Source organism: Nocardioides sp. P4_G4 (assembly GCF_056401085.1).
The window spans coordinates 1-41,024 of the sequence record NZ_JBFUKA010000032.1 but is presented as its reverse complement, the minus strand read 5'-3'; the positions used below and the strand labels follow the sequence as shown (position 1 = coordinate 41,024).

The window sequence follows — 41,024 nt, the reverse complement described above, 5'->3', positions numbered from 1 at the left end:
GCGCAGCTCGGCCCCTCTCGACCCGGTGCGCGGCCGCTTCGACGTCTGGGCGCCCCGCGCGCAGACGCTGACCCTGCAGGTCGGCGACGAGCGGGTGCCGATGGCCCGCCGCTCCGACGACTGGTGGACGCCCACCGGACCGGTGCCCGACGGCGAGGTCGACTACGGCTACCTCGTCGACGACGCCGACCGTCCGCTGCCCGACCCGCGGTCGCGACGCCAGCCGGGCGGGGTGCACGAGCTCTCGCGCACCTTCGACCCGGGTGCGCACACGTGGTCCGACGACGCATGGACGGGGCGACAGCTCGCGGGCTCGGTCGTCTACGAGCTGCACGTCGGGACCTTCACCCCCGAGGGCACCTTCGACGCCGCCCTCGGCCGGCTCGACCACCTGCGCTCGATCGGCGTCGACCTCGTCGAGCTGCTGCCGGTCAACGCCTTCAACGGCACCCACAACTGGGGCTACGACGGTGTCCTGTGGTCGGCCGTGCACGAGCAGTACGGCGGCCCCGCGGCGTACCAGCGCTTCGTCGACGGCTGCCACGCGGCCGGCCTCGGCGTCATCCAGGACGTGGTCCACAACCACCTCGGGCCGTCGGGCAACTACCTGCCGGTCTTCGGGCCCTACCTCAAGGCGGGCGCCAACACCTGGGGCGACCTGGTCAACCTCGACGGCGAGGGCAGCCACGAGGTGCGCCGCTACATCCTCGACAGCGTGCGGTCGTGGTTCACCGACATGCACGTCGACGGGCTGCGGCTCGACGCGGTGCACGCCCTCGCCGACGAGTCGCCGACCCACCTGCTGGAGGAGATGGCGGTCGAGGTGGCCGGCCTGTCGGCGCACCTGCGCCGTCCGCTCACCCTCATCGCCGAGTCGGACCTCAACGACCCGCGGCTCRTCACCCCCCGCGAGGGCGGTGGCTTCGGGCTCGACGCGCAGTGGAGCGACGACTTCCACCACGCGCTGCACGTCGCGCTCACCGGGGAGACCGACGGCTACTACGCCGACTTCGAGCCGCTCTCGGCGCTCGGCAAGGTGCTCACCCGCGGGTTCTTCCACGACGGCACGTTCAGCTCGTTCCGCAACCGTCCGCACGGCGTGCCCGTCGACGTCGAGAGGATGCCGGCCTGGCGGCTGGTCGTGGCCAACCAGAACCACGACCAGATCGGCAACCGTGCGCGCGGCGACCGGATCGCCGAGTCGCTGGACGACGACCAGCTCGCCTGCGCGGCCCTGCTCACGCTCACCTCGCCGTTCACCCCGATGCTCTTCCAGGGCGAGGAGTGGGCGGCCTCGACACCCTTCGCGTTCTTCACGTCGCACCCCGAGCCGGAGCTGGGCCGCGCGACGGCCGAGGGCCGGCTGGCGGAGTTCGAGCGCATGGGCTGGGATCCCGCAGTCGTGCCCCACCCGCAGGACCCGGCGACGTTCGAGCGCTCCAGGCTCGACTGGGACGAGCTCGGGGCCGGGCGGCATGCGGTGCTGCTCGACGCCTACCGCAGGCTGGGCGCGTTGCGGCGCGAGCTGCCCGAGCTCACCGACCCGGACCTGCGGCGCGTGGACGTGGACGTCGACGAGGACGCCCGCACCCTGGTGATGCGCCGCGGTGCGGTCACCGTGGTCGTCAACGTCGGCACCGCGGCGGCGCGCGTCGAGCTGCCGGGGGAGCACGAGGTGCTCTTCACGACGCCGTCCGGTGCCACCCTCGTCACCGACGGGCTCGAGCTGCCCGCCCACGCCGGGGCACTGCTGCGGCGTACACGCTGAGTCCTACCCCTGTGGGTGTGCGTGGTTGGCCGTCGGCCGAGCGCGGTGGGTAGACAGGCCCGCATGACGACAGGAAGAGGGACGTCCGGGATCGTCGCGTTCACCGGAGGCTGGGACACGCAGGTCGTGGCCACCTCCGTGCACGCGGGACACGACCTGCGACCTCGCGTCGCGGAGGCCATGGTGCTCGGCGAGGACGTCCGGCTGCGCGAGGAGGACCCGCACACCGACGTCATCGCCACGGCCGTGGAGTCCCGTGCGCTGACCTTCAGGTCCCGCTTCGAGGTCGACCTGAACCGCCCCCGTGAGGAGGCGGTCTACCGCAAGCCCGAGGACTGCTGGGGCCTGGACGTCTGGGCCGACGGCACCCTGTCGGAGGAGCTGACGGCCGGCAGCCTCGAGGTGTACGACGAGTTCTACCGACTCCTCGGCGAGCAGCTCGACGCCGTGGCGGCCCGCGGACCCTTCGTCCTGCTCGACGTGCACTCCTACAACCACCGTCGCGACGGCGTGGACGCCGAGCCGGAGCCCGCCGAGGACAACCCGGACGTCAACGTCGGAACCGGCACCCTGGACCGCGATCGCTTCGGCGACCTCCTCGGCGACTTCATGACCACCCTGTCGGCGCAGCAGGTCGCCGGCGAGTCCCTCGACGTGCGGGAGAACGTGCGGTTCCAGGGTCGTGCCGTGTCGTGGTTCGTCCACGACCGCTACCCGGGCGTCGGCTGCTGCCTGGCGCTGGAGTTCAAGAAGACGTTCATGGACGAGTGGACCCGGGAGGTCGACCACGCCGGCCTCGCGGAGACCGTCCGCGCCCTCGGCGCCACCGTCCCCGTGCTCGAGCGGGCCCTGGCCCGGCTCCGGTGAGCCCGGCTCCGGTGAGCCCGGACAGCGAGCCGTCGGGCCCCTCGTCGGCGGCGCCGGGGATCGCTCCCACCGACCGCGCGACCGACCACGCCCTGGCCCAGCTCTCCGGGAGCTTCCGCTTCCTCCTCGACATCACGCCGGTCGACGCCGACGACGTCAAGGACGACTTCCTCGCGGGCAAGGACCCCGAGCCCGACTTCACCTACCGCGAGCTCGAGACCGACCCGGAGGTCGTCCGGGTGATGCTCGACGACATCGACGTGTCGTCCGTCGAGGACGCCACCCTCGGCCACCTGCTGCGTGCCAAGCACCGCGAGATGGAGCTGCAGCTCGACATGCTCCGGGCGCGGGAGTCCGACGACTTCCTGCAGCTGAGCATCGAGCTCTACGGCGGGGTGTCGCCGGCCCTGCGCCGGCAGGCCGAGGCGCTGCTGGAGACCGTCACCGAGACGGAGCCACCGGGCGAGGCCCTCGACGCCGAGGAGTTCCTCGCCCTGGCCGAGGCGGAGATCGCCCACTACCGGGAGGTCGACCCGGACCTGGAGATGCACGCCGCGATCAGGCCCGACGTCAACGGTGTCATGGTCTCCGGCGACACGCTTCTCATCAGTCCCGAGTCGCGGGTGCAGCGGGCCCGCGCCGTCGCCCTGCTGCACCACGAGGTCGGCACCCACCTCGTCACCCAGGCCAACGGCGCCCACCAGCCGATCAAGGTGCTGGGCGTCGGGCTGGCCGGCTACGACGAGACCCAGGAGGGCCTGGCCGTGCTCGCGGAGATCGCGTGCGGCGGGCTCACCGCCTTCCGCCTGCGCCAGCTCGCCGGGCGCGTCGTGACCGTGCACCGCCTCATCGGCGGCGCCACGTTCGGCGAGGCCCACGAGGCCCTGGTGGCGGACGGCTTTCCGCGCGGGAGCGCGTTCACGACCGTGATGCGCGTCTACCGGTCCGGAGGGATGACCAAGGACGCCATCTACCTGCGCGGCCTCGTCGAGCTGCTCGAGCACCTCGGCGGGGGCGGCGCGCTCGACCTGCTCTGGCTCGGCAAGTTCTCGCTGGGCGACCTGCCCCTGATCGGAGACCTGCGCGACCGGGGCGTGCTGCACGAGCCACGGGTGCTGCCCCGCTACCTGCACGACCCGGCTGCCGCGGCCAATCTCGACAGGGCCGCCGGGACCGAAGATCTCAGCACACTCCTGGAGGGACACCCATGAAGATCGGCTTCGTCGTGAACGACATCGAGACCGAGCAGGCGCAGTACACCACCAACCGACTGGCCCTGGCGGCCAAGGAGATGGGGCACGAGGCCTGGTACATGGGCATCGGCGACTTCGCCTACGAGCCCGACGGCTCGCTGAGCACCAAGGCCCGGGCGGGTGACGCCAAGAGCTACCGCTCGCTCGAGCGGCACCTGGCCGACGTGCAGAAGCCCGAGGTCGAGCAGCTCATCGGGCTCGACGAGTTCGACGTGGTCATGCTGCGCAACGACCCGGCCGACGACGCCGAGAGCGACCCCTGGCGCAACAACGCCGGGGTGGCCTTCGGCCAGCTGATCGCCTCCAGCGGCGTGCTGGTGGTCAACGACCCCACCAGCCTGGCCAACGCCCTCTCCAAGGCCTACTTCCAGCACTTCCCCGAGGTGGTCCGGCCGCGCACCCTCATCTCCCGCGACGAGGCCATGATCGAGGAGTTCATCACCGACCTCGGCGGCAAGGCCGTCCTCAAGCCGCTACAGGGCTCCGGCGGCGCGGGCGTCTTCCTCATCGACCGCAAGGAGGCGCCCAACCTCACCCAGATCATCGAGGCGATCTCCCGCGACGGCTACGTCGTCGCGCAGGAGTACCTCCCCGAGGCCGTCAACGGCGACGTCCGGCTCTTCGTGATGAACGGCCAGCCGCTCCAGCACCGGGGCGAGTACGCCGCGTTCCGGCGTACCAACAAGACCAAGGACATCCGCTCCAACATGTCCGCGGGCGGCACCGCCGAGAAGGTCACGGTCACCGACGAGATGCTCGCCATGGTCGAGGTGGTGCGCCCCAAGCTGGTCGCCGACGGGATGTTCCTCGTCGGCCTCGACATCGTCGGCGACAAGCTGATGGAGATCAACGTCTTCAGCCCCGGCGGCCTCGGGAGCGCGCAGAGCCTGTACGAGGTCAACTTCGCGCCGGCGATCATCGGTGAGCTCGAGCGCAAGGTCAACATCCGCCGGCACTACCCCGAGATCGACAACACCAGCCTCGCGACGAGCTGACGGGTCGGCCGGGCGTCTGCTGAAACAGCCCCCATGACGAGGGTCCGCATGTCATCGTGTACGGCGGAGGTGAGGGGCATGACCAGCAGTGAGCGCGTCGTCGCGCCCGAGCGCCCCCACCAGGGCGGGTGGGGCGAGCCGGCCTCCCGCACCCAGCTGTGGCGCATCGCGGACGACCTGCGGCGTCGCTCGGGCTTCGGGATCTGCGCCATCGAGGTGCGTCGCAGCGACGACATGATGGAGTTCGTCGCGATCGCCACCGACGACCCGGCCGCGCGCGAGCTCGAGGGTCAGAGCTCCCCGCTGGAGGCGATGTACCCCGCCGTCGAGCTCGGCCAGGTGGTCGGCACGTTCACCTTCGTGGCGTGGGAGGCGATGACGGAGGAGGCGTGGGAGCGCATCGAGCCGTACGTCGTCGTCCCCGACGGTGAGGTCTCGGCCGACCCGGACGCGTGGCACCCGCAGGACATGCTCGTGGCCCGGCTCCTCGACGCCTCCGGCCGCCTGCGCGCGTTCGTCTACTTCGACGTCCCCCACTCACGCCGCCGACCCACGCGCGACGACCTGCTCGCCATGGGCACCGACCTCGACGTCGGCCTCCAGGCCGTCATCACGACCGTCGAGCGCGAGGAGTACGCCGCCCGCATCCGGCTGGCGACCGGCGCCCGGGCCGTGGTCCGCTCGGCGGTGAGCCGGCACGGGCTCGACGAGCTGCTGCGGATGGCCGGCCAGGAGCTGCTGCAGTCGTTCCGGGCCCAGGTGCTCGTCGTCGACGTCTTCGGCGAGACCCTGGTGGTGCACCCGGACGGGGCCCTCGAGGCGCCGGACACGTCGCTGCACGCCGCCGTGCAGGCCTCGGCCCGGGCGTGCTGGGCCGGTCAGCGGGTGCTGCTCATGGACGGTGCGCGCCTGTGGGGCGACGACGACCTCGACACCGACCGGCGCGACGAGCTGGTCGATTTCCTGGCCTCCGCGGGGCTCGGACAGGTGGTGGTGGTCCCCGTCGGCGCCGGCGACGAGGCCCTCGGGATGCTCGTCATCGCCCGCGCCCCCGGGAGGGCGGCGTGGACCGACGACGAGAGCTCGGCCGCCCTCGACGTCGGGCACGACCTGGGCCGCGCCATCCTCAACGCCCGGGCCTCGCAACGCGAGCGTGAGGCGGCCGAGGAGCTGCGCAGGGTGGACGCCTACCGCGCGGGTCTCGTCGCCACGCTGGCCCACGAGCTCAAGAACCCGATCGGGGTCGTGGCCGGGCACGCCGAGATGCTGGGCTCGCTGGCTGACGTCGAGGGCCTGCCCGCCTCCGCCCAGGTGTCGCTGGACGCGATCAGCCGGGGCGCCGACCGCCTCGCCACCCTCGTCGAGGACCTGATGACCCTGAGCAAGGTGGGCGATCCGGCGCGCGAGCTCGACGCCGTCCCCGTGGACCTGGGTCGACTCATGGGCACGGTCGTCGAGCAGGCGACGCTCGCGGCCGCGCAGCGCGACGTCACGCTCGTCGTCTCGGCCCCGCCGGCACCCGTGGCGGTGCTCGGGGACGAGACCTCGCTGACGAGCATGGTCACCAACCTGGTCACCAACGCGATCGGCTACTCCGACGCGGGCGGCAGCGTGCGGGTCTCGCTGGGGCGCCACGGGGACGACGTGGTCCTCGAGTGCTCCGACGAGGGGCTCGGCATCTCCGTGGAGGACCGGGCCCACCTGTTCACCGAGTTCTTCCGCAGCACCAACCGGCAGGCCCTGGACCGGCCGGGCACGGGGCTCGGTCTCACGATCACCAAGCGCGTCGCGGAGCGCCACGGCGGTCGGATCGAGCTCGACTCCGAGCTCGGGGTGGGGTCGACGTTCCGGGTCTTCCTCCCGGTCGCCGAGCCGCCGGAGGCCCTCGTCGTCACCTGGTGACGGGCGGGCGGCTCACTGCTGGCCGAGCACCTCGTCGACCCAGGCGGGGACCAGCTCGGACGCCGGACCGCGGCGCGACTGGTGGACGTCGCCGCTCGCCTCGCTCGGGTCCAGGTTGAGCTCCAGGGTCTGCTTGCCGTTGCCGAGGGCGTAGTGCACGAAGGCCGCGGCCGGGTGCACCAGGCCCGACGTCCCGACGGTGACGAAGAGGTCGCACGCCCACAGCGCGTGCTCCACGGCGTCCATGTCGTAGGGGACCTCGCCGAACCACACGACGTCGGGCCGCAGCGTCGCAGCCCCGCAGCCGGGGCACGGGGGCCGGTCCCTCAGCGTCCCCTCCCAAGCGGTGCGCTCGTCGCACGTGGTGCACCACGCGGCCCGCAGTCGTCCGTGCATGTGGTGCACGCGCCGCGAGCCGCCGCGCTCGTGCAGGTCGTCGATGTTCTGGGTGACCAGGTGGAGCCGGTCGCCGAGCGCCTCCTCGAGCCGGGCCAGGGCGCGGTGCGCGGCGTTGGGCCGGACCCGGGCGAGCGCCGCCCGCCGCTCGTCGTAGAACCGGTGCACGAGGTCGGGGTCGTCGTCGTACGCCTCGGGGGTGGCGACGGTCATCGGGTCGTGGCCCTCCCACAGCCCGTCGGCGTCGCGGAAGGTCGGGAGTCCGCTCTCCGCGGAGATCCCGGCTCCGGTCAGGACGACGATGCGCATCGCACCAGCCAACCACGCCCCCGTCAGCGCACCAGCTTGGCCTCGTACATGGCGGCGTCCGCCGCGGCGACGAGCGACGGACCGCTGTGCTCCTGCGACACGACGACACCGACTGAGCCCCGTACGTCGATCGACGCGGCCTGCCAGGGCAGGGAGAAGGTCACGGCGTGGCGCACGCGCTCGGCGAGCGATCCTGCCGCGCCCCGCGGGACGCGGGTGGCCACGATGAACTCGTCGCCACCGAGACGGGCGACCAGGTCGTGCGGACGAGCCGCGGCGCGCAGCCGGTGCCCCACCTCGACCAGCACCGCGTCGCCGGCGGCGTGCCCGAGGGTGTCGTTGACCGCCTTGAACCTGTCGAGGTCGGCGAAGGCGACGACGACCACCTGGTCCGGATCCAGGGTCGCGAGCTGCGCGTCGAGCCACGGCTGGACGACCCYGCGGGACGCGCAGCCGGTGAGGGGGTCGGTGTCGGCCTCCTCGCGGGCGCGCCTGACGGCCTCCTCGCGCTCCACCTCGGCGCCGATCAGCCTCGCGAAGAGTCGCATCGTCGGCAGGTGCCCCTCCACGTCGTCGGCCGCCAACGAGTCCGCGGCGCACAGGGTGCCCCACACCTGCCCGTTCGACGTCGTGACGGGGACGGAGGCGTAGACCTGGATCCCGAGCGACCGGGCGGCCTCGCTGTCCCCCCAGACCGCCGGCACGTCGGTCGTGCAGGGGCTGTCCTCGTCGATAGCGCGCTTGCAGAGGGTGTCCGTCCAGGGCACGAGAAGTCCCTCGGGGATCTCGAAGTCGTCGCGCGTGTTGCGCGCGAAGCGGATCTCCTGCACGTCCTCCGCCTCGTGCACCACCGTCAGGTACGTCGAGGCCAGGCCGGTCAGGTCGCGCAGTGCGTCGAGCAGCGGGCGGCTGAGCCGCTCGAGGTCGAGGGCGCTGTCGAGGGCCGCGGCGACAGCCGCCAGACCAGTGACGGCAGGCGTCGCCGGGGGTGCATCGAGCGCCCGCACCAGCGGCGCCACGACCTCGGCGAGCCCCACGAGCACGTCCCGGTCGCGCGCGTTCAGCGAGCCGTGCACCTCGTGGCCCACGGCGCACAGCGTGCCGAAGACCGTGCCGTCAGCGTCGCTCAGGGGCACCCCGGCGTACGACACGATCGGGACGGACGCCGGCGAGGGCATCGCCAGCGGGCCGGGCTCCGTACGGGCGTCCTCGACGAGCATCGGTCCCTCGGCCGCGACCCGAGCACACCAGGTGGGGTCGAGGGAGTCCGCCAGCCGCGTGGGGCCGGGCGTGCCGTCGGCGTACGCCGACTGGAGCACCGGGCGGCTCCCGGCGTCGTCCAGCACGCTGACGAAGGCGATGTCCATGCCGAGCAGCTCGCAGGCCACGGTGAGCAGGTGCTGCAGGGCCGCCTGCGGCTCGCCGGAGGCCAGACGCGCGAGCGACTGCAGCGCAGGAACAGGAGTCACGCGCGCCACCGGGGTCAGAAGTACCAGGGGTACGGCGACCAGTCGGGGTCGCGCTTCTCGAGGAACTGGTCGCGGCCCTCTTGTGCCTCGTCGGTCATGTAGGCCAGCCGGGTGGCCTCGCCGGCGAAGAGCTGCTGGCCGACGAGCCCGTCGTCGAGGAGGTTGAAGGAGTACTTGAGCATCCGCTGGGCGGTCGGGGACTTGCCGTTGATCCTGCGGCCCCACTCCAGGGCGGTGGCCTCGAGGTCGGCGTGGTCGACCACCCGGTTGACCGCACCCATCCGGTGCATCGTCTCCGCGTCGTACTCGTCGGCGAGGAAGAAGATCTCGCGGGCGAACTTCTGGCCCACCTGCCGGGCGAGGTACGCCGAGCCGTAGCCGCCGTCGAAGGAGCCGACGTCGGCGTCGGTCTGCTTGAAGCGGGCGTGCTCGCGGCTGGCCAGGGTCAGGTCGCTCACCACGTGCAGGCTGTGGCCACCGCCGGCCGCCCATCCGGGGACGACGCTGATGACGACCTTGGGCATGAAGCGGATCAGTCGCTGGCACTCCAGGATGTGGAGGCGGGCCAGCTTGGCCTTGTCGATCGGGTTCGGGGGGGCGCCGGCGTCGTCGTGGCCGCCGGTCTCGTACTGGTAACCCGCCTTGCCGCGGATGCGCTGGTCCCCGCCGCTGCAGAACGACCACTTGCCGTGCTTGGCCCCGGGTCCGTTGCCGGTCAGGAGCACGCAGCCGACGTCCGCGCTGGTGCGGGCGTGCTCGAGGACGCGCAACAGCTCGTCCACGGTGTGCGGGCGGAAGGCGTTGAGCACGTCGGGGCGGTCGAACGCGATCCGCACCGTGCCGTGGGCCCTGGCGCGGTGGTAGGTGAGGTCGGTCAGGTCCTCGAATCCGGGCACGTCGTCCCACTGGGACGCGTCGAAGATCTCGGACACTCCGTCGATCGCACTCATGACGGGCAACCTAATGCCCGCGACCCGGCGTACGACGACCCGGCCCTCTGGAATCCGCGGCCCGGGCGTGGTGTTGTGGCGAGCATGACACTGACAGGCGAGTACGTCCCGAGCGCGACGCGGTGGGTGCGCGACAACGTTGCCGAGTACGAGGCGACCGACGGGGAGAAGGGCGGCACCCTGCCGGGCACGCCGTACCCGGTCGTCGTCATCACCTCGGTCGGGGCGACCTCCGGCAAGCTGCGCAAGAACCCGGTGATGCGCGTCGAGCGCGACGGCGCCTACCTCGCGGTGGCGTCCAAGGGTGGCGCGGACGACGACCCCGCGTGGGCCGACAACTTCCGCCGGCACCCCGAGGTCGACCTCCAGGACAAGGCGGAGAAGCACACCTACCGGGTCCGCGAGCTGTCCGGCGACGAGCGGGCCGACTGGTGGCAGCACGCGGTCGCCACGTGGTCGACCTATGCGTCGTACCAGGAGAAGACGGACCGGGAGATCCCGATCTTCCTGCTCGAGCGCAGCTGACGGATCGAGGCGTTCGCGGGGTGCGGGCGGCTCGGGGCGTCGATACTGACGCGGATCCTCGTCCGTCGAACCCCGGAGCGCCCAGTGTCCCGTCGCCCTGTCCTCGCCGTCCTGGTCGCCGCGCTGCTCGGCGCGGCCGTCGTGGTGCCGTCCCATGCCGCCTCCGCCGCGGCGGTCCCCGCCGACCACGTGAAGGAGTGCGCCGCCCAGGGGCTGCACGGCACGTCGGAGATGACCCTGGTCTCCAGCCAGGTGGGGCAGGACCGATCGGGGACCCACGCGTCGCGTGCCCGGGTGTGGCTGTACGCCGTGCCCGGCGGCGATGAGCGCTGTGTCGTCGCCGAGGCGACCGGGGCGCGGGTGGCGCGGCGGGCCGGGGCGGAGACGACCTACTCGGTGGGTCACCAGCTGCTGCAGAGCGGGGTCGCGGTCGTGGACTCCGGCGAGACGCTCCCCTTCTCCGACGAGGTCGTGCGGACGGGCGGCGCCACCGGGCGGACCGCGCTGCTCGCCGACGAGGGCCGGTTCGTCGAGGTCGAGACGGTCCCGGCGGACGCCGCGGACTCCTTGCCTCCGGGACTGGCCGGACTCGCCGGTCACGAGGTCACGCTCACCACGGCCGAGCTGACCGTGCGCTTCTACCCGAGCGCGTGGACCTCGGTCCGCCTCGCCCGGCCGATGTCCGCGGCGAGGGCGCGCACCAGGCAGGCCGCCGAGGTCGCTGCCGCGCGGAAGGTCCTAGAGGCACGGCTGGCCGCGGCCGCCGCGGAGCGCGACGCCACGCTGGCGCAGGCCCTGACCGCGACCGGGCTGACAGCGGCGTGGCTGACCTTCTTCGCCGCCGAGCACTTCGAGACCAGCACCGGCACGGCGCGGGCCGTGTTCGCAGCGAGCCGGAGGATGGCCCGCGAGCACGCGCGACAGGCTCGACGTGGCGTCGACATCCACCAGGACTACGCCCACGAGATCACGCTGGTCGTCCCGATGCGCTGACCTTCCTCGCCGTCGCCGGCTGACCACCGGACCGGCCAGAGTGACGGATCGCAGCGGACCCGCCCAGAGGGGCGGCAGATCGCGGCCGGCAGCGCGTCGGGGACATAGTGGTGCCGCTGACCGTGTCGGGCTGGGGCACGACTGGCGGGAGACGACGACCGGCCGGGTGGAGGGGGTGTCGTACGCCGCCAGTTGCGGTGGCGACCCGGCTGCCCGTGTCGGGCCGCGGCACAACTGGCGGGAGACGACGACCGGCCGGGTGGAGGGGGTGTCGTACGCCGCCAGTTGCGGTGGCGACCCGGCTGACCGTGTCGGGCCGGGGCACGACTGGCGGGAGACGACGACCGGCCGGGCGGAGGGGGTGTCGTATGCCGCCAGTTGCGGTGGCGACCCGGCGACCCGACGACCCGACGACGTGGGCGGCTACACCCGGCTGATGGTCTGCGCGAGCCCGAGCAGGTGACCGAGCCGGGCGAGCTCGGAGTCGAGGAAGTCCGGTCCGCCGCGGCGACCGAGCACGATGACGTCGCCGTCGATGGGGGCGGCGCACAGCAGGGTGACGTCGTCGACGCCCTCGAGCCGGCTGGGACGCTCCAGACCGATCCAGCCGAGGGTGCCGGGCGCGGAGTCCGTGGCCCGGACGACGGACCCGTCCGGAGCGATGCGGGTGGCCCAGTCCACGCGGAAGGTGACCGGCAGCAGGTCGAGCACCCGGTCGATCGCGTGCGCGGGCTGGGTGGTCAGCTCCTCGACCACCTCGAGGTCGAGGAACAGGTTGCCGCCGGCGGCGTACCGGTTGATCCAGAGCACCTCCACGCCGTCGATGGCGTTGCACGCCGAGACGACGGAGTCGGGCATGGTCCCGGGGCTGATCTCGAGGAGCACGTCGTCGACCGCGCGCCCCTCGGAGCCCTTGTCCACGATCTCGATGGCCTCGATGTCGCCCCCGGCCTCACCGATCGCGCTGGCGACGCGACCCAGCGATCCCGGGACGTCGGGCAGCGAGACACGCAGGAGGAACGGCATGACTCGAGGCTAGCGGCGACGTGTTGCGGACGTGTTGCCCGTTCCGCAGCGTGGGCTCGGTGCCCGCAGGAGCTCAGGGCGTGCTGTCACTGCCCGGCGAGGCGCACCCGCAGGCCGCTCGCCCGCTGGGCCTGCCTCGCGACGGCGGCACGGACCGCCGGCTCGGGACCGATGACGCGCACGCGTTGCTGGGCGCGGGTGACGGCGGTGTAGAAGAGCTCGCGGGTGAGCAGCCGAGAGTCCACGTCGGGCAGCAGCACGCTGACCACGTCGGCCTGGCTGCCCTGGCTCTTGTGAATGGTCATGGCGTGCATCGTCTCCACGTCGCCCAGCCGCGACGGGGCGAAGTGGAGGGGCTCGGGTCCGGACCCCGCGATGGCCACCCGCCGTCCGCCGTCGGGCATCGCCACCACGACCCCCGTGTCGCCGTTGTAGATGCGCAGCGCGTGGTCGTTGGCCGTGACCAGCAGGGGGCGGCCGAGGTAGTCGCGCTCGTAGAGCGGGTCGCCGGTCTCGGTGGCCAGCCACTGCTCGATGCGCCGGTTCCAGTGGCGTACGCCGTAGGGGCCGTCGCGGTGGGCACAGAGCAGCCGGTGGCGGTCCAGGGCGGCGAGGGCCCGGGCCATGTCGCCGGCCACGGCGGCGTCGCGGACGGCCAGCGCGGCCGGCAGGGCGGTGCTGCGGATCTGGGAGGCCGGATCGGCGTCGGTCACCCACTCGACGGCCTCGTGCCCCGCGGCCAGCACCTCCAGGGCCGCGTCGGCGTCGCCGACGCGCAGCGCCTCGGCCAGGGCCCGGATCTCGGCGCCGAAGCGGTGGGTCGTGCGCAGGGCGGCGACGGGGGAGTCGGGGCGGCCCTCGTAGCCACGGACCAGGTCGGTCAGGACGGCTCCGGCGTCGACCGACGAGAGCTGGTCGGGGTCGCCCACCAGGACCAGCCGGGCATCGGGACGTACCGCCTCCAGCAGGCGGGCCATCATCGTCAGCGACACCATCGACGACTCGTCCACGACCACCACGTCGTGGGGCAGCCGGTTGCCGCGGTGGTGGCGGAAGCGCGTGCTGTTGCCCGGGAGYGGGCGCAGCAGGCGGTGCAGGGTCATCGCCGACAGCCCCTCCAGCCGGGCCCGGTCGACGTCGCCGAACCGTGTCGCCGAGTCGTGCACCGCTTCCTCGAGGCGGGCGGCGGCCTTGCCGGTCGGCGCGGCCAGGGCGACGCGCAGCGTCTGGCCGCGGGCGTGCGCCTGCTCGTGCAGGGCGACGAGCAGTCCCGCGACGGCCGTGGTCTTTCCGGTGCCGGGACCGCCCGTGATGACGGTCGTCCACTGCGCGGCGGCCCCGCGGCAGGCGACCTGCTGCTCGTCGTGACCCTCGCCGAACACGCGGTCGAGGGCCGCGTCGACCACGGCGGGGTCGTGGGGCGGGGTCGAGGCGGCGCGGCTGGTCAGGTCGTCGAGGACCTGGGTCTCCTGCTCGTGGTAGCGGTCGAGGTAGAGCAGCCCGTGCTCCCAGTGCAGCACGCCGAGATCCACCAGCGGGCTCGCGCCCACGGCGGCGGCCCACTCGGACGCCTCGGGCCACGGGAGGGGCTCGTCGACCGGCAGGTCGGGGACGGTCGCCAGGTCGAGGCAGATGGAGCCGGCGCGGACGGCCCGCGCGGTCAGGGCGATGGCGAGCAGCACGGTCGCGTCGGCCTCGCCGCCGAGCCGCCCCAAGTTGGTGGCGACGTGCACGTCCGCGGAGGTGATGACGCCGGCCGCGTTGAAGGTGGCGAGGAGCCCGTCCGCCGCCAGCGCGAGCCGGGCGTCGGTCGGGTCCACGACCTCGAAGACGTCACTCATCCACTGACTCCGTCCAGCAGGTCCGACAGCTCCTCGACGAGCGCGACCGGGGGCCGCCAGGCGAAGACCCCGCACGGCGCACCCGCGACCCGGGGCGTGTCCGGGCCGCACATGCCGCGCAGGTAGAGGTAGAGCACCCCGCCCAGGTGGGCGGCCGGGTCGTAGTCGGGCAGCCGCCAGCGCAGGTAGCGGTGCAGCACGACGACGTAGAGCAACGCCTGGAGCGGGTAGTCGGAGTGGCCCATCGCCTCGTCCAGCACCGCCGGTCGGTAGTCGTGCGCGGTCAGCGGCGCCGCCAGGTCGCCCAGCCAGTTGGTCTTGTAGTCGGCCGTCAGGTAGCGCGTGCGGCCCTCGACCTCGACGCGCAGCACCAGGTCGATCGAGCCGGTGAGGTAGCCGGTCAGGGGCTGTCCGGACAGTCCGTCGTCGGCGGCGAGCGCCTCGGCGTAGCCCCGGACCGGGTCTCCCTCGGGCAGGTGCCGACGCAGCAACGGGGCAAGGTCGCCGAGGCGCACCGTGTCCACGGGGTACGCCGCGTCGTCACCGCCTGCCAGCGGCAGCTCGAAGTCGAGCTCGGTGAGCCGGTCGGAGGCCGCCACCTCGAGCAGCGTGGCGTCCGCCGCGAGCGGCCCCAGGGGGCTCGTGCACACGGCGACGAGCGCGTCGGCGAGCTCGTCGGCGTCGAGGTCCACCGGCCACCAGACCCGCTGCTCGGCGACGTGGGTGAGCACCTCGGCCCGGAAGTCGGCGGCACCGGGGTCGGCGTGCTCGAGCACCGCGTGGACCAGCGACCCGAAGGTGGCGCCCACCGGCAGCGTGGCCATCGGCGAGGGCGTGGCCGTGAGCGAGAGGTCCGGGTCGGCCGTGGCGGCCTCGACGTCGAGCAGGCCGAGGTCGTCGTCCTCGAGCTCGGGCACCTCCTCGGGCTCGGAGAGGGTGCGCTCGGCGCCGTGCGGGGTAGAGGCCGCCGCGGAGAGCGAGGAGTAGGAGGTGCGGCGCCAGGCCGTGTCGACCGCGCGGGTGAAGCGGCGTGCCGCGAGCTCGTGGGGTGAGTGCTCGAGGGGCGTCGGGTCGGGCGGCGGACTGTCGGCGAGCTCGGGCTCGGGCCCGCCCGCCGCCCGCCAGTGCCCGAGGATCTCCACCACGCGGTCGTCGTCGACGACGGCCTGCTCGTCGGGCACGGCGGCCGTCCCGGGGCGGCGCCCGAAGAGCATCCGGTGCAGGGGGGAGGCCGGGGTGTTGAGCGCCGCCGGGGCATACCAGGCCACGACCTGCGACTGGGCCCGGGTGAGCGCGACGTACAACAGGCGCAGCGACTCGCCGCTGTCCTCACGGCGGTGCCGCGCGACGTGGTCCCCGCGCCACGGGCTGGCTCCGCCGACGTCGCGGGCGCGACGCCCCTCGGTGTCGTGGAAGAGGGGCACGTCGGGGTCGTTGCCGGTGTAGCGGTTCCACAGGGTGGGGACGTAGACGATGGGGTACTGCAGGCCCTTGCTCCCGTGGATCGTCACCAGCTGCACGGCCTCGGCGTCCGAGTCGAGCCGACGGGTGCGCTCGGAGGCCACCTCGACCTGCTCGTCGTCCACCTGGGCGCGCAGCCAGGCCAGCAGCCCGACGATGCCGAGGCGCTCGTCGACCGACAYCTTGTGCAGGGCCTCGCCGATGTGGCGGAGGTCGGTCAGGGTGCGCTCGCCGCCGACCCGGGCCAGCACCCGGGCGGTGAGGCCCTCGACCACCGTGGCCTCGAGGACGGCGGCCACTCCCCGGGCGGCGAAGACGTCGGCGAGGGTGCGCACCCGGTCGGCGAGCCGGTCGGTCTCGTCGTCGCCGCCGGCGTCGAGGTCGAGGGCGGAGACGCCGAAGAAGGACGTGAGTGCGGCCGCGCGGACGCGGTCGGTGCGGTGCGGCTGCTCGACGGCCTCGAGGAGGGTGAGCCACTCGGTCGCCGCGGGCGTGTGGAACACGGTGCCGCCCGAGCTGATCACCGCGGGGACACCGAGGTCGGCCAGGGCCTCCTGGACGGCCTGGAGCTCGGACCGACGGGCGGCCAGCACCGCGACGTCACCGGGCGCCACCGGGCGACCCGCGAACGTGGCCCCGCCGAGGAGCAGCCGCTTGATCTCGCGGGCGACGTCGAGCGTCACGTGGTCTCGCCACCGCCCGACGGCCACCTTGGCCCGGGGTCCAGCCCCGATCTCGGCGCGGCGGACGACGCGGACCCGGAACGGGTCGCCCGCGCCCTCGAGCCGAGAGCCCGGGTGGGACGCCTCCACGGGGTGCACCACGATCCGCTCGTCGCCGAGCTCGGCGGCGCGGAGCATCGCCTGGAGCCGCTCGAGCAGCGCCTGGTCGGAGCGGTAGTTGACGCCCAGGGTCTGCGTGGTGCCCGCGGTGCGGGCCGCCTCGAGGTAGGTCACGATGTCGCCACCGCGGAAGGCGTAGATCGCCTGCTTGGGGTCGCCGATGAGGACCATCGTGGCGGCACCGGTGAACGCGCGGTCGAAGACCTGCCACTGCACGGGGTCGGTGTCCTGGAACTCGTCGATCAGCACGACCTTCCACCGGTGCCGCATGCGGGCGCGGGCGGGGGCGTCCTCGTCGGCCAGGGCGTCGGCCAGCTGGACCAGCAGGTCGTCGTAGCTCAGGACGCCCAGCCGGCGCTTGCGGGTGTCCAGCTCGTCCAGCACGTCGAGGGCGAACTGGACGCGCGCCGCCGCCTCGGAGTCCGGGGCCTCGGCGAGCGCCAGGTGCGGCTCGACCACCGCACGGGGGTCGCCGACGACCTCGCGGGCCATGCGCAGGGCGACGTCGCGCGACCACGGCGGCGTCCGCTCGCCGGCGAACCGGGCGAGGTAGAGGTCGTCGACCACCTCGGTGGTGAGCTGATCGAGGTCCTCCACCAGCGTGGCGGACGCGTCGGTGTCTCCCGCCACCCCCAGGCTGCGCAGCACCAGCTGGCAGAACTGGTGGATGGTGGCGATCGTCGCCGCGTCGAAGGTGACCAGCGCGTCGGTGAGCCGTCGCGTCCGCCCACGCCGCTCGGCGTCGTCGGCGTCGAGCAGCCAGGTGTGCAGGTCGCTGGGCTCGCGCACGCCGGTCGGGTCGGCGAGCACCTCGGCCGCCTCGACGAGCTGGGAGCGCACGCGCTCGCGCAGCTCCTGGCTGGCCGCCCGGGTGAAGGTGACCACGAGCATCTCGTCGAGCGTCGCCTCGCCCGCGGCGACGTACTTGGTGACGAGGGCCGCGATGGTCCAGGTCTTGCCGGTGCCGGCGCTGGCCTCGAGCAGGGTGGTCCCGGTCGGGAGGGGGTCGAGGATCGAGAACGTCTTCACAGCGACCTCACCAGCTCGCGCCCGTCGCTGAGCAGCGGGCCCCACGTGAGCCAGGCGTAGTGCGCGAGCCGGTGCGGTGCCGGTCCCGTCTCGTCGCCCCGCAGGGGTGCGGCGAGCAGGGAGTACGGCGCGTGCTCGCCGAACGCGCGGACGTGCCAGGCATCCTGGTCCTCGCGCGGGAAGCCGGACTCGTTGAAGCGCGGCGTCGTCCACTCGCGGTCGGCCTTGACGTCGGGATCGGCGTCACGGCCGGTCATGGCGAACCGGTAGTCCTCGGCGTAGGCCAGCGAGGTCCGCACCGGCAGGGGCAGGGGCTCGCACTGGCCGCGGTCGTGGACGTCGATGAGCTGGCGGAGCCACTCCCGGGCCTCGTGCTGGGGCAGCGGGCGCACCATCGCGACCTGGCCCCCGCTGCGGTGCTTGCCGACGGTGTGCGCCGTCCAGTTCTCGTCCGGACGGCCGGCCGCGAGCACCAGCGCGTCGATCCAGGCGGCGAGGCGGTGCTTGGCGCCGAGGCTCGAGTAGCTGACCGAGACGAGGTTGTTGCCCCAGACGTTGCCGACGGTGCCGGTGAGCCGGCGGTCCCCGAGGTCGATGTCCACGTCGAGGGAGCGGGCCGGGCCGGTGCGCAGCGCCAGCCCGTGGGTGACGAGGGGGCGGACCTTGGCCACGATCGAGGTGAGCACGCCGACCCCGAGCTCGCCCGGGGGGAGCAGGCCGCGCAGCTGCTCGGCCACCATCCCGGTCTGCGGGTYGGCCCCAGCCAGCACGTCGCCGACGAGCCGGTCGCCGACGGCCCACTGCTCCAGGCCGTCGAGGACGATCGGGACGGCGTCCTTGGCCTCGTCGGCGTCGTAGGGCGTCGCGACGCGCAGGCGCCCGCGGAAGAAGCCACGCACCGGGTGCTTGAAGAAGTCGTGGAGGTCGGCCAGTGCGACGTCGCTCGAGGAGGCCGGGGCCGGCAACGGCTCGGGCACCAGCTCGCGGACCTCGGTCCGGGGCCGGCGTGCGGCCAGGGCCCCGGCGAGCGCCGTCTGGTCGAAGGTGAACGGCTCGGACCCGCTGAGGCGACCGGCGACGAGGTTGACCTCGTCGAACGGCTGGAGCGGGTGGTGGACGAGCACCCGGTCGCGCGCGGGATCCGCAGCGGTGCGGTCGACGGCGTCGAGCAGCTCGCCGAGCGGGACGGCAGGTGGGCGCGCGGCGCCGTTGTGCTCGCCGTGGCCGGTGTAGGTCACGACCAGCGTCTCGGTGGCGGCCCCGATCGCGTCCAGGAGGAGCTGGCGATCCTCGGACCGTAGGTCGCGCTCGCCGGTGAGGGGTCGCCGGGCCAGCACGTCGTCGCCGTCGATGGAGGCGATCCGGGGGAACACCCCGTCGTCGAGCCCGACCAGGCAGACGACCCGGTGCGGGACCGAGCGCATCGGGACCATCGTGCAGACGGTCAGGGTGCCGGTGCGGAAGTTGGAGCGTGTCGGTCGACCGCGCAGCCGGTGCTGGAGGAGGGCCCGGACGTCGGCGTGCCGCAGCGTGGTGGCGGCCCCGCTGACGCTGGTCGTGATGCGGCCCATCTCCCGGTCGAACTGCGCCAGCTGCCAGGCGTCGGCCAGCTCGGTCGCGGTGAGCGCGTGCACCGCGTCGGCGATGGCGGAGGTCCACTCCTCGACGGTCTGGGCCCGCTCGGCGCGCCCGGTGAAGGAGTGCAGCCGCTCCACGAGCTCGGCGAAGCGTCCGGCCAGCTCGAGGTCGCCGTCGCCCACGTCGTCGATCGGCAGGGTGCCCCCGACGAACCGGTGGCCCTGCCCGGACATCGCCGCGCCGAGGAGCACGCGTCGCATGCCGAAGCGCCAGGTGTTGGCGTCGACGGGGACGCCGAAGGCGCGGCGGTGCGTGGCGTCGTAGCCCCAGCGGATGCCGGACTCGGCCACCCAGTGCGACACGCGCTCGAGGTCGTCGTCGCCCCACCCGAAGCGGGCCCGGACCGGGTCCGCCCCGGCGAGGTCGAGGACCTGGGTGGCGGTGAGTCGTCCGCCGGCGAGCTCGACGAGGGCAGCTGCCACGCCGAGCAGCGGGTTGGTGGCGCCGAGCGAGCGGTCCGCGAGGCGCACGCGCAGCTGGTGGGCCGGGTGGCCGGCACCGTCGGCCGTGACGTCCGCGAGCCCGAAGCCGGCCGAGATCAGGGGTGCGTAGGACTCGATGTCGGGGCACATCACGAGGATGTCGCGCGGCTCGAGGGTCGGGTCGTCCTGGAGCAGGCCCACCAGCACCTCGCGGAGCACGTCGACCTGCCGGGCCGCGCCGTGGCACGCGTGGACCTGGACGGACCGGTCGTGCGGCGTGCGCCGGGCGCGGACGTCGGGCGTGGGGGCGGCGTTGGCCCGTAGGTCGTGCTGGAGCCAGCCGAGCATCGAGTCGGGCAGCGGCGGGGTCTCGCCGACCGTGACCGGGGCCTCGCCGAGCCCGCGCCGCAGCTCGCGGGCGTCGCGCCCGAGCGAGGCGAGCAGCGGGTGGCCGACGGCGTCGGCGGACGCGTCGCGGGTGCGCGGCACCGGACCCTCGGAGGCCGTCGGGGTGAGGGCGCGCCACAGCGTGGTGGACGCCTGGGGCAGCCAGAGATGGACCTCGCGCAGCTCGCCCAGCGCCTGCAGCAGGGCGACCTCGGTCACCGGCAGGCGGGTGTGGCCGAAGAGCGAGAGCCGCGGCGGCAGGTCGAGGTCGCCGCCCCCCGTGCGGAGCCGCTGCACGGTCTCGGTGTGCCGGACGTCGGGAGGGGTGGTGCCCACGTGGACCAGCAGGCGGCGCCAGAGCTCGGCCTGCCACCGCAGATCGGCGTCGAGCGGAGCCCCGGCACCGTCGGTGTCGCGTCCCTCGCGCCAGGCGGTGACCAGCGCCGGCCGCTGGACGGCGTACGACGCGAAGAGCCCCGCCAGCCGTCGGGCCACCGCGTAGCGTCGAGCCTTGCGCTCGTCACCGGGGTCGAGGTGGCCGAGGTGCCGGCTGAGGGCCTCGAAGCCGGTCTCGCCCAGGCAGTCGTCGATCACCTCGAGCAGCGGCCACGCGAGCCGGTCCGGCTCCCACGGGTCGTCGGAGTCCCGGCCGAGCAGCATCGCCACCAGGGAGTGCGGGGTCACGAAGTCGACCCCCGCGCACACCCCGTCGCCGAGCCGGGCGCCGACACCGAGCCGGTGGCTGAGCCGCTGGGTCAGCCAGCGCTCGACCCCGCGGGCCGGCACCACCACGACCTCGCGCGCGAAGGGGTCGTCGAGCGGCGTCGCCAGCAGGTCGGCGAGGCCGTCGGCCAGCGCGTCGGTGCGCTCGGCGACGTGGAGGTGCAGGGCCATGGCGTCACCCTGCCATCCGGCACCGACAGCACCTCGACCCGGACACGCGACGCGGAGCAGGTGCGCCCGACCTCGGGGGCTGGCTACCGTCGGGACATGGATACCCCGGTCGTGCTCCTGGACATCGACGGCACGCTCGTCGACTCGACCTACCACCACGCCATCGCGTGGCACCGGGCCTTCGCCCGCCACCACGTCGACGTACCGCTGTGGCGCATCCACCGCTCCATCGGGATGGGCGGGGACAAGCTGGTCGCCGAGGTCGCGGGCGACCGGGTCGAGGCCGACCACGGAGACGCGCTCCGTGAGCGCTGGGAGGAGGAGTACGCCGCACTGGTCGACGAGGTCACCCCGCTCCCGGGCGCCCGGGACCTGGTCGTCGACCTCCACCAGCGCGGCCTCGTCGTGGTGCTGGCGTCCTCGGGCGCCGAGCGCTTCAGCCACGAGGCCGTGCGGCTGCTGGACATCGCCGACGAGGTGGCGGCGGTGACGTCGTCGGACGACGCCGAGGACTCCAAGCCCGACGCCGACATCCTCGGCGTCGCCCTGGACCGGGTGTCGGGTCAGCGGGCGGTCCTGGTCGGGGACACGCCGTACGACGTCGAGGCGGCCTCCCGCATCGGCCTGGCGTGCGTGGCCGTGCTCACCGGCGGCTACGCGCGGTCCGAGCTCGAGGAGGCGGGCGCCGCCCTGGTGGTCGAGGCGCCGGCGGACCTCGTCGGGCTGGACTGGGAGGAGCTCGTACGTCCGGCGCGTCGCTGAGGCCCGCGCGGAGCGACGGGGGAAATGCCACGAGGGACACCGACCCCCATCGATGTCCCTCGCTGCCGTCCGTGGACGGCGTCTGCCCCTGCGGGGTCAGTGCTTGAACGCGTCCTTGACCTTCTCGCCGGCCTGCTTCACGTCCGACTTGGCCTGGTCGTTCTTGCCCTCGGCCTCCATGCGGTCGTTGTCGGTCGCCTTGCCGGTGGCTTCCTTGCCCTTGCCGGTCAGGTCCTCGGCCGCGTTCTTGATCTTGTCGTCAAGACCCATGACACACACCTCGTTCGCACGCTGGTTCCCGGACGGGCCGGGCTGCCCTCGAACCTGCCACCCGGCACCGCGTCGGCCAACACCCCTCGGGGTGGGCCTCCGGGCTCGGACCGGTCAACGCACGGCTTGCGCCGCCGCGACCACGTCGACGAGGCCGTAGCCCTTGTCGTACGACGTCGTCCCGAGCGGGCCCGGCTCGTAGGCCGCACCGTCGGTGAACTTGTGGGCCGTCGTCTTGAGGGCGGCCTCCACCTCGGCCGGCGTCGCGGCCGGGTTGGCCTGGAAGAGCTGGGCGACGATGCCGGCGATGTGGGGCGCCGCCATCGACGTACCGCTGATCGTGTTGAACGTGCCCACGTCGAGCGGGCCGGGGCCGTTCTCCGGGGCCAGGCCCGTCGAGCAGATGGCCAGGTAGAGCCGGCACGACGAGGTGATGTTCTCGCCGGGCGCCGAGATGTCGGGGTACGTCGACTGGTCGCCGGCGTGGCCTCGCGAGCTGAAGTCCGACACGGTGCCCTCGCGGGTGCCGGTGTCTTGGTCGTAGTAGGAGGCCACCGAGATGATGCCGCCCGTCGGGTCCATGCCGGGCGGGTTGGAGAGGCTCTCCGAGCCGTCGCCGCCGTCGTTGCCGTTCGCCCACACGGTCACGACGCCCTCGGCCGCCAGCGCCCGCTGGAGCTTGACCGTCGCCGACTCGGGGTCGAACGCGCCGCCGCCGGTGGGACCGTAGGAGTTGTTGGTGACCTTGATCGGCGGGCACTGCGCCGCCGGGACGCCCGCGCCGCAGGGGGCGTCGTGGTTCTCGAGGACCCAGTTGAGCGCCGCGTCGGCACCGATGATGAAGAGACCGGCACCGGTGGAGACGGACACCAGCCTCGCCCCGGGAGCGGCGCCCTGGAGCTTCTTGCCGCTGCTGAGGGTGACGGGGTTGCCGGCCACGATGCCGTTGACGTGGGTGCCGTGGCCGCCCGCCGAGAGGGTGTCGGTGTCGACGGAGGTGGGCACCCGCTGCACCGAGCAGAACGCCTCGAGCGGGTCGCAGAGCGTCTTGAGGTTGGCGACCACGGCGCTGCTGCCGTCGGCCTCCTTGAAGTACGGGTGGGTGGGGTCGACGCCGGAGTCGATGACCGCGACGCTCACGCCGTGGCCGGTGAGCTTCTGCCCGTCGGCCCCGGTGAGCGTCTGGGTCGCCTCGTAGCCACGGGTGGCCGTGTTGCTGCTGTCCTGGAACAGGTCGATCCCCTGGTTGCCCTCGACGTAGGTCACGCCGGGCTGCGAGCGCACCGCCTGCACCTGGCTGCCGGTGCCCGTGGCGACGACCACGCCGATCGCGTCGAAGCTGGTCACCGCCGTCATGCCGGTCGCGGCGACGGCGTCCCGCGCCTGCTGCAGGGTGGCGCCGTGCACCATCACCGCGGTGGGTGCGCCGGCGTCCAGGCCGGCGAGCTGGGTGACGAGCTGGGACGACAGGTCGGCACGGTCCCCGGACTCCGCCGCGGTGGCGGACGTCGGGACCGTGAGGCCGGTGGTGGCGACGAGGGCGACGGCGCCGACGGCCAGGCTCCTCGCCCATGTGGTGTTGATCCGCACGATCGAATCCCTCCACGCCTCGTCGCGTCGATGCGGTGCGACCCGGTCGGTCGGGTCACGAGGCGATGTGGGGCCCAACGAGCGGGTGTGCGCCGGGTCACGCCGGGTGGGGGAGGATGCCTCGCGTGGAGCACGTGTGGTGGGGCCTGGGGTTGCTGGTCGTCGCCCTGACGACGCTCGTCCTGGCCCGCGTCGCCCGGGTCCCGCTCGGCTGGCTGCCCCTGACCGCCATCCTGCGGGCGAGCGTCCAGCTGGCGGCCGTGGCGCTGATCCTGCGGGGCGTGCTCGCGGTGCCGTGGACGGTCGCCCTCTTCGTGCTGCTCATGGTGACGACGGCGACGTGGACGGCCGGGGGCCGGCTGGCCGGGCTGCCGGGCGCGCGCCGCATCGCGCTGGTGGGCGTGGTCGCCGGGGCCAGCGGCTCGCTGGTCCTGGTCTTCGGGCTGCGCCTCGTCGAGCTCGATGCACGGTACGTCGTCGCGGTCGGCGGCATCGTCATCGGCAACGCCATGAGTGCCGCGACCCTCTCGGGCCGCACCTTCCTGCGTGACGCGCGGGCGCGCCGCGACGAGGTCGAGGCGTGGCTCTCGCTCGGCGCCACCCCCACCCAGGCCTACGACGACGTCGGTCGCACCGCCGCGCGGGAGGCACTCCTGCCGACCCTCGACCAGACCCGTTCCACCGGTCTCGTCACCCTGCCGGGCGCCTTCGTGGGGGCCCTGTTCGGCGGCGCCACGCCCGTGGTGGCGGCCCAGTTCCAGCTGGTCGTGCTGGCCGCGATCGCCCTCACCATGCTCACCACGGCGGTGGTCGTGACCCGGCTCGCGGGCCGGGCGCCGTACGTCGTCGTGGCCGCCGACACCTGAGGTCCGGCCCGCGGATCGGGCGCACCCGGGCTGTCTTCGCGCGCGGTGCAAGCTGAGTCACTGGGTGACTCAGGTCCCAGCGGCGGGGCTGGCGTCGCGCGCGGTGCGAGCTGAGTCAGTGGGTGACTCAGGTCCCAGCGCCGGGGCTGGCGTCGCGCGCGGTGCGAGCTGAGTCAGTGGGTGACTCAGGTCCCAGCGCGCGGCCCACCGTTGCGCTCAGTGGTGCCGGAGCGCGTCGATGAGCTCGGCCTTGCTCATCGACGACCGGCCCTCGATGTCGAGCTCGGCCGCCCGGCGGCGCAGCTCCTCGACCGTGCGGTCCTCGTAGTCGGAGGCGCCGCCACCGCGCTCCCCGACCTTCGTGCGGCCCTGTGCGGCCGCGGCGTTGGCGATCCGCGCGGCCTTCTCCTTGCTGGCCCCCTCGTCGCGCAGCGCTTCGTAGACCTCGGGGTCCTTGACGCTCGGCCCCGGGTCCTGGTCCTGCTTCTTCTCGGCCATCGGTCCTCCTCGTCGCTGACCGACCGAGCCTGACACCGGCCGGGCCGCAACACCACCGGCCTAGGGGTGGTGAGTCACCGCCCCACCCACGTCACCGCGTCGAGAGCCACGCCCGGCCGTGGTCGCCGTCGTCGGACAGCAGCAGCACCTGGTCGTCGTGCGCCGCGACGGCGAGCACGTGCTCGCCCGCGGTCCGTGGCGGAGCGGCCGGCAGGGAGACCGGGCTCCACTCGTCGCCGTCGTCGCTGTGCCAGAGCGCGTACGCCGCCCCGTCGCTGGTCGTGGCCCACAGCCCACGTCCGCCATCGACCAGCGACGCCGCGAAGGGGCTGCTGCGGGCGTCGTCGGGGAGCGAGCCGAAGGTGGACGCCATCTCCCACCCGTCGTCGTCGCGGAGCCACGCGCCGAAGGAGTCCCCCCGGAGGCCCAGCGCGACGAGCCCGTCGTCGGTGGCCACCACCCGCTCGAGGTCGTCGAAGTCGTCGCTGCCGGGCACGTCGCCCCGCTCCCAGGTGCGGGCGTCGGGGGAGGTCCACTCCACGGGCTCCCGGTCCAGGGTGCCCGTGGCGTTGCCACCGCCCACGACCACCCACTGCCCGCCGTCCCAGGCCGCGGCCTGGGCGAGGGAGGTGAGGCCCTCCTCGTCGGCCAGGCCCGGCACGCCCTCCTCGATCGTGAAGTCGCGGCCGTCGGTGGAGTGCCACACGGCCGGACCGCTGGTCCGGTTGCCCGTGACCAGCCAACCCGGGGCTGCGCCCGTGACCGGACCCACGTTGGTCGCGGTGGCGCCGCCATACAGGTTGAAGGGGGCGAGTTGGTCGTCGAGCCCGCCGTCCCTCTCGAAGAACGTGGTGACCCGGGGGTTGCCGTGGGCGCCCCCGGAGCGGGCGCCGATCGCCACGACCGCGTCGCCCGAGCAGGAGACCCCCGCCAGGACTGCTCGGCGTCCCCAGTAGGTCGTCGCGGTGATCGGCAGGGCCTCCCAGGACCTGCCGTCGGTGGAGCCCCACACAGCGGGGCGGGCGTCCTGGGTCTCGCTCGGCTGGTCCAGCACCACGCCGCCGACGGCCCACCAGCGGTCGCCGCAGTGGACCGCGTCGCGCACCGCGATCCGGCCGGGTCTGCCGTCGGGGACGGGCAGCGACACGGCCGTCCATTCCGGGTCGACCTGCGACGAGCAGGAACCGAGCACCAGGGCGCCGGCCAGGATCCCGACGGCGCTGGCGGACACGCGGCGCACGGGCCGGCGATCCCACCTCGCGTTGCTCACGCCGCGAGCGTACGGCGCCCCACCGACGTCGCGACCCGCCCGACGGACGGTCCTCAGACCAGGTGCACGGCCAGCAAGGCGACGTCGTCCTTCAGCTGCCCCACGAGCAGGTCGTCGAGGATCGCGTCGACCAGTCGCCTCGTCGGGAGGTGGTGGCGCGCGCTCGCCGACCGGGCCAGGCGGGCCAGGCCGTCGTCGAGGTCCTCACCCCGGCGCTCCACCAGCCCGTCGGTGTAGAAGAGCAGGGTCGAGCCGGGTTCCATCCGCACGTCGCCCTCGGGGCGCTCGACGTCCGGCGCCAGGCCGACCAGCGGCGAGATCTCCGTCTCGAGCCACCGGGTGCCGCCCGCAGGCTCGATGAGCAGGGGTGGTGGGTGCCCGGCGTTGGTCCACCGGACCCGGCCGTCCTCCACCCGCGCCACCACGAGGGTCGCGAGGGCCTCGATGCCCAGTGACTCGAGTGACCGGTCCAGCTGCTCGACGGTCGACGAGGGGGACCCGTCGCCGGCCTGCAGGTGGGCCCGCAGTGCGGTCCGGAGCTGGCCCATGTCGGCGGCCGCCTTCATGTCGTGGCCGACCACGTCGCCGATCACCAGCGACGTCGTCCCGTCCGCCATCAGCAGGGCGTCGTACCAGTCCCCGCCCACCTGCTCGCGGGCGGCGGCCGGGCGGTAGCGGGCGGCCAGCCGGAGCCCCGGCACCTCCGGCAGGGTGGTGAGCAGGGCGCTCTGGAGGATGCGTGCGGTCTCGACGCGCTCCTCGAGGAGCAGCGCCCGCTGGACGGCCGAGGCGGTGTACGACGCGAGCGCCGAGATGGTGACCCGGTCGTCGTCGGTGAAGGTCCGCTCCTCGGGCCACAGCAGACCCAGGACGCCGAAGACCCGTCCCTCGACGCCCAGCGGCTCGAAGACCCGGGCGACGCCGGTTGCGCTCGTGGTGCCGACCGCGGGATAGGCGAGGTTCTGCTCGTCGGGTCCGCTGAAGAACAGGGGCTTGCGAGCGTGGAAGACGTCTCCGAGCGGGGTGGTGGAGTCGGCCGGCACGTCCTTGAACTGCCGGGCCCGTGCCCACTCGCGCCTGCTCTCGACGAGCAGCATGCGGTCCCCTCGCTCGTCGTGGTCCTCCCCGAGCTCGCCGAAGGCGTCGAGCGTTGCGGCGGCCGAGTGCAGCCACAGCACGGCGTGGTGGCACCCGAGGTGCTCGCGGGCGACGTCCTCGAGCGCGGTCGCGACGTCGGTCACCGTGCGGGTGTCGGTGAGGGCCTGGCTGAGCTTGAGCAGCACGTTGGCCCGCCACACCAGCTGGGTGGCGTAGTCGATGCCCTCGTCGGCCAGGCGCCGGAGCTCGCGCTGGGCGATCTCGGCCGAGCAGGCCGCGGCCAGGTCCTCCAGCAGCTCGAGGTCGTGGGCCGTCCACTCCCGCGGCTCGGCGTCGATCGCGCACAACGACCCGATGACGCGTCCCGCGTGGTCGCGCAGCGGCCAGCCGGCGTAGGCGATGACGTCGAGGTCCTCGATCGCGCGGTTGTCGCGCAGCCTCGGGTCGACGCGTGCGTCGGCGATGACGAGCGGCGCCCCGTCGGCGACGACGTACTGGCAGAAGGAGTGCGACAGCGGGGTCTGGCGCGAGCGCTGGTAGCTCTCCGGCAGCCCGGCGGCGCCGGGGAAGACCTGGCGCCTGGCCTCGACGATCGACACCAGCGCCACGGGCACGCCGAGCGTGTGCCGGACGAGCCGGGCATACCGGTCGAAGGAGGGGTCGGCAATGTCGCCTGGGTCCTGCGCGGGCACCGGCCTGCTCCCATCTCCCGAGCGGTCGACGTCGAGAGCGTAGGCCAGCACCGGTGTCGACGGGGCTGGTTTGCCGCAGGCTCACCCGACTGGGTGACGACGACCCGAGGTCAGTGGTGGAAGCCGCTCGGCTGGTCCTCCCGCGGCATCGGGGCGGACAGGTCGTCCATCCACTCGGTCGCGACCGAGAGGTCCCGCAGGAAGAGCTCGGCCATGTCGTGGCTGAAGCCGTTGCGCACCACGATGCGCAGCACCGCCAGGTCCTCCCGGTTCGGGGGCATCGTGTAGGCGGGCACCAGCCAGCCGCGCTCGCGGAGCTTGCGGGACATGTCGAAGACGTCGAACTTGGTGACCTCGGCATTGACGCTGAAGGTCACCACGGGCAGCTCACTGCCGTCGGTGATCACGTCGTACTCGGGCATCGCGCGCAGGGCGTCGCCGATGTGGCGAGCGACGTCCTGGCAGGACTGCTGGACCTCGCGGTAGCCCTCCCTGCCGAGTCGCAGGAACTGGTAGTACTGCAGGACCACCTGGGCGCCGGGACGCGAGAAGTTCAGGGCGAAGGTGGGCATGTCGCCCCCGAGGTAGTTCACGTGGAAGACGAGGTCCTCGGGCAGGTGCTCGGTGTCGCGCCACAGCACCCAGCCGACCCCGGGGTACACCAGCCCGAACTTGTGTCCCGAGGCCTGGATCGAGACCACGCGGGGAAGCCGGAAGTCCCACACCAGGGCGGGCTGCAGGAAGGGGGCGATGAAGCCTCCGGAGGCGGCGTCGACGTGCACCGGGACCGAGATGCCGCTGCTCTTCTCGTAGTCGTCGAGGACGGCACAGATCTCCTCCACCGGCTCGTAGCTCCCGTCCATGGTGGAGCCGAGGACCGCGACCACGCCGATGGTGTTCTCGTCGACGTACTCCAGCAGGTGGTCCGCGGTGAGGTGCAGGACGTCGCCCTCCAGGGGCACGTAGCGCGGCTCGACCTCCCAGTAGTTGGCGAACTTCTCCCACACGACCTGGACGTTGGCGCCCATGATGATGTTGGGCCGCTCGGTCGACTCGCCCGCCGCCCGGCGGGCGGTCTGCCAGCGGCGCTTGAGGGCCATCCCGGCGAGCATGCACCCCTCGGAGCTCCCGGTGGTCGAGGTGCCGACGCTGGTGGCGGCGTCCGGGGCGTGCCACAGGTCCGCGAGCATCCGGACGCACCGGGACTCGATCTCGGCGGTCTGCGGGTACTCGTCCTTGTCCACCATGTTCTTGTCGACCGTCGCGGCGTACAGCCTGTCGGCCTCGTCATCCATCCAGGTCGTCACGAAGGTGGCCAGGTTGAACCGTGCGTTGCCGTCCAGCATCACCTCGTCCAGGACCACCTGGTAGGCCGTCTGCGGGAGCATCGGCCCGTCGGGGAGCCGGTCCCGCGGGACGTTCACCATGCCCGCCCGGGTGAAGCGCGGCACGACGGTCAGGTCGGGCGCGGGTTGGTCCGGCTTCGTCCACACGGCCATGGTGTCCCCTTCGGATGAGCCCGCATCGAGCGGGTGGCCGGGTGTCGTCGGCCACCATCCACCGTCCGTGCGCGACCACGCCGGGCGCATCACCCATGGTGGATGATCAGCCGGGCGTGGCCTTCGTGGTCCACTCGCGGCGCGAGCAGGGCGCGGGCGAGGGAGGCCGAACGTGAGGTGGTCCCGACAGGGCTGGACGGCGGCCCTCTTCATCGTGGGGTCGACCTGCTTCCTCGTCGGCCCCCTGCCCGGCTTCGTCGACCTCGTCGGTCCCGGGATCGACGCGGCCGTCTTCTTCGTCGGCTCGTTGTTCTTCACCGCCGCCGCGAGCGTCCAGTGGGTCGACACCAAGGCGTCGGCGCACACCGCGACCGACCTGTGGAGCAGCGGCGTGCAGCTGGCGGGCACGGTGTTCTTCAACGTCTCCACCCTCCGGGCGCTCAGCACGTCCCTGGGCTCGACGGACTACGACCAGCTCGTCTGGCGCCCGGATGCCTTCGGGTCGGTGTGCTTCCTCGTCTCCGGATGCCTGGCCTACGTGGTGGTGGCGGGCCGGTTGCTGGCCCGGCCTCCGGCCACGGTGGACGGTGCGATGGCCGCCCTGAACCTCGCGGGGTGCGTCGCCTTCGGCGTCGCGGCCCTCGCGGCGTACGTCGTGCCGGGTGCCGACTCGGCGACCCGGGTCGCGGTGGCGAACGCGGGCACGGCCGTCGGCGCGCTGGCGTTCCTCGTGGCCGCGGTGCTGCTGCTGCGGAGCGATGTCACCCGCAGCGGCGATCTCACCCGGAAGGGATGAGGTCGACGGGGCCCGGTCGGAGCAGTCTCGTGGCGGATGCCGACCGCCGACACCAGCCCAGGAGGCAACGTGAACACCGCCGCAGACACCGACGTCCACGGGCCCGTGGACTTCCTGCTCATGGAGTTCCCGCGCAGCGGACTCACCGGGGAGGCAGGCGCAGCCCTGCGCGACCTGGTCGAGCAGGGGACCGTGAGGCTCTATGACCTGACGGTCATCAGCAAGGCCAGCGACGGTGCCATCGACGTGCTCGAGCTGACCGACCCGGCCTCCGGTGCCGGCAGCTTCAGCTGGTTCGCCGGTGCCCGCTCGGGCCTGATCAGCGACTCCGACATGGCGGAGGCCGCCGCAGCCATGGAGCCCGACACGGTGGCCGCCCTGATCATCTACGAGAACAGCTGGGCCATCCCCTTCGTAGCCGCCGCGCAAAGCAGCGGTGGCGAGGTGATCGCCAGCCAACGGATTCCGGCCGCGGACGTGGCCGAGGCCCTCGACGCGCTCGAGCTGGCCTGAGGAGGAGGAGCACGATGCCAGGACTACTCAGGGGCGTGGCCCGCACCGCGGTGATCGCGGGGACGGCCAGCTCGGTCAGCGGTCGCGTCCAGCGACGACAGGCCGCGAAGTTCGCCGACCGGGACGCCGCGACCGCCGCCCAACAGCAGCAGGCGTACCAGCAGTACGCCGACCCGCCTCCCCAGGCCGCCCCGGCACCGGCAGAGCCGGCGGCCGACCCGCTCCAGCAGCTCAGTGAGCTCGGCGACCTCAAGGACCGGGGCATCCTGACCGACTCCGAGTTCGCGGCCCAGAAGGCCAAGATCCTCGGTCTGTGAGGGCAGGAGACGACATGCTCGCAACGGCGCGGGCCGCGTTCCACGCCCTCCCCGGGCCCGGCGCGGTCCTGCGCGCCACGGAGGCAGCGGCCCAGTGGGCCGGCGGGCGGTTGCTGGACGAGGTCGGGAAACGGGTGGACCTGACGCCGCTGGTGGCCCAGGTGGTCGACCTGGACAGCCTCGTGGCCGACCTCGACGTGGACGCCATCGCCCGCCGTCTGGACGTCGACGCGGTGGCCGGGCGCCTGGACGTCGACGCGGTCGCCCGGCGCCTGGACATCGACGCCGTCACCGACCGGCTGGACCTGGTGGCGCTGGTCGAGACCGTCATCGCCGAGATAGACCTGCCGGCCATCATCCGTGACTCCACGGGCTCCGTCGCCTCCAGCACCGTGCGCGGGGTCCGCATGCAGAGCGTCTCGGGTGACGAGGCGATCGCGCGCGCTGTCGATCGGCTCCGCCTGCGTGGTCGTCACCGCCCCGTGCCGGAGCCGAGGGCGGACGGCGTCACGTGAGCCAGCCGCCGCTCTCCGCGGTACCCCTGGAGGCACGCGCCTTCCAGGGCCGCAACGCGGGACTGGTCACACGCTCGATCGCTGCCGTCGTCGACTCGGCCGTGGTCGGCCTCGTCCTGGTGTCGGCCTACCTCGGGCTGAACGGGCTGCTCTTCATGATCGATCCGCGGGGCTTCTCCTTCCGCGCCGCCGACCTGCTGTTCAGCCTGGCGCTGGCCTGGGGCGTGAGCGTGCTCTACCTGACCGCCTGCTGGGCCCTGACGGGCCGCACCTACGGCTGTCACGTCATGGGACTGAGCGTCGTGGACCGACGTGGTCGTCGGCCCCGCCTCTGGACCGCGCTGGTGCGGGCGGGATTCTGCGCGTTCGTCCCGATCGGGCTGCTGTGGTGCGGGTGGAGCCGCACCAACCGGTCGCTGCAGGACCTCTTCCTGGGCACGCGAGTGGTCTACGACTGGATCCCCCACCCGACCGCGGTGGAGGTCCCGGCGCCGCGGTCATCCCCGGAGGATGAGGCTGCGGCGGTCCGTCGGGACCACGCTGGTGGGACCCTTTGAAAGGACTGACCATGTCTGATCGCAACGCCGGTGTCTCGTCCCACACTCGCTCCAGGTCGGCTCAAGGCACGCCGGGCGCGGGCTCCGAGGACTGGGTGGAGAGCCCCACCCTGTGGGTGGGATGGATCGCCTTCGCAAGCATGATGATGATGTTGCTGGGCGCGCTGCACGCGATCCAGGGGCTCGTCGGCCTCTTCCGCGACGAGTACTACCTGGTGGGCAAGAACGACCTCGTCGTCCACGTCGACTACACGACGTGGGGCTGGGTGCACCTGATCGCCGGCATCCTCATCGCGGTGGCCGGTGGAGCGCTGCTGGCCGGACAGATGTGGGCGCGGGTCGTCTGCGTGCTGTTCGCGTTCGGCAGCGCGATCCTCAACATCGCGTTCCTGTCGGCGTACCCGATCTGGTCCACGATCATGATCGTCATGGACGTGCTGGTCATCTGGGCCGTCACCGTCCACGGCAAGGAGATGCGGGACGCCCGCGGCTGGAACTCCTGAGTCCTGATCCGACGGGGCGGGACGATGCCATGACCGACGACCAGGCCGGCACGCGCGGCGACGACGCTGAGCTGCAGCGCCTCCGTCAGCGGGTCGCGGGGCTCGAGGCCGAGCTGGCAGCGACCGCGTCCGCCCCACCGGCAGGAGAGCCCCACCAGCGGTGGCGGACGGTGGTGTCGGCCGTCCTGATCGTCGTCGCGTGCGTCCTGGCGCCTCTGGCGGTGACGGCCGTCTGGGCCGACCGGCAGATCTCCGACGCCGACCGGTACGTCGCGACGGTGGCCCCCCTGGCGGACGATCCGGCGGTCCAGGCGGCCGTGGCCGACCAGGTGAGCACGGTGGTGCTCGAGAAGCTCGACGTGCCCACGCTGACCTCCGACGTCGTCGACGGTCTGGCCCAGCAGGACCTGTCCCCCCGGGCGGTCGCCGGGCTGAGGGCGCTCTCGGTGCCGTTGACCAACGGCATCGAGAGCTTCGTCCGCTCCTCGGTGGACAAGGTGGTCGCCAGCGACCAGTTCGCGCAGGCCTGGGTGCAGGCCAACCGCACCGCCCACACGGCGGTGGTGCGACTGCTCTCCGGGGACCAGGGCGGCGCCGTGACGGCGCAGGGCGACGAGGTGACGATCAACCTGGCCCCGATCGTGGCCCAGGTGAAGCAACGCCTCGTCGACTCGGGCTACACGGCGGCCGACAAGATCCCGGAGATCGACACCTCGTTCGTTCTCGTCACCTCCGACGCGGTGACGAAGGCCCAGCGCTTCTACAGCCTGCTCGACACGCTCGGCTTCTGGCTCCCGATCGTCTCGCTCACCCTCCTCGCTCTCGGCGTGTACGCCGCCCGTTCCCGTCGCCGGGCCCTGATCGCCGGGAGCCTCGGGTTCGTCGTGGGCATGGTGCTGCTGGGGGTGGGACTCGCGGTGGCCCGGCTCCTCTACCTCGACGCCGTGCCGTCCGACGTGCTGCCCTCCGACGCCGCCCGCTCCGTCTTCGACACCCTCGTGCGCTTCCTGCGCACGGGTCTGCGTGCTGTCGCGATGCTGGGCCTCGTCGTGGCGCTGGGCGCGTTCCTGACGGGCCGGTCCCCGACGGCCGTGCGGACCCGGGAGGTCCTCAGCCACGGGATCGGAGGGGTCCGCGACAGCGCCGAGGCGCACGGGGTCCAGACCGGCAGGGTGGGTCTGTGGACGGGCGAGCACAAGCGTGTCCTGCGGGCCGCGGTGGTGCTGCTGGGCGGCCTCGTGCTCCTCTTCTGGTCGCAGCCCACGGCAGCGGTCGTCGTCTGGACGGCCGTCGGGGTGCTGGTGGGCGTCGGGCTGGTGGAGCTGATCAGTCGGCCCGCCGTCGCGGCGGACGCGCCGACCGATGCGCCCACGGACGTGCCGGTCGCCTGAGGTCGGGAGACCCGCCGCCAGTGGTCAGGCGCTGCGCCCGCCGCCGAGCCCCGTGACGCTCGTGGCGTCGGTGCCGTGGGGGTCGGCGAGCAGCCCGAGCTCCCAGGCACGACGTACGGCGTCGTTGCGCCGGTCAGCGCCCAGCTTGCGCAGCAGGTTGCGCACGTGGGTGCGCACCGTGTTGACGGAGATGAACATCGCGGCGCCGATCTCGGCGGTGGTGGCGAGGTCGTTGAGGTAGCCCAGGACCTCCAGCTCCTTGCTGGTCAGCGGCTCCACCACGAGGGGCCGGGAGATCCCGCGCGACTCGAGCGCGGGCAACCGCCGTCGGACCCCCGCACCACCGGATCGTCCGGGGACGCGTCCGGGGTTCGGCGCATCGCCGCCCGGGCGGCCCACCGGGTCGGTGCTCACCAACCACGGGTGGGCGACCTGGAGCTCGTCGTGGGCGCGCAGGAGCTGTCGGACGGCCGGAGGAGCCTCGGTGAAGGGCCGCCGCATCTGCTGCGGGCAGGCCAGGCCCAGGGCCTGGGTGACCAGGGAGACGGCCGAGGTCTCGTCGCCCGCGCGGAGCCAGAAGCCGGCGTCGTCAAGGGCCACGCTGACCTGCAGCTCGAGCGGCGGGTCGCCGTGCCACGACGCCATCTCCAGGGAGATGCGACCGTCCGGCTCCTCCGTGGTGAGGCCTCCCTCGGCGGCGGCGTGGACGGCCGCGGTGAGGTCGATCCAGTCCGAGACCCACGCGGGAGCCTCCCGCTGGGCGAGGGACGCTCGGGCCGTGGCCAGCGTGGCGCGCGATCCGGCGAACTCCCCGTTGGCGTGCAGCAGGCGGGCCCGGACGACGTCGAGCAGGACGTCGGTGACCGGGTCGAGCAGTGCTCTGCGCAGGTCCGCCTGTGCGACCTCCTGGCGCGCGGCCCGCACGTGGGACCTCTCGGTCAGCAACCACGCGCGGGCGACCGAGGCGCAGGCGGCGGGCGAGCCCGACCGGGCGGGGAGGTCGGCCACGCGCTCGTCCACCTGCTGCAGGAGGACCGACGCCTCGCCGGCGTCGCCGAGGACGACCGCCAGCAGTGCTCCCCGGGTGAGAGCAGTGAGTGCGAGCTCTCCACGCCGATGGCCGCCGGAGTCGGCGGCGTCGAGTGACGCGGCCTTCGCCTCGTACAGGTTCCCGCTCCACATGAGGAGACCGGACCGGAGGAGGGCCATCTGGCGTCGGAGCTCCGGGCGGAGGTCCGGCTCGGACGGCAGCAGGGTGGTCAGGTGCCGCTCGGCGACCCGCAGCGCCTCGAGCCCGTGCTCGGTGTCGTGCTCGGCCGCCGCGAGGGCGGCCTCGAGCAGCTCCACCGAGAAGGCGTCGGCCGACGTGGCGGACCCGTCGCGCGACAGCCGGGTGCGAGCGTCCGCCAGCGCGGCCCTGGCCTCGGTCACGCCGCCGGCCCGCAACGCGAGGGCGGAGCGCACGATCGCTGCCTGGCCTCCCTGCGTCGTCGCCGGCATCGCCTCGAAGATGGCGGCCACCGACGTGTCGAGACGAGCGTCGAGCATCTGGCCAACCGCCAGGTTCTCGACGAGGTAGGCCGCGGCATCGCTCCACAGCCCCGCCGCTGCGGCGTGCACCGTGGACTCGTGCAGGTTGCCGCAGTGGGCCCACCACCGTGCAGCGAGGCCGTGCAGTCCGGCGAGGAGGTCGGGACGCTCGGCCCTCAGGCGGTCGCGCAGGAAGTCGCGGAACAACGGCTGGTACTCGTACGTGGTCGGGGTCCCCGGGACACAGCCCATGAAGGCGTTGGAGCTGGCCAGGAGTCCCATCGCCCCCCGCCCGTCCAGTCGGCCGCTGAGGGCCTCGAACAGGCCGATCGGCAGCTCGTCGGGGACGCTCGTGCGCAACATGAGCTCGCGCAGGTCCGGAGGCTGGGCGTCCAGGACCTCCCTGGCCAGGTAGTCGCTCAGGGCCGGCTCGGCACCGGTGAACCCGGCCAGCGCCGCGTCGGTGTCGGCGGAGCCGCGGAGGTGGGCCGCGGCGAACGCGAGGCCGGCCGCCCACCCGCGGGTCTTGTCGAGGAGGACCGTCAGCTGGGCCTCGGTCAGGGAGATCCCCTCCCCGAGGAGCAGCTCGGCCGCCTCCATGCGGACCAGGCGCAGGTCGTCGCCCGTGATCTCGGCGAGCCCTCCGGCCAGGCGGTAGCGGTGGAGCGGGAGCGCGGGTTCGGAGCGGGTGAGCAGGACGACCCGGAGGCTGTCCCACGCCTCCTCCATGTACTGGTCGAGCTCGCCGTGCAGGGCGGCGTCCGGGACCTCCTCCTCCACCACCAGCACGACCGGGCCGCTCCGCGCGGCGACGCTGCGCGTCAGGTCACCCAGGTGCTGGATGTCGGGGGCGGGTCCCGACCGGAGCCGGTCCCTGGGGCCACCTCCCTCGGTCAGCAGCCAGGCGGTCACGTCGTCCCAGAAGCCGGTACCAGCGTCGTCCGTCCGCTGGGCCGACACCCGCAGCAGGGGCCCCGGCACCCGCCCGGTCGCCAGCCAGCCGGACAGCAGGACGGTCTTGCCGGCCCCGGCGGGCGCGCTCACCAGCGTCAGGGTGCTCGCGGCCACGGCGTCGTCCAGCAGCTCGACCAGACGCGGGCGCAACACGGACCCCACCGGGGTCGACCCCCGCGCAGCAAGGCCGTGGTCCCGCAACGACACCGGGTCGGTCGTGCCTCTGCCTGCAGCGGCGTCCATGGCGCTCCTTCGTGCGGTAGGGCAGGGGCTGTCGACCCAGAGACCCTGATTCGAGGCTCGATGAGGCACACCATCGGGGGCAGGGTCTTTGGTCCCACGCGTATGGGTAGGACGTCACGGCGCCCGTCGCGCGATCGTCCTTCCTCGTCCGGACGGGATGATGACCGTGCCGTTCGGGACGCCGTCCACTGGTGTCGAGCATCGAGGACGGGCCGATCAGGTGAGCAGTGAACCCCAGGGACCCAGGCTGCACGTCGTGGAGCGTGAGGCGTCGCCGGACCCGACGCGGCAGTTCATCGACGCTGCCTCCGGTCACCTCCCGCCCCGGATCGGGGCGTGGGTCGAGCGGGCGTTCTCGCGCTGGCCGGGGCGGGTGCTCACGGCGAGCACCACGAGCTTCGCGCGCATCGAGCTCTTCGACCGGTCCATGACGATCGCGGCCCAGTTCTTCACCTCGATCTTCCCGATCCTGCTGATGGCGGCGACGTGGCTGGGCCCGGACAGCACGTCGCTCGGGGACGCCACCGGCATGCCGGCGCGCGCCCAGAGCGTCCTGGACCAGGCGATGAACGGGTCGGAGAGCGCCAGCTTCGGCGTCGCGGGCGTGCTCTTCGTCCTGGTGTCGGCGACCAGCCTGTCCCGCGCCCTGACGCGAGCCTTCGCCGCGGTCTGGTCCCTGCCGCGCCCGACCTCGACGCTGGGCTCGGCATGGCGGTGGCTCGCGGCCGTGGTGGCGCTGGCGCTGGCGGTCACGGTGACGTTGACGCTCACCCGCCGGCTGGCCGAACAGCCACCTCGCGGGATGTGGGCGATGGTGCTGGCGTTCCTCGTGAGTCTCGCCCTCGGGGTGTTCGTGCCGTGGGTCCTGCTCTCGCGCCAGGTCGGTGTCCGTCTGCTGCTCCCCGGCGCCGCGCTGGTCGCCGTGGTCATGGCGTTCGTCCGCCCCGCCGCCGCCGCGTGGGTGCCCCGTGCCCTCGAGTCGAGCGCCGGTCGCTACGGATCCATCGGTGTCGCCTTCACCTACCTGGCCTGCCTCTACGCCCTGGCCTTCATCTGGTTGGTCACCGCCGTCGTCGGGCAGGTGGTCGCCACCGACGAGGGCGCGTTCGGCCAGTGGGTCCGCGGCGAGACGGACGCGATCGGCACGACCAGCCGCGGTGGCCGGCGGCCGCCGGCCGTCGAGAGGTCGGGGTAGCCGCATGGCCCGCCGCGTCCTGGTCCCGCGGACGTACAGCGTCGTCCTGGTCCTGGTGGCCCTCACCTTCGTCGTCAGCAGCTCCGCGGGCGCCCAGGGACAGCCACTGGGGGTGTTGCTGCAGGTCGCCACCGCCTGGTTCGCCCTGGTGACGGCGCGGGCACAGCGCCCGACCCGACTCCTCGTGGTGCCACTCCTCGCCGCGACCGCGATCACGGCCCTGGTCGCATCACTGGTCTCGGAGCCGACGGTCGTCCTGGCGGCCGGCACGCTGTTGTACGTCTTCGTCCCGGTGGCCATCCTGCGCCACATCGCCCGGCGGCCCCAGGTGGACCGGGAGACCCTGTGGGGGGCCGTGGCCAGCTACGCGATGATCGGCATGGTCTACGGCTTCTGCTACCAGCTCGCCGGCGTGGTGCAGGCCGGCCCCTTCTTCGGCTCCGAGGGCGACCCGACGACCGCCGAGGCGTTGTTCTTCAGCTTCACGACCCTGACCACGACCGGCTACGGCAACTTCGTGCCCGTCGGCAACCCGGGCCAGACGCTCGCCGTCAGCGAGATGTTCCTCGGTCAGCTCTTCCTGGTCACGATCGTGGCCAAGGTGATGAGCGCGCTCGGCCCCCGTCAGCGACCCCCGAGGTCGTCGCCCGCCCGGAGCGGTGACCCGGAAGCCGGGTGACGCGCGGCCGCCAGTCATCCCCGTCGGATGATCCATGGTCGCGCCCCACGCCGGAGACTCGGTCCGGAGCCGACCACACGGGAGACGTCATGGGTGAGACCTCCGTGCTGGTCGTCATGGCCACGGTCTTCGCCTGGGGGCTGGTCTCCCGCCGCCTGGAGCGGGCGGACCTCACTGCACCTGTCGTCTTCGTCACCGTGGGAGGACTCCTGGCGGCCTTCGGGGTCCTCGACTCACCGTCCGCGCCCGAGACCCTCAAGCCGCTGGTGGAGCTGGCTCTGGTCTGGGTGCTCTTCGCCGACGCGGCCGGTGTCCGGGTGCACGAGCTGCGCGACGACGCCAGCCAGTACCTGCGGCTCCTGGCGATCGGGCTGCCCCTGACGATCCTCGGGGGATGGGCGCTGGCCCACTGGCTCTTCCCGTCGCTCGGGACGTGGCTCGCCCTGCTGGTCGCGGCCGCGCTGGCACCCACCGATGCCGCGCTCGGGCAGGCCGTGGTGACCAACCCGCACGTGCCCCCGAGGATCCGCCGGTTGCTCACCGTCGAGAGCGGCCTCAACGACGGGATCGCCACGCCCGTGGTCGTGTTCGCCCTGGCCGGGGCTGCCACGGCCGAGGGGGTGTCCGGTGCACCCGGTCTCGGGTCCGCCCTGGTCGAGCTCGCGGTGGGAGCGCTCGTGGGCGTCGCGCTCGGCCTGGCGGGTGGCGCCCTCGTCCGCGTCGCCCGCGACGGCGGCTGGGCGGCCGAGGGCTTCGTGGGCATCACCGTCCTGGCGCTGGCGGTGATGGCCTACACCGCCTCGGTGGCGCTGCACGGCAACGGCTTCATCGCGGCGTTCTGCGGCGGGCTCGCGTTCGGCGCCACCGCGGGACGACGGAGCAGCGCGGAGCTGGTGTTCCTCGAGCAGGCCGGCAGCCTGGTGTCGTTGCTGACCTGGCTCAGCTTCGGCGTCATCGCCCTGCCGATCATCGTCGACCGGATCAACCTCGACATCGTCCTGTACGCCGTGCTGAGCCTGACGCTGGTGCGCATGCTCCCGGTCGCGCTCTGCACCGTCGGCGCGGGCCTGGACCGGCCGACCGTCCTGTTCATGGGTTGGTTCGGGCCGCGCGGCCTCGCCTCCCTGGTCTTCGCCCTGCTCGCCCTCGAGGAGCTCGGCGGGGAGGCGGACGAGGTGATCGCACTCATCGGCGTCACCGTCCTGATGAGCGTCGTCGCCCACGGGTTCAGCGCCGGACCGCTCGCGACGTGGTTCGGCGAGGAGCAGTCCAGAGACGCCCCGGGAGCCCGTGGTCCCGGCTGAGTCGAGCGGGTCATCCGTGCCGGGTGATGCCCCGCCGGGACACGGCGTCTCCAATGGGAGGACGCACCCTGACCAGGAGGAAGCCCCCATGTGCCGATGGCTCGCCTACACCGGATCGCCGATCCTCATCGAGGACCTGCTGTACCGACCCGAGCACTCCCTGATCGTCCAGAGCATGAGCTCGACGATGGGAGCGGAGGCCACCAACGGGGACGGGTTCGGACTCGGTTGGTACGGCGACCGACCTACCCCCGGCGTCTTCCGGAGCACGGAGCCGGCATGGAACGACCGCAACCTGCACGAGCTCGCCGGGCACATCACGTCGGGCTGCGTCCTGGCCCACATCCGCGCGTCGACCGGGTCGCCCGTCCAGGAGACCAACTGCCACCCGTTCCGTCGCGGGAAGTGGCTCTTCATGCACAACGGCATGATCAGCGGCTTCCACCGCTACAAGCGCGAGCTGTCGATGGCGGTCGACCCGTCGCTCTTCGCCGACATCGAGGGCTCGACCGACACGGAGGTGTTCTTCTACCTGGCGCTGACGTTCGGTCTCGAGACCGACGCCATCGGTGCGGTGAGCCGGGCGGTCGGCCTGATCGAGGACGTCGGGCGCCGCAACGGTGAGAACTTCCCGATGCAGATGACCGTCGCCACCACCGACGGAGAGTCCTTCTACGCCTTCCGCTACTCCAGCGAGGGCCGGTCCCGGTCGCTGTTCCACAACGCAGACGTCCACACGCTGCGCGAGCAGTACCCCGACAACCCCCTGCTGCGTGGCCTCTCGGACGACGCCCGGATGGTGGTCTCCGAACCCCTCGGCAACCTCCAGGGTGCCTGGCTCGAGGTTCCCGAGTCGACGTGCGTCGTCATCCGTGGCGGTCAGCAGGAGCAGGTCCCCTTCACGCCGACCGCACTGCAGCCCGCCGTCTGACCTGGGGCGTATCCGCCGTGTGCCCCGCAGTCCACTGGACGCCACCGCAGACCGCCCCGCCGGTCCCCACCGTCGGGGTGGAGG

The 41,024-nt window shown here is 73.2% G+C and carries 34 protein-coding genes; 20 read left to right on the top strand and 14 right to left on the bottom strand.

Annotated features, from left to right (window positions below; genetic code table 11):
* Positions 1-25: 25 nt before the first annotated feature.
* The 5 genes from treZ (at position 26) to AC1DQF_RS09495 (ending at position 6,785) form a co-directional block, all read left to right on the top strand.
* On the top strand, positions 26-1,768 hold the full coding sequence (gene treZ / locus AC1DQF_RS09515; protein ID WP_477524983.1) for a malto-oligosyltrehalose trehalohydrolase: 1,743 nt from the start codon (positions 26-28) through the stop codon (positions 1,766-1,768).
* Between the two features lie 63 nt (positions 1,769-1,831).
* Positions 1,832-2,635, top strand: coding sequence for an N-formylglutamate amidohydrolase (locus tag AC1DQF_RS09510; RefSeq protein WP_477524982.1), 804 nt, complete (start codon positions 1,832-1,834; stop codon positions 2,633-2,635).
* An 11-nt stretch (positions 2,636-2,646) separates the two neighbouring features.
* Entirely contained in the window at positions 2,647-3,846 is a 1,200-nt protein-coding gene (locus tag AC1DQF_RS09505; protein ID WP_477524981.1) for a flavohemoglobin expression-modulating QEGLA motif protein, read from the top strand.
* Positions 3,843-4,883 (top strand): glutathione synthetase, encoded by a 1,041-nt coding sequence (locus AC1DQF_RS09500; RefSeq protein WP_477524980.1) that lies wholly within the window; start codon positions 3,843-3,845, stop codon positions 4,881-4,883. The genes AC1DQF_RS09505 and AC1DQF_RS09500 overlap by 4 nt, the downstream gene beginning before the upstream one ends.
* A 78-nt stretch (positions 4,884-4,961) precedes the next feature.
* Entirely contained in the window at positions 4,962-6,785 is a 1,824-nt protein-coding gene (locus AC1DQF_RS09495; protein ID WP_477524979.1) for a sensor histidine kinase, read from the top strand.
* A 12-nt stretch (positions 6,786-6,797) separates the two neighbouring features.
* Here the strand turns inward: AC1DQF_RS09495 and AC1DQF_RS09490 are convergent, their stop codons facing one another.
* From AC1DQF_RS09490 to AC1DQF_RS09480, 3 genes are read right to left on the bottom strand one after another with little or no spacing between them, the layout of a single operon-like run.
* Positions 6,798-7,490, bottom strand: coding sequence for an NAD-dependent deacylase (locus AC1DQF_RS09490; RefSeq protein ID WP_477524978.1), 693 nt, complete (start codon positions 7,488-7,490; stop codon positions 6,798-6,800).
* Positions 7,491-7,513: 23 nt separating this feature from the next.
* Entirely contained in the window at positions 7,514-8,959 is a 1,446-nt protein-coding gene (locus tag AC1DQF_RS09485) for a diguanylate cyclase domain-containing protein (RefSeq protein WP_477524977.1), read from the bottom strand.
* A 14-nt stretch (positions 8,960-8,973) separates the two neighbouring features.
* Positions 8,974-9,909, bottom strand: coding sequence for a 1,4-dihydroxy-2-naphthoyl-CoA synthase (locus AC1DQF_RS09480; protein WP_477524976.1), 936 nt, complete (start codon positions 9,907-9,909; stop codon positions 8,974-8,976).
* Between the two features lie 84 nt (positions 9,910-9,993).
* Here AC1DQF_RS09480 and AC1DQF_RS09475 point away from each other — a divergent pair, with 84 nt between their 5' ends.
* Both AC1DQF_RS09475 and AC1DQF_RS09470 read left to right on the top strand, forming a co-directional pair.
* On the top strand, positions 9,994-10,434 hold the full coding sequence (locus AC1DQF_RS09475; RefSeq protein ID WP_477524975.1) for a nitroreductase family deazaflavin-dependent oxidoreductase: 441 nt from the start codon (positions 9,994-9,996) through the stop codon (positions 10,432-10,434).
* An 84-nt stretch (positions 10,435-10,518) separates the two neighbouring features.
* Positions 10,519-11,427 (top strand): hypothetical protein, encoded by a 909-nt coding sequence (locus AC1DQF_RS09470; protein WP_477524974.1) that lies wholly within the window; start codon positions 10,519-10,521, stop codon positions 11,425-11,427.
* A 423-nt stretch (positions 11,428-11,850) separates the two neighbouring features.
* On the opposite strand, the gene AC1DQF_RS09465 is transcribed toward AC1DQF_RS09470, so the two are convergent.
* From AC1DQF_RS09465 to recC, 4 genes are all read right to left on the bottom strand, one after another.
* The gene (locus tag AC1DQF_RS09465) at positions 11,851-12,453 is read right to left on the bottom strand and encodes an ACT domain-containing protein (RefSeq protein ID WP_477524973.1); all 603 of its coding nucleotides are present in this window, start codon (positions 12,451-12,453) and stop codon (positions 11,851-11,853) included.
* An 86-nt stretch (positions 12,454-12,539) separates the two neighbouring features.
* Positions 12,540-14,294, bottom strand: coding sequence for an exodeoxyribonuclease V subunit alpha (gene recD, locus AC1DQF_RS09460; RefSeq protein WP_477524972.1), 1,755 nt, complete (start codon positions 14,292-14,294; stop codon positions 12,540-12,542).
* The gene (locus AC1DQF_RS09455; RefSeq protein WP_477524971.1) at positions 14,291-17,626 is read right to left on the bottom strand and encodes a UvrD-helicase domain-containing protein; all 3,336 of its coding nucleotides are present in this window, start codon (positions 17,624-17,626) and stop codon (positions 14,291-14,293) included. Before AC1DQF_RS09455 ends, recD begins: the two co-directional genes overlap by 4 nt.
* Positions 17,623-20,967, bottom strand: coding sequence for an exodeoxyribonuclease V subunit gamma (gene recC / locus AC1DQF_RS09450; protein ID WP_477524970.1), 3,345 nt, complete (start codon positions 20,965-20,967; stop codon positions 17,623-17,625). Before recC ends, AC1DQF_RS09455 begins: the two co-directional genes overlap by 4 nt.
* A gap of 96 nt (positions 20,968-21,063) precedes the next feature.
* On the opposite strand from recC, the gene AC1DQF_RS09445 reads away from it, so the two are divergent.
* On the top strand, positions 21,064-21,729 hold the full coding sequence (locus AC1DQF_RS09445; protein WP_477524969.1) for an HAD family hydrolase: 666 nt from the start codon (positions 21,064-21,066) through the stop codon (positions 21,727-21,729).
* 96 nt (positions 21,730-21,825) lie between these two features.
* Here AC1DQF_RS09445 and AC1DQF_RS09440 read toward each other — a convergent pair whose 3' ends face one another.
* Positions 21,826-21,999 carry a CsbD family protein gene (locus tag AC1DQF_RS09440; RefSeq protein WP_477524968.1) on the bottom strand — a complete coding sequence of 58 codons (174 nt, stop codon included), beginning with the start codon at positions 21,997-21,999 and terminating at the stop codon, positions 21,826-21,828.
* A gap of 114 nt (positions 22,000-22,113) precedes the next feature.
* Positions 22,114-23,589, bottom strand: a complete 1,476-nt coding sequence (locus tag AC1DQF_RS09435; RefSeq protein WP_477524967.1) for a S8 family serine peptidase — start codon at positions 23,587-23,589, stop codon at positions 22,114-22,116.
* A 125-nt stretch (positions 23,590-23,714) separates the two neighbouring features.
* Between AC1DQF_RS09435 and AC1DQF_RS09430 the strand changes: the two genes are divergently transcribed.
* On the top strand, positions 23,715-24,455 hold the full coding sequence (locus AC1DQF_RS09430) for an ABC transporter permease (RefSeq protein ID WP_477524966.1): 741 nt from the start codon (positions 23,715-23,717) through the stop codon (positions 24,453-24,455).
* 216 nt (positions 24,456-24,671) lie between these two features.
* Here AC1DQF_RS09430 and AC1DQF_RS09425 read toward each other — a convergent pair whose 3' ends face one another.
* The 4 genes from AC1DQF_RS09425 to gad form a co-directional block, all read right to left on the bottom strand.
* Positions 24,672-24,953, bottom strand: a complete 282-nt coding sequence (locus AC1DQF_RS09425) for a DUF7218 family protein (protein ID WP_477524965.1) — start codon at positions 24,951-24,953, stop codon at positions 24,672-24,674.
* Between the two features lie 91 nt (positions 24,954-25,044).
* Positions 25,045-26,223, bottom strand: coding sequence for a hypothetical protein (locus AC1DQF_RS09420; RefSeq protein ID WP_477524964.1), 1,179 nt, complete (start codon positions 26,221-26,223; stop codon positions 25,045-25,047).
* Between the two features lie 53 nt (positions 26,224-26,276).
* Complete coding sequence (locus tag AC1DQF_RS09415) at positions 26,277-28,013, bottom strand: GAF domain-containing SpoIIE family protein phosphatase (RefSeq protein ID WP_477524963.1); 1,737 nt, start codon at positions 28,011-28,013, stop codon at positions 26,277-26,279.
* Between the two features lie 110 nt (positions 28,014-28,123).
* Positions 28,124-29,512 carry a glutamate decarboxylase gene (gene gad, locus AC1DQF_RS09410; protein WP_477524962.1) on the bottom strand — a complete coding sequence of 463 codons (1,389 nt, stop codon included), beginning with the start codon at positions 29,510-29,512 and terminating at the stop codon, positions 28,124-28,126.
* 172 nt (positions 29,513-29,684) lie between these two features.
* Between gad and AC1DQF_RS09405 the strand changes: the two genes are divergently transcribed.
* The 7 genes from AC1DQF_RS09405 to AC1DQF_RS09375 all read left to right on the top strand — a co-directional run bounded on the left by AC1DQF_RS09405 (position 29,685) and on the right by AC1DQF_RS09375 (position 34,104).
* On the top strand, positions 29,685-30,308 hold the full coding sequence (locus AC1DQF_RS09405; protein ID WP_477524961.1) for a hypothetical protein: 624 nt from the start codon (positions 29,685-29,687) through the stop codon (positions 30,306-30,308).
* Between the two features lie 69 nt (positions 30,309-30,377).
* The gene (locus AC1DQF_RS09400) at positions 30,378-30,821 is read left to right on the top strand and encodes a DUF6325 family protein (protein WP_477524960.1); all 444 of its coding nucleotides are present in this window, start codon (positions 30,378-30,380) and stop codon (positions 30,819-30,821) included.
* 14 nt (positions 30,822-30,835) lie between these two features.
* A complete protein-coding gene (locus AC1DQF_RS09395) occupies positions 30,836-31,138 on the top strand; it encodes an SHOCT domain-containing protein (RefSeq protein WP_477524959.1) in 303 nt (100 codons plus the stop codon).
* A 14-nt stretch (positions 31,139-31,152) separates the two neighbouring features.
* Positions 31,153-31,653: a hypothetical protein gene (locus AC1DQF_RS09390; protein ID WP_477524958.1), complete on the top strand. Its 501-nt coding sequence runs from the start codon at positions 31,153-31,155 to the stop codon at positions 31,651-31,653.
* Positions 31,650-32,210, top strand: coding sequence for an RDD family protein (locus AC1DQF_RS09385; RefSeq protein WP_477524957.1), 561 nt, complete (start codon positions 31,650-31,652; stop codon positions 32,208-32,210). Before AC1DQF_RS09390 ends, AC1DQF_RS09385 begins: the two co-directional genes overlap by 4 nt.
* Positions 32,211-32,221: 11 nt before the next feature.
* Positions 32,222-32,713 carry a DUF7144 family membrane protein gene (locus AC1DQF_RS09380; RefSeq protein WP_477524956.1) on the top strand — a complete coding sequence of 164 codons (492 nt, stop codon included), beginning with the start codon at positions 32,222-32,224 and terminating at the stop codon, positions 32,711-32,713.
* A gap of 29 nt (positions 32,714-32,742) precedes the next feature.
* On the top strand, positions 32,743-34,104 hold the full coding sequence (locus AC1DQF_RS09375) for a hypothetical protein (protein WP_477524955.1): 1,362 nt from the start codon (positions 32,743-32,745) through the stop codon (positions 34,102-34,104).
* 24 nt (positions 34,105-34,128) lie between these two features.
* Here AC1DQF_RS09375 and AC1DQF_RS09370 read toward each other — a convergent pair whose 3' ends face one another.
* Entirely contained in the window at positions 34,129-36,741 is a 2,613-nt protein-coding gene (locus AC1DQF_RS09370; RefSeq protein ID WP_477524954.1) for a helix-turn-helix transcriptional regulator, read from the bottom strand.
* A gap of 310 nt (positions 36,742-37,051) precedes the next feature.
* Between AC1DQF_RS09370 and AC1DQF_RS09365 the strand changes: the two genes are divergently transcribed.
* The 4 genes from AC1DQF_RS09365 (at position 37,052) to AC1DQF_RS09350 (ending at position 40,940) form a co-directional block, all read left to right on the top strand.
* Positions 37,052-38,026 carry a YhjD/YihY/BrkB family envelope integrity protein gene (locus tag AC1DQF_RS09365; RefSeq protein ID WP_477524953.1) on the top strand — a complete coding sequence of 325 codons (975 nt, stop codon included), beginning with the start codon at positions 37,052-37,054 and terminating at the stop codon, positions 38,024-38,026.
* 4 nt (positions 38,027-38,030) lie between these two features.
* Positions 38,031-38,705, top strand: a complete 675-nt coding sequence (locus AC1DQF_RS09360; RefSeq protein WP_477524952.1) for an ion channel — start codon at positions 38,031-38,033, stop codon at positions 38,703-38,705.
* A gap of 89 nt (positions 38,706-38,794) precedes the next feature.
* Entirely contained in the window at positions 38,795-40,009 is a 1,215-nt protein-coding gene (locus AC1DQF_RS09355; RefSeq protein WP_477524951.1) for a cation:proton antiporter, read from the top strand.
* A gap of 88 nt (positions 40,010-40,097) precedes the next feature.
* Positions 40,098-40,940 (top strand): class II glutamine amidotransferase, encoded by an 843-nt coding sequence (locus AC1DQF_RS09350; RefSeq protein WP_477524950.1) that lies wholly within the window; start codon positions 40,098-40,100, stop codon positions 40,938-40,940.
* The last annotated feature ends 84 nt before the right edge of the window (positions 40,941-41,024 follow it).

Excerpts from the sequence above, each read along its gene's own strand:
- AC1DQF_RS09350 (WP_477524950.1), top strand. The coding sequence starts at position 40,098 with ATGTGCCGATGGCTCGCCTACACCGGATCGCCGATCCTCATCGAGGAC.
- gad (WP_477524962.1), bottom strand. The coding sequence starts at position 29,512 with ATGGCCGTGTGGACGAAGCCGGACCAACCCGCGCCCGACCTGACCGTC.
- AC1DQF_RS09380 (WP_477524956.1), top strand. The coding sequence starts at position 32,222 with ATGTCTGATCGCAACGCCGGTGTCTCGTCCCACACTCGCTCCAGGTCG.
- AC1DQF_RS09495 (WP_477524979.1), top strand. The coding sequence starts at position 4,962 with ATGACCAGCAGTGAGCGCGTCGTCGCGCCCGAGCGCCCCCACCAGGGC.
- AC1DQF_RS09480 (WP_477524976.1), bottom strand. The coding sequence starts at position 9,909 with ATGAGTGCGATCGACGGAGTGTCCGAGATCTTCGACGCGTCCCAGTGG.
- AC1DQF_RS09490 (WP_477524978.1), bottom strand. The coding sequence starts at position 7,490 with ATGCGCATCGTCGTCCTGACCGGAGCCGGGATCTCCGCGGAGAGCGGA.
- AC1DQF_RS09390 (WP_477524958.1), top strand. The coding sequence starts at position 31,153 with ATGCTCGCAACGGCGCGGGCCGCGTTCCACGCCCTCCCCGGGCCCGGC.
- AC1DQF_RS09465 (WP_477524973.1), bottom strand. The coding sequence starts at position 12,453 with ATGCCGTTCCTCCTGCGTGTCTCGCTGCCCGACGTCCCGGGATCGCTG.
- AC1DQF_RS09355 (WP_477524951.1), top strand. The coding sequence starts at position 38,795 with ATGGGTGAGACCTCCGTGCTGGTCGTCATGGCCACGGTCTTCGCCTGG.
- AC1DQF_RS09395 (WP_477524959.1), top strand. The coding sequence starts at position 30,836 with ATGCCAGGACTACTCAGGGGCGTGGCCCGCACCGCGGTGATCGCGGGG.
- AC1DQF_RS09360 (WP_477524952.1), top strand. The coding sequence starts at position 38,031 with ATGGCCCGCCGCGTCCTGGTCCCGCGGACGTACAGCGTCGTCCTGGTC.
- AC1DQF_RS09510 (WP_477524982.1), top strand. The coding sequence starts at position 1,832 with ATGACGACAGGAAGAGGGACGTCCGGGATCGTCGCGTTCACCGGAGGC.
- AC1DQF_RS09425 (WP_477524965.1), bottom strand. The coding sequence starts at position 24,953 with ATGGCCGAGAAGAAGCAGGACCAGGACCCGGGGCCGAGCGTCAAGGAC.
- AC1DQF_RS09445 (WP_477524969.1), top strand. The coding sequence starts at position 21,064 with ATGGATACCCCGGTCGTGCTCCTGGACATCGACGGCACGCTCGTCGAC.
- AC1DQF_RS09375 (WP_477524955.1), top strand. The coding sequence starts at position 32,743 with ATGACCGACGACCAGGCCGGCACGCGCGGCGACGACGCTGAGCTGCAG.
- AC1DQF_RS09440 (WP_477524968.1), bottom strand. The coding sequence starts at position 21,999 with ATGGGTCTTGACGACAAGATCAAGAACGCGGCCGAGGACCTGACCGGC.
- AC1DQF_RS09500 (WP_477524980.1), top strand. The coding sequence starts at position 3,843 with ATGAAGATCGGCTTCGTCGTGAACGACATCGAGACCGAGCAGGCGCAG.
- AC1DQF_RS09475 (WP_477524975.1), top strand. The coding sequence starts at position 9,994 with ATGACACTGACAGGCGAGTACGTCCCGAGCGCGACGCGGTGGGTGCGC.